This window comes from Alistipes dispar (assembly GCF_006542685.1).
Lineage (GTDB): Bacteria > Bacteroidota > Bacteroidia > Bacteroidales > Rikenellaceae > Alistipes > Alistipes dispar.
Window position 1 is genome coordinate 530,001 of sequence record NZ_AP019736.1, and the last position, 57,671, is coordinate 587,671.

Consider the following 57,671-nt stretch of genomic DNA (forward strand, 5'->3'; position numbering starts at 1 on the left):
GCCCAGCTTGACCTGATGGCAACTAACGGTAGGGGTTGCGCTCGTTATGGGACTTAACCCGACACCTCACGGCACGAGCTGACGACAACCATGCAGCACCTAGTTTCGCGCCCCGAAGGGAAATCCTGTTTCCAGAATCGTCGCTAACTTTCAAGCCCGGGTAAGGTTCCTCGCGTATCATCGAATTAAACCACATGTTCCTCCGCTTGTGCGGGCCCCCGTCAATTCCTTTGAGTTTCATTCTTGCGAACGTACTCCCCAGGTGGATAACTTATCGCTTTCGCTTAGCCACCGACTGTGTATCGCCGACAGCGAGTTATCATCGTTTACTGCGTGGACTACCAGGGTATCTAATCCTGTTTGCTCCCCACGCTTTCGTGCCTCAACGTCAGATATAGTTTGGTAAGCTGCCTTCGCAATCGGTGTTCTGTATGATCTCTAAGCATTTCACCGCTACACCATACATTCCGCCTACCGCAACTACTCTCTAGCCCAACAGTATCAGAGGCAATTCCGGAGTTAAGCCCCGGGATTTCACCTCTAACTTATCAGACCGCCTACGCACCCTTTAAACCCAATAAATCCGGATAACGCTTGAATCCTCCGTATTACCGCGGCTGCTGGCACGGAGTTAGCCGATCCTTATTCGTACGATACTTTCAGTCAGATACACGTATCTGAGTTTACCCTCGTACAAAAGCAGTTTACAACTCATAGAGCCGTCTTCCTGCACGCGGCATGGCTGGTTCAGACTTGCGTCCATTGACCAATATTCCTCACTGCTGCCTCCCGTAGGAGTTTGGTCCGTGTCTCAGTACCAATGTGGGGGGTTAACCTCTCAGTCCCCCTATGTATCGTCGCCTTGGTGAGCCGTTACCTCACCAACCAGCTAATACAACGCATGCCCATCCATAACCACCGGAGTTTTCAACCCGAAAAGATGCCTCTTCGAATGTTATGGGGAATTAGTACCAATTTCTCAGTGTTATGCCCCTGTTATGGGTAGGTTGCATACGCGTTACGCACCCGTGCGCCGGTCGCCATCTCAGGTATTGCTACCCGAATGCTGCCCCTCGACTTGCATGTGTTAAGCCTGCCGCTAGCGTTCATCCTGAGCCAGGATCAAACTCTCCATTGTAAAAAATGTTTCGTTTTAAATCTTTCGCTCTAATCTCAAAGGTATTGTTTGAAATCAACTCTTTTGCAAGAGTAGAAAAAACTAATAGCTGCTCAAATACTTCAAAGAACGCTGCTCGTTTATATTTCTATAAAGAACAATTTCTTTCTTATTCTTGGGGTTGGCCTTTCGGCTTTCCCCTCGGTTCCGCCACCGTTTTTCGAGGTGGGAAAGTGGTGCAAAGGTAAGTGTTATTTTTCGAACCACCAAATCTTTTCGAAAGATTTTTCAGAATTTTTTCAGAACCTTTTTTCGCATCGCTTCAGACGTCCTGTCTTATTCGAAGCGGGTGCAAAGGTAAGTCAAATTTCCGAATCTCCAAAAGATTTTGGAACTTTTTTCAAAATTTCTCAGAACCGTTTTCTTTCGCCCCGAAGCGGTGTTTTTCTCTCGAAGCGGGTGCAAAGATAAGGGCTTTTCGGGATAACTTCCAAATAATCCGGGAACTTTTTTCTGTTTTTTTTGCGCCCGGATATGCACTTATCTATTATACAGCGAATTAGTTCCGAATATTTCCGTATCTTTGTCCTCGTATCCGGACATCGGTATCATGCGTTTTATAATATACATAGGTATAATATTCTGCACGGCAGCCTGTACTTCTCCGACACCGGAACTGCATCCGGGCGATCTGCTGTTCCGGGCGGGACGGAATTCGGCGATGACGGGGGCCATCACCGCCGCAACGGGGCGGATCGAAGCGCCCGGTTTTTCGCACGTGGGGATTTTCGTCCGGTACGACGGCACGGACGCTGTTCTGGAAGCCGCGCCGGAAGGCGGCGTGCGGATCTCGCCGCTGCGGGAGTTTCTCGACGGATCGGCCCGCATCGGCGGTCGTCCGGCGGCGGTCGCCATGCGGTTGCGCGATACGGCAGGGCTGGCGGCCTCGCTCCGCCGGGCCTTCGGGTTTCTCGGCCTCCCCTACGACTGTTCCTTCCGGCCGGACAACGGAAAACTCTATTGCAGCGAGCTGGTCTGGGAGAGCTACCGCACTCCGGACGGACGACGGCGCTTCCCCGCCCGGCCGATGAATTTCCGGGCGGCGGACGGTTCGATGCCCGCCTTTTGGACCGAACTGTTCGAACGGCTCGGGGAAGCGATCCCTGAAGGCGAACCGGGGACCAACCCGAACGATATGGCGCACGATCCGCAATTGTACGAGGTCGGCCGCTGGTTCTGAAACGGAGAGGCGGTCAGACGATCCGCTCCACCGTGATGTCGGGATTCGCCCGCAGCAGGTCGATATACCCATCCTCGGCGGCCGTCCCCTTGGCGCGGATCACCAGCGTCGCCCGGTGCACGACCCCTTCGGGCGTACGCGCCGCCTCCACCTCGTAGGAGATCACCGAATAATCGCGGCTTTCGAGCCGGGCGAACATCGCATCGACCGCTCCCCGGTCGGCCGCCGAGAAGACGATCATCGTCCGCCGCCGCCCCAGTTCCCCGAACACGAGCGTCAGCACTTCCAGCCCGAAGAGGGTCAGCACCGTGGCTGCGGCCGCAACCGTATACATGTGCGCTCCGGCGGCGAGTCCGATACCCGCCGTGGCCCAGAGACTCGCCGCCGTGGTCAGTCCCCGCACCAGTTGCCGGTGAATGATGATCGTCCCGGCGCCGATGAACCCGATACCGCTCACGACCTGCGCCGCGATCCGGCTGGGATCGAGCCGCAGTCCGTCGTGCGAGGCCAGGAACCCCTCGAATCCGTACTGCGACACGACCATCATCAACGCGCTGCCGAGCGCCACCAGAAAATGCGTGCGGAACCCGGCGTCCTTCACCCGGTACTCCCGGTCGAGTCCGATCGCCGTCCCGCACAACCCCGCGACGCAGAGCCGCAGGATGAAATCCCATTCCGTTGCCATCATGCCGTTTCGCTGAAAAATCCGTGCCGCTCCGCGGCGTTTGTCGTCCGAAACGCCGGACCGGCGGCAGTCTATGGCAAATATAGCGAAAACTCCGCATTCCCGAAGTTTTTCGGGCGGAAAGGTTGTACGATGCGAAATTTTTCGTACTTTTGCAGGCTACGTTTAACTAATTAACTGTTTACGACAATGCCGAAAATGAAAACCAATGCCGCTGCGAAGAAGCGTTTTACCTTCACCGGCACAGGAAAGATCAAGCGCAAGCACGCTTATCACAGTCACATCCTGACCAAAAAGACGACGAAACAGAAGCGCAACCTCTGCTATTCGGGGATCGTTTCTGTGGCCGACGAGGCCAAAATCAAGAACCTGCTCGTGAAGTAAATCCGCGCAGGAGCCGCCCCTGCCCGCAAGGGCGAGGACGAAGGACGATCGAATGCGGCGCACGGCGCGCCAGCGCCGGCAAGGGCCCGGCTACCGTCGCAGGAGAGCGTCCCCGTAAAGAAACGAAACAGGCCGGACCCGAAACCGGAGCGAATCAGCCCCGAAGAACGCGGGAGAACCGCGTCGCTGACAGCTCTTCAAAAACTTTTACGTTATGCCACGTTCAGTCAATGCAGTCGCTTCGCGCGCACGCAGAAAGAAAGTTTTGAAACTTGCCAAGGGTAACTTTGGTTCAAGGGGAAACGTTTGGACCGTTGCGAAAAATACGGTCGAAAAGGGTTTGCAGTTCGCATATGCGCACCGCCAGCTCAAGAAGAGGACCTTCCGTTCGCTGTGGATCACGCGTATCAACGCCGCAGTCCGCGCGCAGGGAATGACCTATTCGCAATTCATCGGCAAGCTCAACGCCAAAGGCATCGCCCTGAACCGCAAGGTTCTGGCCGACCTGGCCATGAACGAGCCGAAGGCATTCGAGGCAATAGTTAAGGCAGTTAAATAAATCCTTTTTACGAAAGGATTCGGCAGGCGGACACTCCGGTGTCCGCCTTTTTTGTAAATTTGCGGAAGGTGTCCCCGGTCCCGGGACTTCCGGAGGAGGCGGGAAACGCTCCGCCCCGCCGCACGATATCCGACCGCCATGCGGCGCCGACGCACGAACCGAGCGACTATGGAAAACTGGAAAAAAACATTCGCCGTCATCTGGAGCGGCCAGATGGTCTCGATCCTCTCGAGCGCCGTGGTCGGCTATGCGGTGATCTTCTGGATGAGCCTCGAAACCGGCTCGGCCGAGGTGCTGGCCCTCGCGGCGATCGCGGGGATCCTGCCCCAATCGCTGCTCGGCCCCGTCGTCGGCGTCTATGTCGATCGCTGGGACCGCCGCCGCACGATGATCCTCGCCGATTCGTTCATCGCTCTCTGCACGCTGCTCCTCGCCCTGCTGTTCCGGTTAGGCATCGCGCAAATGTGGCATATCTACATCCTGCTGGCCTGCCGCTCGGTCGGATCGGCATTCCACACCCCCGCCATGCAGGCCTCCGTCCCGCTGCTGGCCCCCGCCTCCCAGCTCACGCGCATCGCCGGGGTCAATCAGGTGATCTCCTCGCTCTCGGACATCGCCGGACCGGCTCTCGGCGCCCTGCTGCTCACCGTCGCCCCGATCGGCGACATCCTCCTGCTCGACGTCGCGGGCGCTGCGGCGGCCTGCATCTCGCTGCTCTTCGTGCGGATTCCCCGCCCCGCCCGCGACCCGGAACGAAAACCCGCCCTGCTGCGCGAGTTCCGCGAAGGATTCGCCGCCATGCACGCCACGCCGGGCATGGGCTGGTTCTTCGCCCTTTCGGTCGCCGTATGGTTCTTCATCATGCCCGTCGGCGTGCTCTTCCCGCTCATGACGTTGCAGCACTTCGGCGGCGGAGCCTTCGAAATGAGCCTCATCGAGATCGTCTGGGGCGGCGGAGCGCTCGTCGGCGGGGCCCTCATGGGCGCCCGGACCTACGACGTGAGCCGCATCGTGCTGGTCAATCTCATGTACCTGGTCGTAGGGCTTTCGTTCCTGCTCTCGGGACTGCTGCCCGCCTCGGGATTCGTCTGGTTCGCCGTCTTCACGACCGCAGCCGGCGTCTCGAGCAGCGTCTTCAACGCCTCGTTCATCTCCGTCGTCCAAACCCGCATCGAACCCGGCGCGCTGGGGCGGGTACTCTCGCTCTACCGCAGCTTCGGTCTGCTGCCTTCGGCCCTCGGCCTGCTCGGCACGGGATTCCTGGCCGGTCAGGTCGGACTGACGACGACCTTTCTCCTCTCGGGCGCGATCATCTGCCTGCTGGGCATCGTTGCATTCTGCATCCCCTCCGTCATGCGGCTCGACGGCGGACGGCCGGAAACCCGGCACATACCGTAATACGAAAACGGCGGCCTCCACACAAGAAGCCGCCGTGTTGCTATTTCCCGACAGTAGTCCGTCAGATCGTATAGGAGAATCCGTTGTAGAACACCGTATAACTCAGCCTTCCGCCTTCGTACGTCCATTTGCACTCCACCTTCGGGGAGGGGAACAGCGTCGGATCGTAATCGCCGACCTGCATGAACTCGCAAATCTGCGATCCCTCCACGATCTGGGTATAGACCCCCACGCTGTTCGAAGCCACTCGCGAGAAGAAGTTGTAAACTCCGCCCTGCACCTTGTAGCTCAGCCCCATCGGAGCGGTCTCGGTGCTGTTGGCATAGATCGAAAGGCCCTGCGCCGCACCGTCGGCCTTGAGGTCGTCGTCCCAGATATCCGAGAAAGCCACGCTCTCGTCCTCCTCGGGTGTCAGCGTCAGCCGTCCGTTCCATGCCGAAACGTACTCTTTGCCGGAGGAGGTCGTCTCGAAGTTGGCCCGGATGTTCTCCAACGTGACGACATAAGCGGCCGTGCCGCTCGGATCGCGGAAAAGCGACGTCTTACCGTCCTTCATCTGAATCGTCGTCTGTTCGTTGTTGCCTACCGCATTCCTCGAAATCGCCTTGATTACGAAATCCGGCTGCATCTCCACCGACCACATGTTATCCGGATAGGAAGTACCGGCCAACTGCTCCGCATTGCCGGTATTCACCTTCAGCGACCCCTCCAGAATATAGCCGTCGGCCTGCTGGGTTCCCTCGGCATAGGAGATCAGCCATCCCTCCGGTCCCGACTTCGTAATTTTCGTTCCGGGGCCGAAGAGCAGGATTTGCAGCGTGTATTCGGATTTGTCGAGTTTGACCTTGATCTTGTCCAGCTCGATCTCCGCCAGCGGCTTGCCGGGATTCTGCTTTTCTGCCTCCGCCAGCAGCGACGCCAGCCGCAGACCCGCACCGGCCATCTGCATCGAGATGTTCTGCTGCATCATCGTCGAATTATAAATGCTCATGCCCGGCATCACCTGCTGCTGCTCCTTCCACTTCCCGTTGTCATCATCCATACAGCCCGTAAAAGCCAGCGCCGAGAGCGCCGCGATAGCTAAAAATTTATTCATTTTTCTCAATAAGGTTAAATTCACTTTTATAAACGCCGTCCGCCGCATTTTACTGCACGCCGCCGGAAAAAATATTTCCCCGTCCGCCGCACCGCGCCTCCGTCACCGTACCGGACCTCCGCGGCACACCGCCGTTTTCACGGCATTTCGCTTCAAAGATAAGCATAATTCGTATTTTTTCCCTATCTTAGTCCGAAGATTCCGCGTTTTTCACCGAACGCACAAAACCGAAAACGCCATGTCGATACTTTCACTCTTCGGCGGCGGCCGCGCGAAGGCCCCCGAATACCCGTCCGACACGCTCACGGCACGTGACGGAACGCAATTCACCATCCGTTTTTTCAGCCACGCCTCGCTGGCGGTCTCCGTCGGGGAAAAATACCTCTACGTCGATCCGGTGAGCGGCCATGCCGCCTACGCGTCGCTCCCGAAAGCCGACGTGCTGCTCATCACGCACTCGCACTACGATCACCTGGACCGCGCCGCAGCCGAGGAGCTGCTGACGCCCGATACCGAAATCCTCTGCGACCGGACCTCGGCCGAAATGTTCGAAATGAACTGCCACACGATGCGTCCGGGCAGCGTCGCCACCCCGTGCGACTGGCTGAAGGTCGAGGCCGTGGCGGCCTATAACACCACCCCCGACCGCCGTCAGTTCCATCCCCGCGACCGGGAGGACTGCGGCTACGTGCTGACGATCGGCGGCACGCGCATCTACATCGCCGGCGACACGGAGCCGACTCCCGAACTCAGGGCGCTGCGCGACATCGACATCGCCTTCCTGCCGGTCAATCAACCCTATACGATGACCGTGGAGCAGGCCGTCGAGGCGGTCAAGGCTCTGCAACCCGCGATCTTCTACCCCTACCACTACGGCCAGGTCGAGGAGCGGACCGACATCGACCGCCTCGTGCGCGAACTGGACGGCATCACCGAAGTCCGCATACGGCCGATGGAATAGGCAGCCGCCTACAAACGGACCGGACGCACGCTTTCAATGTGCATCCGGTCCGGATTTACGATTCCCGTCATTTCACCCCAATAGATTTCAGATATTCCAAATATTTCCCGGCAACGGCGTCCCATGTGTAATTCTCCAGAACGATCCGGTAGTTTTCCCGGGAACACCGGTCTATGAGCTCCCGGTGATGATCCATACAGCATTGCAATCCTCTTAACAATTCTCCGGTATCTTCGGGTTTGACCCATAGTAGAAAATCCACGCTCCGTGCGCCAAATATGATTAATCCTTTCAACCATTTTACCATTGTCCCCTGAGATTCCTGAAAGTAGCGAAGGCAAAAGGCGCAATCGGAACGGAACTCAAAAAATCGGACGATACCCGCACCTCATCTTGGTCTATCTTTTCCCCGTACCGCCTGATGCCAAAGAACGCCCTATCCTACTGGACATCATTGAAGACAGACATGGCAAAAACCCATCATCATCACTTCGCAGGTCCCAGTCTTCAACTGGTATGACGCCATTGAAGATCCTACTGCAGCCGATGCGATACTCAACCGCATAGTAAACCGGGTGGTGAACGTGTCCGGAAAATCAAGGCCGGGAAGAACAAACGATCCCAATAAGCCAAAATTCAAATACCTCTTCGGCCAGGACTAACACGGGGAATAGATTATTTTTCCAAAAGGGCCAACCACATTGAACGTACGGAGTCACGCCATTGTGGAGTTTCCAGTTCAGCGCCGATACCCCACATTGTTACAGCAGCGAATGCAGCGGACACCGGCCATCAAAAAGTTTTTCGACAACCCAAAGGTCACAGAGTCTGCACCTGCTTTCCGGACAACACATCAAACTCGCACAACTCATCGTCAGAAGGATCGAGAAAAAGGGTATTTTCATGTCCGAGTGTTACTGCAACAATTCAAAAAAGAGCTTCGTCATTTTATACCCAAAGAGTATAGATAATTCAAATATTTTGTAGCTATTTTGTCCCACGTATGATTCTCGGCGATATAGGCGGCCATGTGAGAGGCGCACGCCGCAGTCACAACGCTACGGTTACGCTCGACATACTCCATCTGTGCAGCCAAAGACTCCGTATCGCCTACACTGCACCAGCAGCCCCACTCCTCACGCAAAACCTCGTGAATAGCGGGAATATCCGTGACGATAGAGGGTTTTCCGCAGGCCATGCCCTCCAGCAGCGATATAGGCATTCCCTCGGACGAGGAGACCAAACAATTAGCGAAACAGTTTCTCAACAGGCAATCCTTGTCTTCGCCCATAACACTGCCAATAAAGAGGATATCTTCACTGCCGCCCGCCAACTCAAGCAGAGAGCTACCATAGCTATTGGCATAATCTCCGGCGATAACCAGTTTATATTCCCGCTTCCCGCACCGGCGGAAAGCCTCAATCAGTACGTCTATATTCTTCACGGGATCGATGCGACCGATAGTCAGGTAGTAGCCACCCGCAGCGAGGTTGAATCGCCTCAATATATCGCTGTTTGCAGACAAAACGGGAATATCGACACCACAGGGGATTACCGAACAGTTCCTGCCATACCGAGACTTCACCTCGCGAGCCTTCGAGCAACTGACTGTGAGGATATTTCTCCCACAGCACCATATCGACACGAAGGCTGCCAACCGCATGATCGCTCTCACCGGCCACCCGTGTTTGGGGTTGTCCTCGGCAAGGCTGTGGATTGTGTAGCATACGTGGCAACCGCACAGCGCCGCAATCCATCCGGGCAGAAACGCGAAAAATATAGATTGGAAATTTACCACATCAATAACACAGCGATTCTTGAAGATATAGCGCAGCGACTTCATGAAAAGCAGCGGCAATGCCGTCATATTCGACTTCGGGCATTTTATATGCACTATCTCTACACCCTCGACCGTCGTCTCGAAGCTCGTGCGATCGCTGCACACGATTACCGCCTCGTGTCCCGACGCATTCAGAGCCTTGGCGATATTAAAAATATAGGACTCCACGCCGCCGATCCCCGGGACACTTTGTCCGCCAACAAAAACAACCTTCATCTGTTTAATTTCAGGACACTTTTCCAAAGGGAAGCCACTCACACACAGCAACAAAAAAACGTTTGACAACGAGTGTCAAACGAGCTTCCCTTCATCAATAAGATTTATATATTTCGATTCGAATATCTCTGTCGAGTAATTGTCCCGCAAATGGCGGTGACCCGCAGTTCCATATCTGTTGCGCAACTCAACGCTCTCCAGCAGCAGAGCCACAGAGCGCGCCATGCCCTCGGCATCGCCGACAGAGTGCAATATACCGTTGCATCCGTTTATCACCAAACGGCCATTGTCGCCTACATCGGTAGCCACGACCGGCAAACTCCAGTTCAGCGCCTCCATGATGCTGTTGCTCGTACCCTCGAACAAACTCGCTGACAAATATATGTCGGCATCGCGCACCAAGGTCTGCACGTTGTCGGGACATATATGGATATTCACGCATTCGTCCACTCCATACTTTCCTATCCATTCACGGATATTGCGCTCCTCAGTGCCATAGCCTATGATATCCATTACGAAATCGCCGCGCAGCCGTTTCAGGCAGGCTATAGTCCGCACTATCGTGCGGTAGTCCTTCTGCGGCACGAAGCGTCCGACCGTCACGATATGCTTCACCGCCCGCTCTGCGCGCACTATAGGTTCGGAGATATCCATGAAGCAGTTGGGGATGACTATGTTCTTGTCGGCTCTGTACCCTTTCGATGCAAAATACTCAGCGCCGGAATAGCAGTTATATATTGATCCCGAGGCCAGCAGATTGTGGGCTGCCCGATCCGCCACCATCTTCAGCCATCCGATGCGCGCATTACGTATGCCTCCATATATGCGTTCAACCCCCGCCATGCGACCGGCGACGGCACCTATGACATCGCAACTGGTAAGATAGTTCAACAGCACTTCGGTACGGCTGCGCCTCAACGCTGCACGCAACTGGAATATCTTCGAAACGATACTCCCGCGCAGTGAGGTTACGTGCACAGTCGATCTCGACAGTAGTTCCATATTTTGCGGCGACGCCTGATCGAGACCATACAGCAAATAGATATCTACATGATAATGTCTGCCCAGCAGATCCGCCAGTATCGCAGCCTGCTTTTCGGCACCGCCGGTTTTCAATGAGGGAATCAGAATCGCTATTCTTTTCATTTTATTTTAACGGGCACGCTCCTTTATAAAGCGCGCCGGATTGCCTGCCCAGCACTGATAGGGCGGAATATCCTTCGTCACCACGCTACCAGCTCCCACGATAGCTCCGCAGCCTATGGTTACGGCACTGCAAATGGTCACATTGCAACCAATAAAGGCATCCTCCTCTATGTGTACCTCGCCCAAACGGTAATACCGCCCCTTGTGTCCGGGATCAAGGTAGTGAGTCAGTATTGTCGTGTTCTGTGTTATCGTGACATTCTTCTCGATAGTGATAAGATGGGGTGCTACGCTGTCAAAATAGACGTTTCGATAGATCCAGCATGGGCCTTTAACGGCTACCCCCCCCCACCTTACAAATAGGTATCTCTGGTGTCCCCGCAGAGGCAGGACATTGGCCAGCCACATGAAGAACATGTATCTCAATCTATTGAAAGATATGGCTTTGAATCGGTTCACGGAGTTCATATTCGGGTTATTCGCAATATCAGGCGATTCATAATTCGATTTTCAACGCCCTCTCGATCAACGGGGCCATATCGTAATAGCGATACTCGGCCAACCGGCCTCCAAAGATGACATTATGCTCGCGACATGCCACCTCGCGATAGCTGTTGGCGAGGGCATTATTCCTATTGTCGTTTATCGGATAGTATGGCTCCATACCCTCGGCATACTCCACGGAATATTCGCGGCTAATAACGGTTTTGGGCACTTTGTCAATATCGTCTCCGAACATCTCGAAATGTTTATGCTCGATAATCCGCGTATAAGGTACATTGCCGTCGGTGTAGTTAACGACCGCATTGCCCTGATAATTAGACATATCAAGCATCTCTGTCTCGAAACGCACCGTTCGGTATTCGAGTCGCCCAAAGCAGTAGTCAAAGAAGCGATCTATCGCCCCCGTATAGACCAACTTATCGGCGTATTCGCGCCACGCAGCATACCTCGACTCAAAAAAATCGCAATTGGTCTCGATATCACATCCCCGCAGCAACCCCTCGATAAGTTTGTTGTATCCGCCACAAGGTATTCCCTGATAAGTATCATTGAAATAGTTGTTGTCGTAGGCGAACCTCAGCGGAAGACGACGGATGATAAAAGCCGGCAACTGCGAACATTCCCGCCCCCATTGCTTTTCGGTATATTCTTTTATCAGGGCGGTATATATATCCCGCCCCACAAGGATCAGAGCCTGCTCCTCAAGATTCGCCGGCTCTCGACCTCCGAGTGCAGCGACGGCCTCAGCACGCTGCTCCGCCAGCTTGGTACGAGCTTCGGCAGGACTTTTTGTCCCCCACATCTGATAGAATGTGTTCATATTAAAGGGCAGATTATATAGGCGCCCTTTGTAGTTGGCCACCGGCGAGTTGGTATAACGGTTGAACTCCACAATAGAGTTGACGAAATTCCACACTTCGCGATTCGAGGTATGAAATATGTGCGCCCCATATTTGTGAACATTGATGCCCTCGACGGATTCACAGTAGATGTTTCCGCCCGTATGCGGCCGCCTCTCTATAACCAAGCACCTTTTTCCCTGCGCGACAGCGCGATATGCTATTGTCGCACCAAAAAGTCCCGAGCCGACAATCAAATAGTCATATTTAGCCATAGTCATCTATCTGTTTAACTCGCCGACGACATGTTCGGCAAAGGCCTTTCGCCCCTCGGCCGTGAAACATTTCATATATTGTTTTTGGGCATTCGCAGCAATCTCGCGATATCGCTCCGACGCCGCAGCGCCGACAACGTCCTTGAAATCCGAAAAGTCCCACTTCAGAGGCACGTATGTCTCCCACGGCCTGTATATGTCGGGATAGGTAACGCAATGCTCCATCGAGTGTTTGATCATTGCCGCGCCGTAGACGACAGCCTCGAAATCGCGACCGCAAATCTCACCCCAGCCGAATGGTGACAATATGGATTTCGAGTTGCAGCCTTCGCGGATATATTCGCTTTTGGGAATCTTACGCGCAACGTCAGGGTGAGATATATCGGTCATCTGCGCAAGCAACTCGCTGCTCCGGCGGCGGGGATAGCCGGCAATGGGAGAATATCCGCTGCCACGATACTGCACATCAAGAGTTCTGGGGGTATCGGGGCTGACGATTTTCGGTTTGGTGACACCGAATGGCCGCAGCAGCAACCTGTACGGATCGGCATACAGATCACCGATGCCCACATTCCACGCCACACGCAACTTATGTAATTCGCCGCTGTCGGCGGCAGGATAGCGACGGGTTGTTATCATTTCGTCATCAATGTTCAACAGCTCATGATAGTACTCACAGAAGATGCGTGCGCCGTAGACCTCTCTCGTGTAGTCGAGGGTGTTTTTCAGCAACTGTTTCTTAAAATAAAGATCGACATAGGGAAGAACATCGAACAGGCACGTGCCCGTACTATCGGCCGTATCCAGCCACACGAGTCGATTGCAATGCCTGCGAATCTCACGAACGATAGCCGTGCGCTCGGCTGTATCGGCCTGTCCCAAGAAGGAGGTCGAGTGATGGAATGCCATGAAAACTATATCGTAAGAACCTTTACAGGCTCGCCGCAACGCCCGACGCTCCATACGCTCACGCACGCGTCCGCCAAAGATCGGCAGATAGTCGGTCATAGCGGAGTAGCCAATCCTGTAGCCCAGCTTAGCGAACTCCTTTTTTGAGACGAACAGAGGTTTCAGCCATCGGTATATATAATGGCTCTGATCATAAAACACCGTGATTGATCTCATAGATATTTATCCTGTTTTTCTGTTTTCGGAAACAACAGTCTGCTACTACAACCCATGCGTGCAGATATCAACTTCGCGCATATATCTCGGCCAAATGCTGCACGTGGCGCTCTATCGAAAAGCGGCGCCGTGCATACTCCGCCGCCCCGATGGCCTTATCGCATAAAGACGCATAATTGCAGCAGGCATGCACTACCTCATCCCTTATGGCATCGGCATCCGAATGGCGGAAATGCGTACCATGCACACCATTGTCCGTCACCTCAAGATAGCCCGAGGCATCGCTCAGCAGCAGAGGCACGCCAGCAGCCATGCCTTCGATAGCCGTAATGCCAAGCCCTTCGTGATGCGATGCGCAGAGAAGCAGATCGTAGTCGCAGAGGTGGTCTCGCACATAAGCGTTCGTGACATTACCCGCAACGGTCACACAGTCGCCGACACCCAACTCCTGCACCAGTACGTGCAGTCGTTGCAGATCCACCCCGTCACCCCAAATATCCAGATGAATATCACGGCGTATCTGCGGCGGCAGCTTGCCGAATGCCTCCACGATCAGATCCTGCGCCTTGACCTCGAACAATATGCGCCCCACAGCTACTATCCGGTGGGGATTGGGTTTATAGATGGTTTTGCGCTTGAAGGCGTCGATGTCCACACCGTTATAGCAGACGACACAATTATCGTGGCCCGTCTTCTGCTTGAAAGCTTCGAACACGCACTGCGAGATGGCTATATATCTGTCCACTGTCGATGAAAACGAGCCGATATTTACCTCGTTATGGAGCGTCAGTATACGCCGCTCACCTCGGTTTTTGGGCACGAATAGCCGCTCGCTTCCCGGACCGTGGAGGTGCAGGATATCAGCGTGGAACGATTTGTAATATCGGATAATCCTAACCCAATACCACGGATTTCGCGAGCCTACAGGCTTGTCGACGTAAAACACCGTCACACGGCCATCGAGCGCATCTATCATCTGCTGCGACCACTTTTCGGTGACGATCATGACAGCAACCTCGTGCCCATCGGTCACCTGTCTATTGACGACATTGGTCAGCAACGTCTCGATACCGCCATTGACAAAACTTCCTATGCAATGCAATATCCTCATCTTGAGGAACCATTTACTCTCTTTTGCGAAACCATGCGTGACACCTGCGGCTTCACATACCTGTTGAAAAAGAGATGCAGTCTCTCGATCGTGCGTTGCACACAGCGGCTGCCCATGCGCACATTCACAAACTCATCCCATGTGAGAATATCGTCATGATGCCTCTCAATCAGATCCGTGAAGCGGTCGAAACAATATCTCTTATCCCCGCGCGTCCATTCGTGGGGGTGGAACACCTCGGTTCGCCCCGCATTGAAGAATATACGCGACATGCGGGCCGAGCATACCGGCACACAGATGATGCCGTGCAGTCGGTAAGGCTTGGCGCTCAGTCCATCGCTCATATATTTGAAACCGCACGCAGCCAACACCCTCAACGTATTTTCGTCGTAGGAGTGTCCCGGAGCAAAGAATATATTAGTATATATACCATGCGATTCGAGAATCTCGCGTCCTCGACGTATCATCTCCAACTGCTCGTCATATGTGCGCCCCGCGAACTCGGAGTCGCAACGCTGCACCGCCATGCCGCGCACATGGCTATCAAACAGATGCCTGTATCCGTGCATGGCAATGGTATATCCCCTATTTTGAAGCTCCCTGACGAACTCCCAAAAGTCGCTACGGCCGCTGCTTATCCGCAAGTCGGGATCTTGGCAGTCGGGAATGACTCCCAGCAACGGTTTAATGTCGTATCGATCCATCTGTTCCACCGCCACACGGAATTGAGCGTAATCCATTGTCGGACATAAATCATCTATGCGGACAACTATTCGTTTCATGATATTATAATGTAGTATGGTGCGAATCATCCATGCTTGGTGAGCGAACGCTTCACCTTTGCGGCAATCATGCCATAAAGCTGGTGGAAAAACGGCAGCGGATCGCGCAGACAGAAACTCGCATGGCAGTCGGCGGCAAGGCACTCGGCGATCCAACGACATATCCCCACACGTCTTATGTTCCTGACATCGACAAGCTCGGGCATAAACATCACATAATGCCGGGGATCGATCTGAGGAACTGCAGACTCCGCGCCCACACAATGGTTATACCACAAATATGGAAGATTGACCCCGTAGGTTGTCACGCAATATGCGTTACCGTCATTTCGCATGTTTATCTCCAGAAAATAGCTGCGGCCATCCCTGCCTCGAAGAAACTCCATGCTGAAGAGTCCTGAGTAGCCTATCTCGCGGAGATAGCGTTCGGCAATCGTACAATCGAAATCGAGCTGTGAAATGTGGGAATATCTGAGATAGCCGGTATTGGTATTATACGGCTGCCGTACAAGCCTCGTAAAGCCCGGGATCACCACCCGCGCACCGCCATCCAGCGAACAGCCTATCAGTTGGAACTCGAAATCGCGATCGATATATCTCTGAATCAGGAAACGGCTGCAAGCCGAGGCAGCGAGGCTTTGCATCAGCTCGTCGCGGCTCGCGCATATATGAATATCCGCCTTGTTGCCGGCAAGGCTGTCGAGCGGCTTGACGATGCAAGGAAATATATCCCATTGCAGAGTATGGATATCCGCTGCGGAAAGCGTGAGACTTTCGGGAAGATCCATGCCCAGCCGCTCGGCATATTGCATCTGCACCTCCTTGTTCATCAGACGGGTGATCTCACCCTGACATCCGCGCGCATTCGCCATGACGAATCTCGGGCTCAGCAAATCATAATGCAGATCTATATAGCTCGACACGCTGTCGCCGCAGCATATCACCACAGCCTTCCCCTCTCCTCGGCACATATCATCCAGCGCAGCGACTATCCCCTCCTCGCTGTGCAGCGTACGGCAATTCGCACGTCTCACATATCTCGACACCGAGACGAAATCCGGCGTTTCACTCACAACTATAAGTTTGATGCTGTCACCAAGCCCCCGCTGCCCTAAGGCTCGGACTACACCCAGCGTATTATGGTGGTTGCCTCCCACAACGACAATATCACGCGGTTTCATAATCTATAAATTTCCATCGTCTGGCAATGCCGCCGGCTTAGATTGGCTGTTCGCCACGATGTGACACACCCCGCCGAAGAGCAGAAGCATATATCCGAACACGAATATGCCGGGACGCTGGTATATGTTTATCATGAAAAGAACGGCGAATATCACGGCCACCCTGTTGCGTTCGGAGTATTTTACGGCGTTGTAGAACAGCCCGCCCCAAAAGATCAGACACGCCACCAATCCATACTCCACCAAATAAGTTTTATACGATAGATTGCCTATCTCTTGATGAGATTCCAAGTATCCGCGGCCATATCCCAAAAACAATCGCGGCGTTCTGATAAAACGATCGAAAAAGTAGTCGAAACTCGAACCCGTTCGGTTGATGGCTGCCAATTTGCCGTCGATGAAGGTAAAACGCTCCATCAGATGCGCGACATTCTCATTTTCCGCGCCGAGTATCGCGACCATAACAAGCAGCAGGATACCACCGATGATGATCTTGAAGTTGCCCGTCACCACCAGTCTCAACACGAAAAAGAGTAGCAACGTAACAAAAAAAGCCACCGAAAATGTGAATACTCCGGCCGTCATCAAAATTTTGTTGCCCAAGCGTTTCATGTTGAAATTCTCGGCAGCGAGGATCAGCGCCAAGAAAGTACCGAAATATCCCGGCTCGTTGAACAAACCGCACAAACGCGCAAATGGTCCCATGACCACGATATAGGAGAAATAGTAGTCGTAATAGAGATAGCTATCGCTGAGCCGATCGCCATAATAAGGGCATACCACCCGCGGCAGATCTATCACCGGCAGATACAGCGACAGGAAGGCAAGAATACCCACTGCCGACATCAGAACCATATACTTGTAGTATAAACGGTAGGAGAAGATCCATATGCGCCGGTTGAAACAGCAGAATATCAGCAAGGCCGATATGGTAGACAGATTCAGACTTATATCGGGCGAACGATAGACGTAGAATGCTGTCACAAAATACCAAAATAGGAATATCGCGAAGAGCCATTTGGCATATATCACCGAATATTTTATTACGATCTTGAACAACAGAAACAGCAGCGACATAGCCATCAGCGAGTGAGCCATCCACACATACTCCCGCTCGGGGATCGTACTATCGGCATGGTTTATCGCCAGCGTGGAGGTTATCGCTATCAATGTAAATGCCAAAGCGATACCCTTCTCTTCACTGGTAGGCCGCGCCACCGAGTAGTCATTCATACTCATAAAATATCTTTCAATGCGTCGTTCACCCGACCGATACACTCCGACTGCATGCGATCGAAGGTGGAAAAATCGATATCATCCTCGATGATGTCGAAACTATCCCGATAGATCCGCTCCGACAATCCGCTTTTGTCCAGCAACTCGGTGATACGCACATTCATGCGCGAGTGTATTCCGACCAGAGGCAGCGTCAGAAATTTACGGTGGTATATCAGCGAGAACATTGTTCCGTGGAACGAATTTGTAACCACATATTCAGCATTCGCAATGCCGTCAAGCCACTCCTCGACTGTCGCAGGGCAGCTCTCCATATCAGCGAAAGCCCCGTTTTGGCCTGTCACGAGCACCACATTCAGACCTTTCCTGCGGGCGAATACGTACACCTCCTGCACATCGAAATCCATCCGATTGCCCAACAGATAGGCAAAAATATAGGGTTTGCCGCCGCATTTCGGCGCAACAGGCGCTTGTGAAACGACGGCGTCGTAGAAATCGGCTCTATGCATCATCGTAGGATCGGGAAAGAGACAGGCATCGTCACGCCCCAATGCCCGACACAACTCTACGCCGCTATTCTCACGACACGACACGAAATCAAATGATTCGATATATTTCCTGATTTTGCAGCGCACATAGAAGTTGGGATTCAGTCCGCCAAAAGAGGGTGCGAAAGCGATCTTTTTGCAGCATGCGGGGACGAACGACAAGTACATGACCGTATCCAGTCCTCCCCATATCTGATCGCTGCCACAGACAAAGGCCTCGGCTGCCGGCGGATCGTGCTTCAACTCGGAGTGCGAATACTCTTTGGAGAATCGCAGCCAACGGTCGCGGAACTCCGAGAAACGGCGCGTCTGCTGTGCATGACTAGGGTCGGACCGCCTATTGAGCAACGGGTCGGGCTGCCGGCAGGAGCGGCGGATGCGCGCCACCAGCTTCGCGGGATTACCCATCAATCCGATGAGAGTGAACAGCCGCGACACGAAACTGGAGTTGCGCTCCTCGGAATATTTGACTATAAAACACCGATGGCCTCGGCTTTCCAAATATTTGTACAAGGCTACGGCTTGCAGTACTTCCCCGTAGTTATCCTCGCTGCTCCAGAATGTTACGATACCTATATTCATCTTCCAGTTCTATTGACAATTGCCGCCAGTTTCATTTTGCAGCGAATCCACAGCGGTGCTTTTATTTTCGAGCATACACGGCCTATAGCCTCGATGTTCCGCAGCCTGTACTCCTGCCAAAAAAGCCGGCGATATTTGGGTTCGCAGACACTGGCAATGATAGCACGGTTGGCCGACAAGGCATTTTTATACTCCGACCGTTCACTCTGCATCTGCGGACGAATCATTTCGCAGCAGCGAACGCCCATTTCACTATTCAGCAGTATCAGGCCCACCCCTCGATCGTCGGTGATGGCAGGATGGAAATGCCCCACACCCCAATAGTCGGCAATAGAAATATCTGCGCCGCTCCTGCCCTCTTTCGCCGCGCAATGGTAGCACGACGGACGCAGATAAAGATCTTTCAGGAACCCACGCATAAAGACATCCTCGTTGAAGGGCGTAATTTCGTAATTAGGTGTATCAGCAGATTTTGAAACCGTATTTTCGGCCGCCTTAGAGGCGGCATAGCAGATTTTGAAACCGTATTTTTTCCAGCCATTTGATTTATCTCTAAACGAGATACCCGTTATCACGGGCAACTCGTTTAGAGATGATGAAACCGAATTTTTTCCAGCGGCGCGCTTCGCGCGCTTATATTCAAGATAATCCCGCCACACCATCGGGCTGGGAACACCATGACAGACGACCTCGACAGTCAGCAGAGCGTCATAATCCCTGCGCAAAAACTTCTTCAGCCCTGCAATCTGACACGGCGTACCCGAAAACAGCACCTTACGACCGACATGCAGAAACGCTTCCGCTTTTTTGAAGTTGTTGCCTATATCACTCTGAACATATTTGCTGCCGCGAAAGGCTTCAAGTCCTTCAACGCTTTCCGTGTAGTCGTGTACGACATTCCATTCGCTGTCGAACCGCGCACCGAAAACAACGCCGCCTGCCTGAATGACGCTCTCGGCCAAAAGCGTAAAGATGCCGCCCGACGAGCTTTTCATGCGAACGTTCTCATCCTTATTTTTTGCGGCGTACACCGCCTGCGGTTTCTGCGGCGACGCCTGATTTATCACCGGGCACACCTTTTCGCAGAGCCCGCAATCTATACATCGCGCCGCATCGACATGCGGATATTTGAACCCCTCGTCGTCCGATGACATTGTTATACACTGCCGGGGGCATATTTGTGCACAGGAACTGCATCCGCAGCAATCCTTTTTTTCTTGTATCGTTATCATCGCTGATTATCGTGTCGCAACAATATTCTTCTCATTGGGATCATCAACAACTCTCGCTCATACTTATTCATGCTGAAAACCCAAAACAGCGGGATATATATCACGCAAAACAGCACAATACCGACAGCAAGTTCGCGCCAACTATCTATTTCAGTCATTCGATCGGCGAAGAGAAATGTCGTTGTGACCGCAATAGGAATCACCGACATCCTAAAGATTTCCTTCCAAAATCTGCCTATGTCGATACCCTGTCTCTTCGAGTAGTAGATATTCATTATCAACCCCTGCCCCAGAAGCAGAGCTCCCGAAACCGCTATCGCGCAACCGACACCCCCGTATCTCCGCGCCAACACGATTTGAAGAGCCAATGCCGTCATGGCGATGAAGATATACAGCAGACTGCGGAACTTCATCTGATTGCGCGCCTGCAATATCGTGATGCCAAGATTCTGAATCATTGGAATCAACAGCGAGAAAAAGAACAACAAACAGATGATATATGCGTCCTCATAGCCTACGCCTGCCCACAGAACAATGAATTGTCGCCCGAAAACGATAAACCCCGACAATACAAGTGCCATTACAATATACTGTATTCTGCCCGTACGGATAAACAGATCGGAGATCGACCGGTTATCGTCGTTCGTCGCCACCATACCCGTAATTTTGGGCAGAAAAAGTTGCGAGATAGCGGTAGAGAACTGCATATACATGACTTGCAGTTGTATGGCCACGGCAAAGACCGCTACGGCTGCCGTTCCGACCACGGCCCCCAACACGAATTGACCCGTACTCCAATAAACCTTATCCATGATGACATTGAGGAAGATCCAAAACGAGTAGATTGCAACCTCCTGCAGAAAGCCCCATCGGAAACGGCGGAAGAAAATCCTTATCTTAAGATATCTTTTGCAGTATATATAGTTGAGCAAAAGCGTCGCGACATTGAACACCGTCTGAACAACGACCATTGCAACGGCCCGGTACCCCATATACAGCAGACAGATCATAACGCCAGTATTGAGAAGTATGCGTATGATGCTTACGGCGCGGGGAAAAACGAAATGTTCATAGGCCGTGATGATCGACCCGAAGATGCTCATCGGAAAGGTAAAGGCAAGATTAAAGACCAGCAGCAGAATCATGATACGTGCCTTATAAAGCTCCTCGACGGTCATCGTCGCACCGAACATCGCATCGACATTGAAATAGAGCGCCGACCCCAGAAGCAAAGCTACCGCACCGATAATCACATACAGGACGAAAAACATACCGAACATCTCGTATTGTTCTCTCTGTTTGCCTTCGGCTCGGAATTTTGCCGTATATCTCACGACTGCATTACCCAACCCCAAGTCCAAGATGGTCAGATACGATATGACCGAGGCCACGAGTGAATACAGCCCGTATTCGCTCTTGCCCATCATGCGAAGCATGTAGGGGGTATAGAGCAGCCCCACTATCGTATTGAGCAGGATAATCGCATAATTCAATGCCGCCCCCGCCTTCAGTTGGTTCATCCGTTACTTTTTCGTTATATACAAACTCCAACGCTGTCCCGACAAGCTATCGACGGCAGTACATGCGCACATACCACTCCGCAAAGGCTCTGAGACCGTTACGCAGCGGCGTGGCGGGGCGGAAGCCGAAATCGCGTTCCAACGGAGTCGTGTCAGCGTAGGTCACCGGAACATCTCCCGGCTGCATCGCCACAAGGCGTTTATGCGCCTCGAAGTCGTAATCCTCGGGCAATACGCCGACACGCACCAACTCCTCCTGCAGGATCGTCACGAAGTCCAACAAGTTCTCCGGCGCGTTGTTGCCGATGTTATACACCGCATACGGCGGAACGGGTAATCCGTCCTCACCCTTGCGACGCTCGGGAGCGTGCTGCATAACCCGTACAACTCCTTCGACTATATCGTCGATATAAGTGAAGTCACGCTGGCAATTGCCATAGTTGAATATTTCGATCGTCTCTCCCTTTACGAGTTTGTCCGTAAACCTGAAGTAAGCCATATCGGGACGTCCGCAAGGCCCGTAGACCGTGAAAAAGCGAAGTCCCGTCGACGGAATATCGTATAGTTTGCTGTAAGCGTGCGCCATCAGCTCGTTGCTCTTCTTGGTCGCGGCATAGAGGCTTACAGGGTTGTCTACCTTGTCGTCGGTGCTGTACGGCACTTTCTTATTGCTGCCATAGACGCTCGACGACGAAGCGTAGACCAAGTGTTCAACCCCGTAGCGGCGGCAGCACTCCAAAATATTATAAAAACCTATCACATTGCTCTCGATATAGGCATCGGGATTGGTTATGGAGTAACGCACACCCGCTTGTGCCGCAAGATTCACCACCACTTGAGGCGCATAGCGCGAGAATATATCCTCGACCGCCGCCTTGTTGGCAATACTATCCTTTACGAATACAAAACGGTCTCCGTATGCCGTAAGCTTCTCCACCCGCTCATATTTGAGCTGCACGTCGTAGTAGTCCGTAATGTTGTCGATACCCACAACTCGGAGTTCGGGATAGTCGCGTAACAGACGTTTGGCCAGATTCGCGCCGATAAAGCCGGCAGCACCCGACACAATGACGACCTTATTCGCAAAGTCTATATTATAGTTCAGCATGGTTTAGTCTCTTTGAAAAATATCGCGTGTATATACTTTCTCGACAACATCGTCGAGTGAGGGATCATAGCGGTTGGCGATAATCGCCCGCGAGAGGCACTTAAACTCCGCAAGGTCATTTACCACACGTGAACCGAAGAATGTAGTGCCATCCTCCAAAGTGGGTTCGTAGATTATGACTGTCGCGCCCTTTGCCTTTATGCGTTTCATGATACCTTGAATCGCACTTTGGCGGAAATTATCCGAGTTCGACTTCATCGTTAGGCGATAGACACCCACCACGACCTCACGCTCTACATGGCTGTCCCAGCCACTCGATGCCGTGTAATAGCCCGCCTTAGCCAACACCTGATCGGCGATAAAATCCTTGCGGGTGCGGTTTGACTCAACTATTGCCTCAATAAGGTTTTCCGGCACATCGGCATAGTTAGCAAGCAACTGTTTCGTGTCTTTAGGCAAACAGTAGCCTCCATATCCGAATGATGGATTGTTGTAGTGTGTGCCTATACGCGGGTCGAGGCATACGCCCGCGATAATCTCGCGGGTATCGAGACCTTTCATCTCAGCATAGGTGTCAAGTTCGTTGAAATAGCTTACGCGCAGAGCCAAATATGTATTGGCAAAGAGTTTTACCGCCTCTGCCTCCTTCAGTCCCATTACCAGCACAGGAATATTGCTCTTGAGTGCGCACGTCTGCAGCATGACAGCAAATGTTCGTGCCGCAGCTTCGAGCTTGTCGAGGTCGGCGAGCTGAGCGATGGCCGCATTCTCCTCGGAGCGCTGCTCTCCGTTCAGCAACTTTGGTATGCCGGCGATAATACGTGACGGGTAGAGATTATCGTACAATGCTTTGCTCTCGCGCAGAAACTCGGGGAAGAAGAGCAGATTCAGACGCTTGACACCCCGCTGTGCATATCTCACGTATAGCGAGCAGCAGTAACCCACGGGAATTGTTGACTTGATAATCATCACGGCATCGGGGTTGACCGACAGCACCAAATCAATAACCTCCTCGACATGCGAGGTATCGAAGTAGTTCTTCTGTGGATCGTAGTTGGTAGGGGCGGCAATCACCACGAAATCGGCATCAACGTAGGCCGCAGCACCATCCAACGTCGCCATAAGATTCAACTTCAAGGGCTTGCCGTCGGCATCGTGACCACCGAGGTATTTTTCAATGTATTCATCCTGAACGGGTGAGAGTCGGCGGTTGATTTTTTCGATCTTTTCGGGGACGACATCTACGGCCATGACATTGTGGTGCTGCGCCAGCAACGTCGCGATACTCAGACCAACGTATCCCGTCCCTGCTACTGCAATCTTCATTGGGATAATATCCTGTTAATGTTACATTATACGTTATTATTCAGTCCAATAAGCCACACCAACGCTCAAACAAAGCGCATCATACGTTTCTGTAACAACCCGTATCGCATCTACTCTGTTCCAGTTCAGAGCGGCTAACCGTGTCGGGCTATTCCCCATCTCCGGACTCTTGCGGACGACGAAAAAATGAATTGTATTTCAAAACCCAACCGATAACACGATGATCACTTACCCCATCAGAGTCAAACAGGAAATGAAATAACGGATCAAAGATTCAGGGTTCTCGGTATTTAAGGGCACATGGCACTGAAGAAGCCTTTGGATATGCGCTCAAAGATATTGAAACTACATTGACATGTGCATTCTTGTCTGCCGGCAGGGTATCGCAGGCCTCATGGATAATTCCAATGATCAGAAGCACAACGATACCTCCCCAAAAAGGGCTGCTGTTGAGAAAAACATTGTCATCCAACCTTTGTCTTACGCTCAACAATAGCATGATTCAAGATGATGTATATACGGTTGAATAAATCCGGCTGAGACGTTACGTCAGTAGTATCAAGCGCAGCATCATCCATAATATAAATATTGAATTGTATGATCTTTTTTCTCTATTGCAGCATTTGCACATGACAGATACAAGAGAATCTTATATCTCGGAGATGTTTTACCCATTTGTAGCTGTACTGTATCCTGTACTCCTTCTGGTCGGCCGAGAGGACGATTTGTTTGTAATTGACGAAATAGCTCAGCAGGGCACTTACGAGCAGCGCGCCGAACGAGGCATAGGCGTACCACAACGGCAGCGGCATCTTCTCGAAAATCCACGGGAAGAAGCACATAAGCACCGCAGCGCCGGCTATCACCACCCAGGCGATGCGGCGGTACATCCAACCTTGCAGCGATACGATCTCGTTGATCGCAGCCGTATCCCGGTCGAACAGCGGCTTGTAGAGCGTGCAGGCGATGGCGGCGCCGATTCCCAGCTCCGCGAGGTTCAGGAACTGCAGAAGGTTCGTCGCCATGGTGTTCAGGCCCAGCACCTCCGCGCCAAGATGGTCGAGGAAGATCTTCCGGGAGAAGAACTGCAGGATCAGGTTCACGAAGTAGAACCCGAGCGCCACAACTCCGTTCTTCAGACTCTTTACCGGCTTCAATTATTATTGTACGTCTTTCGTCGCGCTTCGTAATCTTTCAGCTATTTCCTCTCCGAAAAGCGTCCATGCCGCGGCAGCGGCCCCTGCGAGGAACACGCATCCGACGAGAATCATGATCTTCGAAGGTTTCGAGGGTTTGAGCGGGACAGTCGCGGGCTGCACGACGGCATAGACCGGGGTCGATTCCTGGACCTTCGCACGCGCCAGTTGCAACTGCTGGGCCGTCTGGTTGTAGAGGCTGTACGCCAGCGACATCTCGTTTTGCAGCCGCTCCTGCTCCGTTCGGAAGCTCTTCCGCGAGAGCGCCTGATTCTGGTCCACGTACTGCGCGTAACGCTGCTGCGCCGCATAATACTTTCCCTGCGCCTCGTCGAAGAGCCGCTGCGTGAACTCCAGGTCGTGCCGCGCCTTGTCCGTGCGGTACTGCGTGATGTGGTTCTGCAGGTTGCGCATCACCGTGTCGGTCAGCGTCGCCGCGACGAGCGGGTCCTGCATCGTCACCGCCAGCGAGACGACCATCGTCTTCTTGTCCACGCTGGCCGCGATACGCTCCTGGAGGCTTCCGACCGTCTCGTTCTCCTCACGTGTCAGGCGGAAGGGGTCCGTCACGCCCGTTCCGCGGCGTTCGTCGTCCTCCGCGCGGAACAGCCCCGTGAACCATCCCAGCGCCTTGAACGGCGCTGCGGCGACGGCGCTCCACCAGGGTGAGCGCAGCTCTTCGGAGACATACTCCGAGACGGGCATCCGGCGCTCGTCCCGCGCCAGGCGGACCTCCACGCCGAACAGCTCGGTCATAAACGGCACCGACTGCACGATATCGGGGTACAGCTCCGGAGACATCGCATCCGCCGAGTTCATGCTCCCCATGTTGATCCCGGCCATCGAGGCCAGGGAGCCCAGTCCTCCCAGCGACGGCTTCCCGCCCTGCACCTCCGGGGCCAGCTTCACCGTAACCGTGTACTCCTTGGGGATGCTGAAGCCGATGACGAGTCCCGCCAACGCCCCCGCGACGCACCATCTGACGATCCTCCGGCGTCCGGCCCACAGCTTGCGCGCCAGCTCCGCCAGGTCGATCTCACCATCCCCCGCAGGGGCGGTCGCTCTGTTCATCTCTTCCATCGTCCTTTCCGCTTATTTCGACAGGTTCGCGATCGACGCCGCCATCGTTCCGATCGACGCCGCCGACGTGGCCAGGCTCATGATCGCCGGGAGGCTCATGCCCTTGCGCTCGCGCTTCGAGGGGATGACGATCTCGCACCCCGGCTCTATGCGCGCCTTGCGAAGGCTCTTCACGCGGGACACCGTGCCGTTCATGTAGATCACGTACGCCTTGCTGCGCTTCGCACGGAGCCCGTAGCCGCCCGCCTGGCCGATATAGTATTTCAGATGCTTGCCCGCCATGTAGAGCACCGTATTGGGATACATCACCTCTCCCGAGATGCTCACCGTGGAGACGTATTCCGGGATCACCAGACGGTCTCCCTCGCGCAGCACCATGTCGTAGTCCGAGCCGGGATTCGACAGCGCCTTGTCCAGCTCGATGCCCACCGTGTAGTAGTCGTCCAGTTGCAGCTTGTCCAGCGCCAGGGAATCTCCGCCCCGGCTGTTCTGGCGGGCCATGCGCAGCGTCGTCTCGCGCACTGCGCGCTCCTCGTCGTTCAGACGGCGGATCAGACGCGCCCCGTGCGCGTAAGCGTCCGGCGTGAGGCCCCCGGCGCGGCGCACAAGGTCCGACAGGCGCTCGTTCTTCTTCACCAGCGTATAGCCTCCCGAGAACACCACCTCGCCATCCAGCGTAACGCGACGCTGCTCCCGGTAGCCCGGGCTGCGGCGGACCTCCACGATGTCGTAGGGCGCCAGCTCGAAGTCCGCGCCGCCGTCCGTCACCAGTCCGTCCTTGAGCGAGAACGTGTAGATACGGCCCAGCTCGCTCGTCGGCTCCAGGCTCTTCGGGTCCTTCATGCGCCGCGAGACGTCCACCTTCACCGTAGAGGCCCCGTCCAGAAGACCTCCGGCCTGAACCACGAGGTCCTCGATCGTCGTATGCGCGGCATAGGGGTACACCCCCGGGCGAGCCACCTCGCCGCCGATGGTGAAGGACCCGCGCTCCTCCAGTTCGTGGATGCTCGGAACGATAAGCACGTCGTTGCGCCGCAGCTCCACGTCCGCGGAACGCCCCGACATGATGCCCCCGAGGTCCAGCGACAGAAGCTCCAGCGACAGGTCCTCGCGCTCACGAAGAAGCTGCGCGCGGCCCGTGAAGGCGTCGCCCTCCAGGCCCTCGGCGCGCTCGATCAGGGCCCGCACCGTGTGCATCGCGTCGCTCAGCTCGTACATCCCCTCCCGGTACACCGAGCCGCGGACCTCCACGCGGTTGGCGAAGCGGTCCAGAACGGACCCCACAGTCACCGCGTCTCCGTCCTCCAGCGTCCATCCGCCGAAATCGCCCTCCCGGACGTTGTAGAGCCGGTATTCGCGCCCCGTCTCGCGGATCACCCGGAGCTCCTTCGAGTAGGCGTCCCCCGTGAAGCCGCCCGCGTAGTCCAGCAGACGACCCAGCGTCTCGCCTCGTTTCATCTCGTAGTGCATCGGACGCTTCACCTTCCCCGAGACGTTGACCAGCAGCTCGTAGGGGCGCACGATCACCACGTCGCCCTCTTCCAGACGCACGTCGTCGTCCTGACGACCCTCCAGCAGGTAGGCGTACACGTCCACGCGCGCCACCTCACGGCCCCCGCGCATCACGCCGATATCGCGAAGCCCGCCGATCGGAGTAACTCCTCCCGCGCGGTACAGCGCATGGAAGACCGTCGAAAACGACGACAGACGGTAAGTCCCGGGCGTCTCGACCTCTCCCATCACGTTCACCTGGATCGTGCGTAAACGCCCCAGCGTAACCCGCACTTCCGATGCGGGACTGTCGCCCGAGACCCCCGCGTAGATCTGTCCGAAGACCTCTCGAAGCTTCGCGTTCGCCTCGCCGATGGTCAGCCCGTTCAGATACACAGGACCCACCTGTTCGACCATGATATTGCCCTCGGGGGAGATCTCCTCTCGGAGGCTCCGCTCGTTCTCCCCCCAGATGTCGATGATGACCTCGTCGCCCGGACCCAGACGGTAGTTCGACGGCGTCGCCTGGTTCTCGTTCGGCTCGAAGGTCAGCGTGCGGCTCCGGAACACGTCGCGCCCGAAGACCTCGCGCGGGTCCGAGCGATCCGCCGCGGGGTCCGTGGCTGCCGAACTCACCACATCGAGACTCCCCGCGGTGAGCCGTTCCGAGGAGGACTGGACCCGTTCCCGTTGCTGACCCGAGATACCGCGGTCCGCAACGCGTACTTCGCTGCCCTGGCTCTCTTCGTACTTCCGCTTCAGACGTTCAGCCTGCTCCGCCGTAACCCCTCGAGCCAAAAGCTCCCTGCCGATCTGATGCTCGCTCTTGCCGTTCCGGCGACCTTCCAAAGCATACTCGAGCACCGCTTCGTCGCTCAACTGGGCATAAACGGCTGTCTGACACACGCTCAGAAGCACCAGCAACGGAACGAACCGCAGACGCCGGCGGAACGCCGGAGCTCCGATAATCGCTCTTTCCATCCTATTTCCTGTCTCCATAATCATATTGTCAAGATATTCTATCGTCGTTTATCGTAAACACACGTCCGCGCCGTATTCGAACACGCCCTCCGCATCCGACAGCCGGGGACGGCGGCGGTCCTTCTCGCTCAGGATGATCTTCTCCTCCGGGATACGCCAGTCGATGCCCAACGACGGATCGTCCCAGGCGATGCCGTCTTCCGCTTCCGGAGCGTAGTAGTCGTCGCACTTGTACTGGAAGACCGCCTCCTCGCTCAGCACGGCGAACCCGTGCGCGAAGCCCCGCGGGATGAACAACTGAAGGTGGTTATCCTCCGTAAGCTCCACGGCGACATGACGCCCGTAGGTCGGACTCCCCCGGCGGATGTCCACCGCGACGTCCAACACCGCTCCGCGCACGCACCGAACCAGCTTCGACTGAGCATGGGGAGGACGCTGGAAATGAAGCCCCCGCAGCACCCCGCAGGTCGAGCGTGACTCGTTGTCCTGGACGAAATTCACCGCACGAACCTTTTCGCCGAACTCCCGCTGCGAGAAACTCTCGAAAAAGTACCCCCGCGCGTCCCGGAAAAGGCGCGGCTCGACGATGACCACGCCTTCGATGGATGTCCGTATGATATTCATGGTGTATTCTGCGAATTAAAGGTTCGCATCGCCCGTGCGTTCGACTTCCCCGATGACTTTCAGCAGGTATTGCCCATACTGATTCTTGAGCATCGGCGCAGCCACCTCGCGCAGCTTCTCCGCCGTGATCCAGCCCTGACGGTAAGCAATGCCCTCCAGGCAGGCGATCTTCAGACCCTGGCGCTTCTCGATAACCTCGATGAACGTCGAGGCTTCGCTCAGCGAGTCGTGCGTACCCGTGTCCAGCCACGCGAAACCCCGTCCCAAGGTCTGCACCTTTAACTTGCCGTCCGAAAGAAAACGCTGGTTAACCGTCGTAATCTCAAGCTCTCCGCGGGACGAAGGCCTGATGCTTTTGGCCACTTCCACGACCTCGTTCGGATAGAAATAGAGGCCCACCACCGCGTAGTTCGATTTCGGATGCTGCGGCTTCTCTTCGATCGAAAGGCAATTCCCCGATTTATCGAATTCTGCAACTCCATAACGCTCCGGGTCGTCCACCCAGTAACCGAACACCGTGGCGTTGCCATCCTCCTCGGCCGTGCGGACCGCCTCCCGAAGCATGCCAGAGAAGCCCGCGCCGTGGAAGATGTTGTCGCCAAGGACGAGGCACACCGAGTCTTCGCCGATGAATTCCTCGCCGATAAGGAACGCCTGGGCCAGACCGTCCGGGGACGGCTGTTCCGCGTACTCCAGGCGGATTCCATAATCCGAGCCGTCGCCAAGCAGGCGACGGAAGCCCGGAAGGTCCTGCGGTGTCGAGATCAAAAGAATATCCCGGATCCCCGCCAACATCAGAACCGACAGCGGATAATAGACCATCGGCTTGTCGTAAACGGGCAGAAGCTGTTTGCTTACTCCCTTCGTGATCGGGTACAGACGCGTGCCAGTACCCCCCGCCAATACGATGCCTTTCATAACCCGCTATTCTCTTTCCTGCACCCGGTCCATCCGGCGTTGCAGCCACAGAACCAGACCCGTACGTTCGACATGCGTCCAATGTCCCAGACGGTGCAGCCGGCGGCGCAGTCGGCTCGCAGGAGACAGTCCCGAGACCGTGTAGTACAGACCCGTCGTGATCAGAACGCAAAGACCCAGAACGACGTACAACTGAAGGTCGATGGACGCACCGCCCCGATAAAGCAACCACCAGCACAGCACGACGAGGAAATTCAGGGTCAGGATCACCACCGTGGTCCCCGCATGGGAGAAACCCAGACCGATGAACAGGTGGTGAAGGTGCGTCTTGTCCGGCTGGAACGGAGACACACCGCGGACGATACGAGCGCTCATCACGCGCAGCGTGTCGAATACCGGGACGGCAAGAACCGACAGCGTGAAGGGAACGAGCCCGAGATTCGGAAGCCCGAGCTCCCCGCAGAGCGTATCGTGCCGGAGTGTCCGGATGACGAACACCGAGATGACGACGCCCAGCACGAGCGTGCCGCCGTCCCCGATGAACATCTTGGACCGTTGCCCGTACACGTTATGAAGAAAGAACGGAACAAGAGAACCCGCGCAGACCGAAGCGAGAATGGTCATGCTACTGTCGCCCGAAAGGTAGAACAATGCCCCGAACAGCACGCACGCAAGAATGCAGTAACCCGACGAAAGCCCGTCCACGCCGTCGATCAGGTTGATCGCGTTGATGATGCCAACCGACGCGAAAACAGTAAGCGGCACAGAAATCCAGACCGGAATGACTCCCAAACCCCACAGACCGTGGAAATCGTCGATACGGTAATGCCCTATAACGATCAGAAGAACCACGGTAGCGATCTCGATCATGAAACGAACCCTTGGCGTGAGACCCAGAATGTCGTCCATCGTTCCCGTGTAAAGCATCACGGTCATAGCCATCACAACCACGAAAAGCTCCGAACCGTCTCCGAAAACACTCGTACTGCCGAGACCTACAACCGCACCCAGAAATACGCAAACTCCGCCCAGAATTGGAACAGGACGCCGCTGAAGTTTCCGGCTCGACGGCTCGTCCACGATGTCCTTCAGCTCCGCGATACGAACCATCCACGGATGGACGTACCATACGCACAACAACCCCAACGAAAACGGCAACAAAATCTCCCCGATTACCAAATATAATGTATCCATGGCCAATGCCCGATTAATTTTTCCGTATGGATTAAGACACGAAAAACGACCGCACCGGAGACATCCGGCGACACGAAAGGCGGATCGCAAAAAAAAATCGGAATGCGGCTTTTTTACGGAAAGCCCCGAAACCGTATTGCGGAAGGGATCAGAGCGCTTCCAGCAACTGCACCGGAAGCGTTACGAGCGCCACGGCGGCCACCCCTTCGAGCATGACCACCACGCGTTTGTCCCGCGTGCCCTTGACCCGCACGAACACCCCTTCGACGCCCTCGAAGACACCTCCGCGAACGCGGACGCGGTCCCCGGCCCCGAAGCGGACCTCTTCGGGCTGAAGATAGATCAGGTGCTCGTCGTCGGAACTCGCCACGGCAATGAAATGACGCATCTGCTCGTCGGGAACGACGATCGGCTCGGTATGTCCGTCCACCCGGTGCGTAAGGTATTGCAAAAACAGATAGCGGGATTTCAGCTCCCTGATGCAGGACGGCGTCGTACGGACGAAGATCAGATTCCTAATCGCCGGGACCGACTTGCGGACCCTGCGGCGACCGCAGACCTCGACGACGCTGCGCATCGGAACGAAGTTTTCGACTCGGACGGCGTCCAGTATGTCTTTGGCTTTCAGCGAACGGTTGAATACCGCGCTCATGGCCCACCACTTCTCCTGTTCGGGTTGTCCCATGCCGTCGAACTTGGCGCGCTTTTCTATACGGATATAACCTTGGCTCCTCGACTGACAGACAAATACATATCAATCAGCCAATTACACCCTCTCCCATACAAAAGCACCATTCTCTGTCCCCTATGTAAGAATCCTGAAGGATTCGGGTGTAAAGGTAAACATATTTCTCGAAAGAAACCAATTTTCGCCGCTTTTTTACCCCGAAAATCCCCCCCCCCTAATTTTTAACACATTAATAATCACACGATTACACATACAACTGTTTATATGCGATTGACGAAACGATGTCCGAAAAAACCCGAAAAGTCCCGTTTCCCGTCCCGGAAAGGAGACGGACCGGGCCGTAAATTCCACTCTCCGACCGGAAACGCCCCCCGACGACAGGAAGCAGAGGAGCGACCGGCGCGGAAACCGGACGCTCCGATCCGAAGGGCGGAACCGCCCCGGGAGATCCGGACAAAACGGATGCGGCGCCCTCCTGCGAGAGCCCCGCCCTACCGCCCGCCCGGAGACACCCCGCACGGTACGCCGCCCGCCCGGAAACCGGACAGCCGACGACCGGAAACGACCGGATCGCCGGACGAACGCCTCAAACCGACCGACAGGACAACCGGCCGGATGACCTGCCGAAATGCGGCTGCGCCGAAACGACGGGCGGGACGTCCCCTTCCAGAGAGACGTCCCGCCCGTCGTTATCCGGATGCCGCCGGAACTACTTCTCCGTTCCGGCCTTTTTCGGTTCGGCCTTCACCTTAAGCGAGGCGAAGCCCTCGACGATATTCGCATCGTCGTTCTTCGACGCATCATAGACCACCGTCACCTCCTTTTTCGGGAGGTCCACCCGCACGTCCTTGATGCCTTTGCCCAGCGACGGCACGTTGTCCATGATCTTCTTCACGCAGTGGTCGCACTCGATGTCGGTCACGAACACCGTCGTCACGGTCTTTTTCTCCTTCTTCGCGGATGCCGGGGCCGCGAACGCCCCCGCGCACAATACGAGCGCAAGGCAGATCGAAACTAACTTTTTCATATCGCACTTTTTTATTTGGGTTTTTCGGATCGTTGCTTCTCCGTATCCCCGGCTCCGTCGGGAAGACACTCCCGCGACGGAGCCGGGGACGGATCAATAGAGGTTGAACCGCAGGCCGGCGTAGAACTTGCGCCCCATGAGCGGTCCCCAGACATTCATCGAGTTGAACTTGTAGTCGTAGGGATTCGCCGCATTGAGGATCGGGTCCTCCTGCCGGTAGTCGGCGATATTCTCGCAGCCCACGTAAATGTCGAACTTGCCCACCTTGCGGCTCACCTGCGCATAGAACATGGGATAGCGCGGCGAATAGCGGCTGTCGGCCAGGTCGCCCGTCTGCGTCGGGATGCGCGCCGGACCGTTGAGCTGCGCCGTGGCGTCGAACACCCAGCGGCGGAACTTCGTGGCGTACTGGATATTGAGCAGCGTCTTGTACTCGCTCACCAGCGGCCGCTCGACACGGGCCGTCGTGCCGTCCGGACGGTCGATCGTCATGCGGCTGTCCGTGTAGCGGAACGTGGCGAAAATGTCGAGCCGCTCGACGGGCGTCCACGAGAAGTCGATCTGGTAGGTGTCGGTGAACGACCGTCCGTCGCTGTCGTAAACCCGGATCGTCTGCGCATCGTACTCCTGATCGACCACCACCGAGTTGCAGAACTGCGTGCGGAAGTAGTCGAAGCTCAGCGTCGCGTCGCCCGGATTCACCAGTCCGAAGGTCTGCGTGAGGCTGCCACCCAGCGTGAGGGCCTTCTCCAGCCGGTCCAGATCGCCCAACGCGGGAATCACCAGTTCGCGGCCCGTGGCCAGCATGCCGATATTGTCCGTAATGACGTTCGTCGAACGGTAGCCCAGTCCGGCCGAGGCGCGGAGCGTCGTCGAAGGGGTGACGTTCCACTTCACATGGCCGCGCGGCGTGAGGAAAAAGCGGTCGTAGAAGGCGTTGTAGTCGCCGCGGAGGCCCGCCACCACCGAGAACTTGTCCCGGACGGCATACGTGTATTCGGCATAGGCCCCGACCTCCTCCTCGTCGCGGCCGAAATCGTACGCACGGTCGCTGCCGAGCCACGGCGTATCGTTGCCGAGCGTCTCGCGGTAGTAGTCCAGATGGGCCTGCACGCCGACGTTGAGCGACGAACGGTAGGTGAAGTAGTGATTATACATCAGATTGAGCGCCAGCGAATTCTGATTTCCGCTGTAATCGTTCAGCCCGAAATAGGCCTCCTCGTCGAAATGGTCGAAGTCGGCCACGAAGGCCAGGTTCGAGCGCATCTCGTCCTGCTCCGCCTCGTCATAGACCGACGGCCCCACGGGCATTCCGACCTTGAAATAGCCGTTGGCGTTGCGGTTGCGGATATGCGACCCGTAGAGGGGCATCCGCGTGCCCTCCGCCTGCCAGTCCCAGTCGCGGAACATCGCCTCGCGCATGGCGTCGGTGTTCCGGTAGTCGAGCATGCCTCCGAGGCGGCTCTCCTGCACGAATTTCCAGCCCCAGCGGACCTGCGTGCCGTTGTCGGCCGCATAGAGCCACTTGTTGGCCACGTTGAACTGCGCCGACCTGGGCAGGTCGCGGAATCCGTCGTGGTTGTGGTCCATCTTCCGCACGTCCGTATCGCCCGAGCCGTGCAGCAGGACGACGCTCGAGAGCTTCTTGTCCCGCGACACCGGAAAGGCCGTCGATACGTTGGCCTCGGGGCGCAGCTCGTCGTCGAGATAGAGGTTCACGAAGAGCCGCTCCGAGTCGGTGGGCTTGCGGTGTTCGAGGTTGATCTGCCCGGTGATGGCCTCGTGTCCCGCCGTCACCGACGCCACGCCCTTCGACACCTGGATCGAATTGAGCCACATGCCGGGCGTATAGCTCAGCCCGTAGGGGGCGCTCAGGCCCCGCATGATCGGACGGTTCTCGTCGAGAATCTGCGTGTAGGTCCCCGCCAGTCCGAGCATCTTGATTTGCCGGGCGCCGGAGATGGCGTCGCTGTAACCCACGGTCACCGAGGCCGAGTTCTCGAACGACTCCGCCAGATTGCAGCAGGCCATCTTGCAAAGGCCCGCGAAGGAGATCATCTCCCCCTTGACGATGCCGTCGCGCTTGACGAAGTTGCCGCTCAGGTTGCCCTCGACGACGACGCCCTCCAGCTCGACGCCCTCGGCCCGGAGCGCGAAGTCGGCCCGCTGCACCGCCTCGTCGATCCGGAGCGTGTCGTTCACGTAACCCAGATACGAGGCCACCAGACGGTCGTAGCCCTTCACGCGGTGGAGCAGGAAGGTCCCTTCGGCATCGGTCGAGGCGCCGACGGTCGTGCCGGCCCAATAGACCGACGCCCCGGCCAGCGGCCGGTCGTCCGCATCGCGGACCGCGCCCCGTATGTCCTGCGCCCGGAGCGTGCCGCCCGCGGCGATGAAAAATGCGCTTAACGCGAAATATACGAATCGTTTCATGTCTTTTTGGTTTCGTTCCGCAGGCAAAGGTAGGGAAAAGCCCCTGCAACCGGGTTGCAATCTTCCGCACCCCGTCCCGGGAGCCCTCAGCCCCGGACCTTCGCCCTGCATTCGGGGCACAGCCCCTTGATGAGGTAGTTGATTTCCCGCGCCTCGAATCCGGCCGGATAGCGCACGGCGGGGACGTGTTCGCCGGGCAGGCAGAACGTCTTCCCGCACGCCTCGCAATGGAAGTGGCAGTGCAGCTCGCCGAGGCGGCAGGCGTGGTCGTTGCGACACACGCAGTACTTCGCCGAACCGCTGCCGTCCTCGATGACATGCAGCAGGTGGCGCTCCGTGAAGAGCACGAGCGTGCGGAATATCGACGACTTGTCGATCCCGTCGGTCGCCTCCTCCAGATCGGCCAGGCTGAACGTCCCTTCGAAACGCTCCGTCGCCTCCAGCACGAGCATCCGCACCGCCGTGGGACGGATGCCGTGGCGCAGCAGCACCTCTTCGCAATGTTTCGTATCCATCGGATCCGCATTACGGTCCCGACGCCCGGAAACGGTCCGGTGCGCCGGGTCAAATTTCACAATCGGGGAATTTCGGGAAACGGAGAGCCCGTTTCGCGCGAACGGCCGGAAGCGTGTCCGGCCCGACCGTCCCGGAGACGGTCATCCGCGGGCCGGAGGGGCCCGGAATCCGACGGCCGGCAGAGCCGGGTCCGTCACGAAGGGCGTCCGACGCTCGGCCGCAACGGGCCGCAGCGCCTGCATATCCGCCGGCTCCGGACACGCTGCCAGGGCGGGCGGCAGGTCCGTCACGACGCAGCGCACGCACTTCCCGCCGTCGTCCGACGCGGAGAGATAAAGTTCGATATCGGTCGAATGGAGGTCGTCGCAGCACACGCCGCCGAACATGCCGTCGGCGACCGGTTCCGCCCCGGAGACGGGGCAGCCGTGGTTGCAGAGGTGCGCGGCGCGGACCGGCGACGCCAGGCACTCGCACGAAAGCGATGCCGCGGCCGTCCCCGCCGTCATCAGCAGATAGACGGCGAGCAATGCCAGCGCTATGAGACTCCTCCTTGCCTTCATTCGGTCCTCCCCGTCCGGAGAAACGGGCGGGTCGGAGGCAAAAGTATAAAAATTTCCCGAAACCGCCCAATTTTTCTACCTTTGTACTATGGAAACGCACGAAGAGAGGATTCACGAGGTGCTGCGCCGCTGGTGGGGCTTCGACTCGTTCCGCCCCGTGCAGGAGCAGATCGTCCGCGCGGCGATGGAGGGGCGCGACACGCTGGCGCTGATGCCCACCGGAGGCGGCAAGTCGCTCACCTACCAGGTTCCGACGATGGCCCGCGAGGGGCTGTGCATCGTCGTCACGCCGCTCATCGCCCTGATGAAGGACCAGGTGGACCGGCTCCGCGCGCGACGCATTCCCGCCGTGGCGATCCACTCGGGCCTCTCGCCGCGGCAGATCGACATCGCGCTGGACAACTGCGTCTATGGCGACGTGAAGTTCCTCTACGTGGCCCCCGAACGACTCGCCACGGAGGCGTTCCGGCTGCGCGTCGTGCGGATGAACGTCTCGCTGCTGGCCGTGGACGAAGCCCACTGCATCTCGCAGTGGGGCTACGACTTCCGCCCCTCCTACCTGCGCATCGCCGAGCTGCGCGAACGGCTGCCGGGGGTTCCGGTGCTGGCGCTCACGGCCTCGGCGACGAAGCCCGTCGCCGAGGACATCATGCGCCACCTGCGCTTCGCCGAGCCGCACATCCTGCGCAGCAGTTTCGCGCGTCCCAACCTCTCGTACAGCGTCCGCCGCACGGACGACAAGCAGGGGCAACTGCTGCGGCTCGTGCAGAACGTCCCGGGATCGGGCATCGTCTATATGCGCACGCGCGAAGGGACCGAGCAGGTCGCCGACATGCTGCGCCGGCAGGGTGTCGCGGCCGCGGCCTACCACGGCGGGCTGGGCCACGCCGAACGGGCGCTGCGCCAGGAGGAGTGGCTCGCGGACAAGGTCCGCGTGATGGTGGCCACCAACGCTTTCGGCATGGGCATCGACAAGCCCGACGTGCGCTTCGTGGTCCACTACGCGCTCTGCGACTCGCTCGAGAGCTACTATCAGGAGGCGGGCCGCGCGGGCCGCGACGGACGCCGCGCCTACGCGCTGCTGCTCGTCGCGGCGGACGACAGCGACCGCATCGCACGCCGCTTCGAGCAGGAGTTTCCGCCGCTGGAACGCGTCAAGGAGATCTACGAGCGGGTCTGCTCCTACCTGCGCGTGGGCATCGGCGAAGGCGGCGGCTCGTCGTACCTGTTCAACCTCCACGACTTCTGCGCCCGCGAACACCTCTGGTCGGGGACCGTCGCCGGAGCCCTGAAGCTCCTCCAGCAGAACGGCTACCTCACGCTGACCGACGCACAGGACAACCCGGCGCGCATCCTCTTCTGCATCAGCCGGGACGAGCTTTACAAGCTCCGCGTCCGGCGCGACGACCTGGACCACTTCATCCGCACGATCCTGCGCCTCTACAACGGCGTCTTCACCGAGTTCCGCCCCATCGACGAAGGGGAGCTGGCCACGTGGAGCGGCTACACCGTCGAGCGGGTCCGGGAGCTGCTCAAAACGCTCTGGCAACTGCGCGTGATCCGCTACATCCCCTCGAACCGCTCGCCGATCCTCTTCCTGAACGAGGAACGGCTGCCCCGCGAGGACCTCTACATCGCTCCCGAGACCTACCTCCGAAGGCAGCAGCTCATGCGCGAACGCTTCGAGCGCATGGTCGCCTACGCCGCCAACGGCGAGCGCTGCCGCAGCGCGGTGCTCGAATCCTACTTCGGGGCCGACGACCCCGCGCCGTGCGGCGTCTGCGACATCTGCCTCGCGCGCAAACGGGCCGCGAAGGCCGCCCGGGACGCGGATGCCGGCGCCTCCCCCGCCGCCGCACCCGACGACGAGGCCCTCGCGGAGGAGCTTCTGCGCCGCCTGGCCGCATCCCCGGCCGACCCGCATACGCTGGCCACCGAAACGGCCTGCGACCCCGGACGGCTGACGCGCCTCCTGCGCGAATTGCTCGAAAGGGGCAAAATCGCAGCCGACAAAACGGGAATATTGAAAATTAATGAGTAATTTTGCGGGAACATCCGTCGAATGACTACCAGAAACGACTTCATAGACAAGATCAGCAACGAACAGACCGCCCTGCTGCCGGCCATCGAGTTCCGCGGCGAAATCCGCGTCGTCGAGCAGGAGCGCGACATCGCCGCCGCCTGCAAATACCTCGCCGCCCAGCCCGTGCTGGGCTTCGACACCGAGACGCGCCCGTCGTTCCGCCAGGGGGTGACCTTCCGCGTCTCGCTGCTGCAACTCTCCTCCCCGGAGGTCTGCTACCTGTTCCGGCTCAACCGGATTCCGTTCGACCGGGCGATCCTCCGCCTGCTCGAGAGCCGCGAGGTGCTCAAGATCGGCGCCGACGTGGCGGGCGACCTGCGCTCGCTGCGCCAGATACGCCACTTCCGCGACGGCGGGTTCATCGACCTGCAAACGATCGCGCCCCAGTGGGGCATCGAGGAGAAGAGCCTGCGCAAACTCTCGGCCATCGTGCTCGGGCAGCGCGTCTCGAAGGCGCAGCGGCTGAGCAACTGGGAGGCCGCGACGCTCACCGACAAGCAGCGTCTCTACGCCGCCACCGACGCATGGGTCTGCACGCGCATCTACGAGCGGCTGCTGCGCACACCGAAAAAAACGATTCGCAAATGATACCGCAAATCTACCTGCGGCGGGGCAAGGAGGAGTCGCTCCTGCGCCGTCATCCGTGGATCTTCTCCGGAGCCATCGACTACATCAAGGCCGAGGAGGAGTCCGAAATCGCCGAAGGGGCGCTGGTCGAGGTCTTCGACCACAAGGGCGCCTTCATCGCCCGGGGACACTACCAGATCGGTTCGATCGCCGTGCGCGTCCTCTCGTTCGAGCGCGAGGAGATCGACCAGGCGTGGTGGAACCGCCGCCTCCGCGTGGCCCTCGACGTGCGGCGCACGCTCGCGCTCACCGACGATCCCTCGACGACCTGCTACCGCCTCGTCCACGGCGAGGGGGATTCGCTTCCGGGGCTGGTGGTGGACATCTACGGCTCCACGGCCGTCGTCCAGTGCCATTCGGTGGGCATGTACCGCTCGCGGCAGCAGATCGCCGGGGCGATCCGCGCCGCCTACGGCGACCGCATCACGGCCATCTACGACAAATCGTCGCAGACGCTCCCCTTCAAGGCCGACCTCGGAGCCGTGGACGGATACCTCTGGGGCACGTCGGACCATGCCTCGCAGGTGGTGCTCGAAAACGGCGAGAAGTTCTGGGTGAACTGGGAGAAGGGGCAGAAAACGGGCTTCTTCCTCGACCAGCGCGAAAACCGCGAGCTGGTGAAGCGTTACGCCCGGGGGCGCACCGTACTCAACACCTTCTGCTATACGGGCGGTTTCTCGGTCTACGCCCTCTCGGGCGGGGCGCGCGAAGTCTGCTCGGTGGACTCCTCGGAGCGGGCCGTGGCGCTGGCCACGGAGAACATGCGGCTGAATTTCGGTCCGGATGCCCCCCACAGCGAAGTCGCGGCCGACGCCGTGGAGTACCTGCGCGACATCGGCGACCGCTACGATCTGATCATCCTCGACCCGCCGGCCTTCGCCAAACACCACAAGGTGCTGGGCAACGCCATGCAGGGTTACAAGCGGCTCAACGCCCGGGCGCTGTCGCAGATCCGCCCCGGCGGGATCCTCTTCACCTTCTCCTGCTCGCAGGCCGTGTCGAAGGAGCTGTTCCGCACGACGGTCTTCTCGGCCGCCGCGATCGCCGGCCGCCGCGTGCGCATCCTGCACCAGCTCACGCAGCCGGCCGACCATCCGATCAACATCTACCACCCCGAAGGGGAGTACCTCAAGGGGCTGGTGCTCTATGTCGAATAACCCCTTTCCAAACCGTCTCCGACCATGAAACGACTGCTCACCCTCCTCGCAGCCTGCATCGCAGCCTGCGCCGCCACGGCCCAGAGCCGCATCGAAACCTTCACCTTCCGCAGCGCCCTGCTCGGCGCCGAAAAGACCTGCTCGGTCTATCTGCCCGCCGGCTACGACGACTCGGGGCGGAGCTATCCGGTGCTCTACCTGCTGCACGGCGCCAGCGGCTACCACGGCGACTGGGCCGAAAAGGGCAACATGCGCCAGATCGCCGACGAGGCCATCGCCGCCGGCACGGCGCTCCCGATGATCGTCGTCATGCCCGACGCCTCGGGTACGGGCGAGAACTACACGGGCGACCGCATGGGATACTTCGACGTCCCGGGCTGGCCCTACGAACGCTTCTTCTTCGAGGAGTTCGTCCCGGCCGTCGAACGGCGCTACCGCATCTGCGGCGACAAGGCCCGCCGCGCCATCTCGGGTCTCTCGATGGGAGGCGGCGGCACGGCGGTCTATGCCCTGCGCCACCCCGAACTCTTCGGCTCGGCCTGCCCGATGAGCGGTCTTCTGGAAGCCTACGGCGACCCGGGCGAGAACGCCTTCCGCCGTTCGGTGGCCGAGAACAACCCCGTGCAGATGGTCCGCGACCTCTCCGACGCGGAGGCCGCCGCGCAGCGCACCGTCCGCTGGTGGGTGGACTGCGGCGACGACGACTTCCTGGCCCTGGCCAACATCCACTTCTACGAGGCCATGCGCCTGCGCGACATCCCGCTGCAATACCGGATGCGCGACGGCGGCCACACGTGGCGCTATTGGCAGACCGCACTGCACGACATCCTCGCCTTCGTTTCGGTCGGCTTCGCCGAATAGATCCCGTCGGAAAGCCCCCTCGCAAACCCGGGCAATCGCCCCGGAACGGGTCCGGATGAGGGTCCGGGTCACACATGCCGCCCCTCCCGCGGGCGGCATTTCTTCTACGAACGCGAATTCTCCGGGCGACCGGGTCCCTGCGCAGTCCGGCTTCATGTCGTTTCTCACGGGCTCCGTCCCGTAGAAAACCGAAGCGCAGCGAAAGCCGTATCGGCTAATTCGCTACGCTTCGCTCAATTCTACCATCCCGCCGTGCGTTCATTTGTTTCAACGCATCGGCAAGAGCTCTTTCATTCGAAATCGGTCATCGGCCCGGCACGCACCGGAAACAGCCGGGACCATTGCCGATTTGACCCGTCATTCGCTTTTCAGCCGCAGGCCATTCAACTTGATGTAAGTCCGGTCGCCTCCCGAAATCGCGCGGAGCAGGATATCCTCCCCGCAGGTCAGCTCCCGCTTGTCGTCCGACACCCCGAAACGCAGGTCGATGCGCTCCGTTCCGCGTCCGTCTGCCGTGCCGACGAGCACCTGAGAGATCAGCAGGGTCCGGGTCGCCGGGTCGTAGGTATATACGCACGCTTCGTCCGTCACGTCCGTATCCCTGAACCAGACGGTATCGTAAACCGTAGCCTTGAATTTCGCATATCCCTGCTTTTCGTTCCCGCTGAAATCCGAGTCGAGCCGGATCGTAACGGAACCTTTGGTCGGCTCATTGCCGAAGATCGCGATTGCCGAATCCTTGTCGAACGAGGCGGAAAATACGCTGGGACCGTCCCATACGCCGGATGAAACCGCCGAATAGGTCATCTTTTGCATGTCGATCGCAAACTCGCTCCGTTCCGCCCCGGAGACGAAGGCGACGACCGATCCCTGAAGCGTGTAAGCGCCTTCCGCATCGCCATAGACGGCGTGTCCGAATCCGTCGAGCGTGAGTTCCGGTCCGCTGCCGCTTCCGGGCCTGTAAGTCCCCGCCTCTTTGCCGCGCAGGGTGAAGACGGGGATTCCGGTCTCCGGATCGTACGAATAGCGGAACAATGCGGCGGTCTCGTCGGAAACCGTCGCCTCCGAATTTTCACCGATGCTCGCCCCCTTCTCGAATTCCAGATCGACCGGCCGGGCGCTCCGGGTCCCACGCTCGACATAGTACCAGCTTTTCGCACCGGCCCTGTTCAGTTCGATCAGGTAACGGGAGCCGTACGAATCGCTCGCCGCACTGACGAATTCGAAGTCGGCGGTACTCGTGAAATAGTATTTGACATTGTCGGGCTTGTCGTCTATCAGGTCGTTGATATACACGAACGCGTCGCCGCCTTCGAACCAGCTGCCGCCGGCTCCGAAATCCATTTCTCCGTAGCCGTCGTCGCTGAACTCTGCGAGATATTCGAAGCGGTTTTTCGCTTCGTCGAATTCATAGCAGCCGTCGAAATCGAAGCGGTTGGCATCCGTCGATTTTACGAAATACGAGGTATTCGTCTTCAGTTCCATCGAGAATTCCGACGAGTTGCCCCGGATAACCTGTGTCTTGGAAGCCGTAAGCTGGAAACCTTTGTATGTTCCGACGAACGGCTTGCCGACGTAGTCGGTTTTCTCGACGGCGGACGTTTCGATCAGAATCGGCTCGTCCGGCATGACGCAGGACCAACATTCGCCCATATCCGGATCGTCGGTCTGATACGTGTACTCGATATTGTTTCCCGTGGTCTGTCCCGTGATCTTCACCTGACCGTCATAACCCAGGTCCGCGCTCCACATGAATTTGACTATGCCGTACATACATTCGTCGAATACCGGGGGAACCGCCTCCCAATCGTCGCAACAGTTGAGCATCCGGAGACTGGTGTGTTCACCCTGTTTGAGCGAGATGAGGTGTCTTTCCAGATCGGTCGCCACCGTGAGCGTCACCTCCTCGGCCGGCATCGTGAAACGGTATTTCCAGGTGACGGTCCCACTGGAGACCAGTTCGCAGGGAGTGTCGTTGAACAGACAGGCCGAAACGGCGAACATGCCGTTCGTCACGACGATTTCGACGTCCACGACTTCGCCCGCTACGGCCGTTTTGGCGACGGCGACGGTATATTCTTGCGAAACAGGGGCGTTGATCGGGTACTCTTCGGGCTTGAACTCCTGGATAATGACTCCTAACGTGACGTCCCGTTCGGGCATGACGAATTCGAACGTACCGCCCCGGGTGTCGCCGGCAACCTGCTCGCAGGCCACGCCGTTCGCGGAGACGAACTTCAGGTAATGGTTTTCGCTGGTGACTTCGACCTCGACGGATACCGTCTCTCCGGCTCCGGCGGCTGTCGGAGCGGTGATCCTGTAATACGCCGCCATTTCGTTCTGGGATACGGAAATGGCGTACGGCTTTTCATTCACTTCGGAGTCGCTGTCGTCACACCCTCCCCCGACGAGCAGGGCGCACAAGGCGAAAAGGCCGGACAAGGCTTTGAAATACGAGTTTTTCATGGGCGTAAGTTTTTAAGATGGCAATCGGGTTGGAAAAAATCCGTTCCGCGGCCGAATCATTCGCATCGCTTCATGCAGGGCATCATGCCGTTCCGGTTATCCGACCGGTCACGGCACAAGGCGATCCGAAAAACTGTTCCGGTCGCAGAACGGATTTCGCGGAGAGGACGGATGCGGCGAGTTACAGCATCCGCTTCATTTCCGGCGAAGAGCCGGCACGGGACGTCCGGGCATCGCGCACGTCGTCCGGAATCGTCGTCCGGGAATATACGCTGGTTTCGGCCGGCTCGGTCCGGGCGGTCATCGTCAGGGTGTTCCCGTCATTCGTCAGTTCGAAATCGTAACCGCTGCCCCAGCTCTCGCCGTCGTCGTACACTCCGGTCAGCCGGGTTCCGTCGATCGAATAACGCCCGGTGTATCTGGTGTAGTCCGACGTTTCGACCTTCTGGTAAAGTCCGAATGTCGCTGCCGAAGTGAATTCGACATATACCTCGAATCCTTCGGGAGCACTCTCCGACCAGGAAGTGAGGCGCCATTCGCCTACGATTTCCGACTGAATGTTGGGGGCGTCGTCGTCATCCGAGCAGCTTGCGGCGAAGATGCCGAGCAGGGAGAAAACGAGCAGATGATAAAGATGTTTTTTCATTGCAAGCACTGTTTTTATAACCAACCTCCGTTTGCTGCGCCGGCCGAACGGGCGATGACGGCGAATTCCTTGGTGACGACCATGCCGCCCATCACCACGCCCGTTCCGGGTTTCGTGCCGCCGGCTATCGCCGAAACCTTGATTTTGGCCGATCCGGGTTTCGTGCATTTGATCATCAGTTTTCCATTATACATTTTGGGAGCCGCCTTGATGCCGAGCTTTTCCATATCCTTGGCCGACATCCGGATATCGGTGTAGGTGAGGTCTTCGGCCCCCTGTCCGAAATGCTGCGTCAGCGGAATGAGCTGCACCTCGCCCACTGCGACCCGCAGACAGGGCGTTCCCTCGATCTGCATGAGCAACTGATAGGCGTCGGTAATGCCGGTGCCCATTTTGCCGCGGTAAATCGACACGTCGGCGATCGTGGCCTTCGAGCCTTCGCCCAGCCGGGAGTCGATTTCATTGACCGAGGTGAGCAGCATGGTCTTGAACTCGTCGAGAGAGAATTTCTTCCCCTTCTCCAGGGCATAGGAGAGGCCGAGTGCGGCGACGCCCGAGACGTGCGGGCAGGCCATCGAGGTTCCCTGCATGTAGCCGTAATCCGCTCCGTTGCTCGTTTCGGAGCAGAGCGTCGAGAGTACGCCGGCCTTCTCGCCGCCGCTCAGACCGCTCGTTTCGCCGCCGGGGGCCGCGATATTGCAGCCGGGACCGTAGTTGGTGTAGTTGGCCGGCAGGTAGTCGGGCGAAAACGAGGTGACGGAGATATAATCACGATAACCCGCCGGATAGCCGGACATGGCCGTCGATTCGTTGCCGGCGGAAAAAACGATCAGTCCGCCGTCGAGGGCCTCGCAGTTCTTCTGGGCGGCGAAGTACTGGAGCGCCTCGTAGTCCATCGGCGATCCCTTGATGAACATGTTGTCCGACGTGTATATTCCCGCCTTGACGCCCCACGAGCACTGGAGGATGGAGGCGCCGTGATCCGCGGCGTATTTTATGGCGCGGCTCGACACGAGGGCGTCGCCCGTCTGGTCGCCCGAGAAGATCTGGCACGACATCAGACGCACGCCGTCTCCGTTGCCCGTACCTCCGGCCACGCCGCAGACGCCGATGCCGTTGTTATTGACGGCGGCCACCGTGCCCGCAACGTGCGTTCCGTGGCCCGAATCGCCCTTCTGACCCCATGAAATGGGGCCGTCGGCAGCGAAGTTCCATCCGTGAATGTCCTGGCTGTTGTATTCGGGCGAAGGGTTCGGATTGGTCCACATGTTGGCCGCCAGATCCGGATGAGTGTATTTCACCCCTTCGTCCACGATGGCGACGATGACTTCGGGATTGCCTGCCGTGAGCTTCCATGCGTCGGCCACATGGATGTCGGCTCCGGCCACCGATGTCGTGGCGACGGCCTGGTCGGCATTGTTGATGTAATGCCACTGCCAGAAAAGATTCGGGTCGTTGAAATCCGCCGTGACCAGGGCGCGGGTCCGGTCGCCCGCCGTCGCGTGGAACGGATAGGTTTTGCAGTCGGAAGCCCGGTAGAGACGGGTGCGGAACTGCACTTTCGAGATTTCGGCGACACCCGCGAGTCTTTCGGCCGCCTTGTCGAGGTCCTCCTCCGCTGCGAACCGGAGCACATACCATCTGTGAAGCCCCGCCGCACGGGTGCGGGCCTCGTGTTCGCCGGCTTCGGGGAAGACGCGCTCCAGCGAGGTGACGTGCAGGTCGGTCAGGATCTCATCGACGGATGCGATGCCCGAACGGGTCAGCGCCGAACGGGTCCCGGCCGCATTCAGTGCGTACTGTTCGAGACCGGAAACGGCTTCTTCGCCGAATTTTACGATGAGCGAACCGGCCACGGCATCGTCCGACGTATTGCAGATTTTGCCCGAAGTCTCGATTTCGGGAGCGGAATCCCCGCGGTTCGGTATCTCCTGCATGGGGTCCGTCGAGCAGGCGGCCAGCAGCAGGGAGGCGAAAATCAGGAGTTTCGTTTTGTTATGCATATATCATGCTGATTTTTGAGTCCGGCAGGTTGTTTCTGGCTTGGAAAAAAGGGAGAGGCCGGCACTTGCCGGACGACCGGCCTCTCCCGATCCGATATTACTTGAGCGTGACTTCGGCAGCGGCCGTTTTCCGGAACCGGAGTTCCGACCCCGAACCGTCCGCGCGCCGCACGGCATCGCTGAATCCGACCGCAGCCCTTACGGCTTTCGCTTCGGGAGCCGATGCGGGCAGGAATCCTTTCGCACAGTCGGTCGGCACGGTTTTGACGGAGCCGCGTCCTGCGGAAACGGAGAATTCGGGCCGTTCGACGCAATTCCGCGGCTGCCGGAGCTCTGCGGCCATTCGGCGCAGTTCTGCGATCCGCTCTGCGGCCAGTTCGGGAATGCCGCCCATATCCTTGGCGGGATCGACGAGCAGCATGTCCGTAAGGATCGAATAGGGGGTCGTCGTACTCAACGTATATAGATAACGGAACGTGGCCCCCTGCTCGACATAGTTCGGGGTGGGCACGAAATAGATGTAACCGTCGGCCACGGCGCCTCCGATGAACGGATAATTGACCGCATAGAGGGCTTCGGGGTTCTCCTCCGAGACGCAGCCGGAGATGATGTCCTCGCCGTTGATGACACCGATCGGGTCCTGCGAAAGCATCGGAGAGATGGCGCCGGTTATGCCTGCGAGCGGAGCCGAGGCCGGAACGTAAACCGCCGGAATCTGGCCGCCTTCGTCGAACGTGAGACCGGTAAGCCCCGTAATGGTCAGCAGATCGACCGAACTGTCTTCCGTCGGATCGTCTTCGATGGTCACCGTGCCGATCTTCCGGCGCATCTGCTTCTCGTCCATGACGTTGATGGCATAATAGTTCCATTCGGTCGAAATCAGGTACTCCTTCGAGGGCTGCTCGTCCTGCGGCAGGAAGTCCGAGTAGAGGAACTCGCTCTCCAGGCCCGGGTTGTATTTGCCGGTGGTCCGGATGGACGCCGTGAAGAGTTCGCTGACATACCCGTTGCTGGCCAGTCCGGCGAACGTGTACTCCGTGTCGCCGTTCAGCCCCGTGAGCATGATGCTGTAATGTCCGCCGTTGATGGCATCGAGCTGCTCTTTGGTGAAATCCTTGCCCATCTGCTGGAGGAAAGCCGTCATGTCCAGTCCCTGGATGGCGTCCGTCTTGAAGACTCCGTACTTGACGGATTCGATCTCCTCGCCGTAGGCCCAGAATTTCGCCGCATTGTCCGTCGTAATGCCCTGTCCCGCGAATTCGTTCGTGGCTTCGAGCCCGATGTTGAAGATGACGGAAACCTCGTCGCCCTTGGCGACATATCCGAACGGAATGGAGGCATAGCCCTGCATTTTCAGGTTCTGCGACGCCGTTTCGCCGCCCTCCGAATTCGCCTCCTCGTCCGAACCGTAGATACAGCCTACGAGCGTGTACTTGCCCGTGCCGCCTTCCAGATCCTGCACGGAAATCGTTCCCGAAGCGGTGATTGTCCTGATGAGTTCCGCGGCGATCTTGCCGTCGGCCATCTCCTGTGCCTTGAGGCTCGCCTCGCCGTCGCTCAGACTGCCCGTGAAGATCGCATAGCGGAACTCCCGGGTGTCCTCGGAGAGGGTGGCGCCGATTTCGACGACTCCGTCCGCGGGTTCGCCTTTGGTGAGGGTCACCGAGTAGTCGTAAACCCTGGCTCCGGGAAGCATGATCCGCTGCAAGCCGTTGGCGTTGGCGTAGAAGAATTTACCGGCATATTCGCCTTCGCTCGGTTCGAGCACGATACCCTGCGCCGGGAAGGTAATCACGCCGTTCTTGAGCGTGCCATATTGTCCGGCCGACTCGTCCATGGCGAAATTCTCCGGCGTCTGCGATGCGATGTACCACTCGCCCATCTCGGCAAAGAGGGTCAGGCCGGTTGACTGGTAGGGAAAATAGACCTTGTTCGGATCCGAAGCATCGACATAGGTCCAGACTCCGCGGTTCTCGTGACTTACCTGTCCTCCGGCGAAGATGTTCATCAGCTCCGGCGTGTAGGCCTTCATGCGGTAATAGCCCTTCTTGTCCGAACGCTCGTAGATTTCGAGTTCGATTTCGGGATTCGGATTGGCATTGGGATTGTCTATCGAAGCGAAGTTGCCCAAAATGTCGTCGCGGTAGCGGCCTTTGGTCGCGCCGGTCTTTTCGTCGGTGACCAGCTCCCATTTGGCCAGCACGAGCGATATCGAGAGGGTCACCTTGTCGGGACCGTAAACCGAGGCGTAGCGCGGATCCTCGATGTCGATGTCGCAGGTGTAAGTCGTGCCCATTTGGGCATTGGGGAAGCTGACCGTAAAGGTCGTCTCCTCCTCGCCGGCATCGAACACGATCGGCTCGACGACGAAAATATCCTCGACGTTGGCCTTCACGACGACCGGAACGACGATCGGATCCACGGTATTGCGCCGTTTGACCGTATAGGTCGCCTCGGTCTGGGCGCCCGGTTCGAACTCCAGATCGGTCCGCGCAGACTGCTTCTTCGGGAAATAGACACCGTAGCAGTCGGGATCCTCCGCGGTTCCCCGGGTATAGTTCACATCGTCCTTGCAACCGGCCAGAACGAAGAGAGCCAGCAGGAACGGTAATATATGCTTGAATGTCTTCACGGTAATTTGCTTTTAAATTTGACAGCTCGGTCGCAGATGGTCATCAGCCGTTCCACGGCTTGACCGTCTGCGAAGGATCGGGATTGTTCTGCGTGGCAATGACGGGATTGTTCTGCGTCTCGCCGCGCGTGATCACGAAGTTCCAGTAGGGCGCGCGCCCTTCCGTGTTCAGCCGGTACGAATTGGGAGAGTTGGTTCCCACATAGCCCCGTCGGGTGGACATGTCGAGCCGCTTCATGTCGAACATGACGATGCCTTCGCCCCAGAACTCGATGCGCTTCTGGAGCATCAGCTCGTTGGTGAAACTTTCGACCGACGACGACATGTTCGTACAGTCGTAACCTCCGCCCACGATACGGTGGCCGTTCATGAACTCGTTGAGCAGACGGATGCCTTCGCCAAGATTTTCATGCGCCCTGGCCTCGGCCTCGATGAAGTACATCTCCTCGACGCGCATGTAGGGATGGTCTGCGGCTCCGCCGACCTTGAAATCCTCATAGGCGCCCTGCGCCGGACGGAACTTGATGTTCGCGTAATCGGGCAGTTCATTGAAGTATTCCTTGCCCTCTTTGCGGCAGCTTTTGTAGTCGTAGGACTCCTTCTCCGGGTCTTTGCGGTCGGGATCGAGCCACGAATGACGGCGGAAGTCGCGCAGGTCGATACTGTTGTAGAGGTTGCTGTTGATGCAGCGGCAGGCGTCGTTTCCGTAGGCGCTCCACGCGTTCTCGGTGCTCATGTGCGCCGTGAAGCAGAAGAGGTTGGCGACGCTCTCGCTCGGCAGGGCGAGGCCCCAGATCCAGGCATTGTTCGACGTAGCGCTGTTGAAGCCGTTCGTGGGGTCCTCCCACTGCTCCTGCGTCAGGGGCGTGCAGCCGCTGGCGGTGATGGCCTGCCGGGCGTACTCGGCCGCCTGCGCATAAGCGGCATTGTCCTCCTTCGCCGTGCCCCGCTCGAGCCAGGCCCGGGCCTTCAGTCCGTAAACCAGCGCCAGGCTGATCGTGTACTTGTCGGGGGCCGTAAAGCCGCTCAACAGCTCTTCGGCCTTGTCCAGGTCGGGGAAGATCACCTTGTCGTAGATGTCATCGACCTTGGCGCGGGGGTTGTTCTTGGCCTCGGCCTCGGTGGTCTCGGGCAGTACGACGGGCACGCCCAGCCCGAGAACCTCGGGCGCTTCGGTGTAGTTGTTCTCCTTGAACTCGTACAGACGCACCAGATCGAGGTAGAACATGGCCCGATAGGCGTAGGCGAAGCCCAGATAGGACTTCTGCGTGGCGTCGAGCGAGGAGAAGTCCGAGGCGTCGATCTGCTTGATGACGTTGTTGGCCGCCATGATCCACGCATAGTAGTTGTTCCACGTGAGCGCGCCCACGGCATAGTCGGCCCCGAGCGCTTCGTTGGTTCCCCACTGTGCGAACCAGTCGTAGCCGATATTGCCGCCGATGGCGATGTCGCCCGTCATGGATTCCGTGGCGATATGGATGGCCGGCAGGGCGAAGTCCCAGGCTTGGCCATCCTGTGCGTAACCCGCGGAACCGGCCTGTACGAGCGAGGCCGGAATACCCTCGATCAGCGTTTCGAGGGTCACCTGATCCTCGGTGGCTATTTCATAGGGGTCGGCTTCTTTGATGCAGCTGCTTGCCAGCAAAGCCGCCGCCAGCGTCGCGAGCGTTATGTTTGTCGCTTTTTTCATAGTATATCGTTTGTCGTAAAGTGATTGAGGCCGATTAGAATTGGATGTTGATGCCGCCCGAAATCGTCCTTACGGGCGAATAGGTGGCCTGGCTCGTCGATCCCGAATAGGAGTAGCGGGGATCGAATCCCTGACGCTTGGACCAGTACCAGACATTCTCGCAGGCGAGATAGACGCGCACCTTCTCGATTCCGACCTTCTTGGTGAATTTCGCCGGCAGCGTGTAGCCGAAGTTGATGTTCTGCAGGTTCAGATAAGAGGCATCCATGAGGAAACGATCCGACATGTTGTTCTGATCCTTGTCTTCATACTGCAAACGCGGGATGTCCGACGACGCATTGTCCGCCGACCATGCCTTGAGGATGTCCTTGTGCCAGTTCATGCCCGTCGTCTTGTTGGCCGGCGAGTACATGGCCGCCGCATAGCCCGAGTCGTAGGCCAGACCGCCGATCTGGTAGGTGAAGGCCACGCTCAGGTCGAAGCCCCGGAAATTGACGCTCGTGCCGAAACCGCCGTAGAGGTCGGGAATAGGGTCGCCGCAGAGATAGTCCGACGCCTTGGCATATTCGGTCGTCGTGACGCGCTTGCCCGTGGGGTTGCCCTTGTCGTCGGTCTCGTCCATATACCACATCGAAAGGCCCTCGTCCGAAACACCGGCATATTTCCTCATGTAGAAAGTGTACATCGGCAGCCCTTCTCCGAAGAAAGTGGAGCCGCTCACATAACCGGAGTAGCCATCGACCTGCTTGGTCCGCCGTTCGGGCGGCAGCATGGTGATCTTGTTGCGCAGGTGCGTCATGTTGAGGTTGATGTCCCACTGGACATGCTCCCGCCGGATCGGCGTAAAGTTCAGCTCGATCTCGATACCGCTGTTGCGCATGTCGCCCACGTTGGCGTAGTAGGACGAATAGCCCAGCGACGGAGCGACCGGGAACGACAGCAGCATGTCGGTCGTCTTGCGGAGGAAATACTCGACGCCTCCGGAAACCGTACCGCGCAGGAAGCTGAATTCCACGCCGGCGTTGAAGTTGGAGTTGGTCTCCCAGGTGATGTTCTCGGAGCCCTTGGCGTTGAAGACGGTCGATACCTTTCCGTTGGCGTTTTCGATCGTGTAGGTGTTCGTGTAGCGGAAATTACCGATGTTGTCGTTGCCCTGCGAGCCGATCGAGGCCTTCAGCTTGAGGTTGTCGAGCCATTCGTAGGTGCTCTCCATGAAATTTTCCTTCGAAATGATCCACGCGCCGCCCAGCGACCAGAAGTTGCCCCAGCGGTGGTCGGGATGGAAACGCGACGAGGCGTCGCGGCGGTAGGAGGCCGAGAAGAAGTACTTGTTCTCGTAGTCGTACATGACGCGGGCGAAATAGCCCTCGTTGTTGTACTCGGTGCGGTAGGAATTGGCCGCCTGCTTGTCGATGATCGCCCCGGCCAGCTCGTCGTTGTCCTGCGTCAGCATGTTGCTCTTGGAAGCCGACAACAAGTAAATGCGGTTCTGGTAGGACTCGTGGCCCAGCATCACGTTGATGTTGTGCGGGCCGATTTGCTTGGTGTAGTTGAGAATCTGCTGCAAGTTGAGGTCGAAATTCCGCTGATGGCCTTTCGAAACCGATCCCTTTTCGCTGGCGAACTGTCCGAACCAGGGATTCAGAACGCTCGTGGAGCGGGTTTCGTCGAGCGAAACGCCGGCGTTGAACGTGAACTTGAAGTCCTTGAGGAACGTAACGTCGAAGTAGGCCGTGCCGTTGAAGGCGTTGCCTTCGGCCTCCTGCTTGTTGAGACGCGAATCCGAGAGGGCGTTGCTGTTGGGGAAGAGCGAACGCTCCATGCCGGCGTTGTCGCCGTTGCCGTAGTCGTAGAGCTTGATGCCGTCTTCGTTGTACCTGATGCGGCCCTCGCCGTCGCGGATGTAGAGCGGATAGATCGGACCGACGGCCGTCGTGTAGGCGAAGACGTTGCCCGACGAGTTGCCGGCGCCGCTGTCGTCGATCTGGTTGTAGCGGAAATGCGTGTAGTTGGCGTTGGCGCCGAACTTGAGCCACTTCTTGGCCTGGTAGTCCACGCGCAGACGGGTCGTATAACGGTCCATGTCCGAATTGTAGGCGATACCTTCGTTGTTCAGGTAGCCGAACGATCCGTAGATCGAGGCGTTCCCGGTCTGGCCGGAGATCGAAGCGTTGTACTCCTGACGCAGGGACGAGCGGAAAGCCGCATCGGTCCAGTCGTCGGGACGGACGTAGTACTCCTTGCCCTCATAGACGAGACGGCGGCCGAGAGTCGCAGCGGGATTGACCTTGCCGTTGATGCCGATGAACTCCTGCCCGGAGGGAACCGTATAGACCATATAGCCCAGCCCTCCGCCGCTCGCGGACGACGTAAGGGTCTCATTGGCGCGCAGATGCGCCTCGCCGGCACCCATGTCCGAATCCATGTAGTAGTTTTTCAGCGCGCTGTAATGCAGTTCGTAGAATTGCGCCGGGTTGGTGATGTACGCATAGTCCTGGACGGCGCGCGAATTGACGCCCCACTTGGCGTCGATCGTCACGTGGGCCTCCTGCGACTTGGCTTTTTTGGTGGTGATCATCACCACGCCGTTGGCGCCGCGGGCGCCGTACAGGGCGTTCGAGGCGGCGTCCTTCAGCACGGTCATCGACTCGATGTCGCTCGGGTTGAGGTTGTTCAGGTCGCCCGAATAGGGCATGCCGTCCACGATCCACAGCGGGTCGTTGCCGGCGTTGAGCGAACTGAAGCCGCGGATGCGGATCGTCGGGCTCTCTCCCGGCTGTCCCGAGGTGTTGGCGATCTGCACGCCGGCGACCTTTCCGGCCAATGTCTGCGCCACGTTGGACTGCTGCGACTTGGTGATGTCGTCCGACTTGATGACGGCGGCCGAACCGGTGAAGGCCTCCTTCTTCGCGGTACCGAACGCCACGACGATCACGTCGTCGATGGCCTGCGTGTCCTCTTTCAGGACGATGTCGATCCGGGTTTGCGACCCCACCCTGATCGTGTGGGACTGATAACCCATGAACGACACGACCAGCACATTGTCCGGTGCGGCCTCGATCGAAAAAACGCCGTCCGCACCGGAGGTCGTACCCCTCGTAGTGCCTTCGACCACAATGGTGGCGCCGACGATGCCGGCCCCCGCATGATCTTTGACCGAACCCGTAATCTCCCGTTCCTGCGCATGGGCGGACAGGAGCAGGCCGAGAACAGCCATCCATGATAGAAAGATTTTTTTGGTCATAAATGCGCCATTTTAACGCTGGTAAAAAAATTGATTGTAGAAAATTCGTTGTCTTCGTGTCCCGGCGCGGAGCCGAAACATATCCCCCTCCCCTTCCGGGAGTCCGGAGGGGGGGGGAAATGTCATCCGCCAGTCCGGTCACCGAACCGGCCGGACCGCAGACTATTCGTAGAAATCGTCTGCAAGGTCGTTCGTCTTCGAGCCCGAATACTTGGCAGCCTTGCCCCGGAATTCGATGGTCAGGGTGTTTTCGGTTCCGGACTTATCGTCGCTCCAGGAATCGAACGCGCCGTAATCCAATATGACGAGCGAAACCTGCCAGGTCTTGTCCGCGTTGCGTATGGCGGTAACCTTGGCCATATCGGGACACAATTTCGTAGTCATGCCCCATTGCGTATAGGTGTCCCCGTAACCGATGGAGCCGCGGGCCAGGTAGTCCATGGAGGTATCGTAATAGAAATTCCAGTGGGATTTCGTATTGTCGAAATCGGTCAGGTCGCACTCCTTGCCGGCATCGACTATCGCAGCAGGCAGGATCAGTTGCGGATTGGCCCACTTGTCCTCGACGGACGAACCTTCCGCCCCCGTACAGAAGTAGAAGTAATAGGCATCGAACGTCGCGCCGCCGTATTCTTCGCCTCCGTTCCAGCGATAGCCTTTTTCCAGCCGAACCTCCATCCGGTCCAGGGTCTTGTCGGTCCATCCTTCGGGTTCTTTGTTATCCTTGGTACGGATCTGAATGCTCGGCTCGAACGGTTTGACGGGCTTCAGCTTGTCTTCATCCATCGCGTCGGCCGTCGCAGCCGTCGGCACGCCGTAGTATTCGGCTTCGACCCCGATGCCGTTTTTCAGCGTCAGGCTTACCCGCAGATAGATCTCCTTGCCGCCGGCGGGATTGGGACGGGTCTCGATCGTACCGGTCAGTCCGGCATCCTCGCCGTAGTAGGTCTGATAGGTCTTGTGGTCGTAGAGCCGGAACCAGTAATCGGAGGTCTGCGCCGCGACGTCGATCACGCCGTCGAACTTGGCAGCCAGCACCCGCACATACGCAGCCCAATGACCTTTGGCGAGATCGGCCGGGGCTGCGGCCGTTTCGGCATCGCCCAAAGCGAATACGTAGCTGCCGACCTGCGGCTCCTGCGAGAAGAGCGCGGCGATCGGGGCCTCGGCTGCGGCCGCAGCCTCGCCGCCGGATGCCGGCTCCGTCACCTTGATCGTATTGGTGGCCGCATAGCCTCCGGCGAACGTGCCTTCGTAGGCGGCACGCAGGCGTTTCCCGTCTTTCGAAGCGTCGAGCGCGACGACGAGCCCTTCGATCGTGCCGAATTTGTCCGTCAGGTACTTCGCCGTCAGCGTTCCGGTCGTCCCGGCGCCCGTCGTGAATTCGCCGCAGCGAATCCGCACCTTCGCGGGATCGGCCGTCGCGAGGTCGATTTCCGCCGTTCCGAACAGCTCCTCGGCGAGCAGAATCTCCACGCCCGCAGCCCCCTCATCGGGAGCGGTCAGGCCCTTTTGCTCGTAGAGGCAGAAGCGGCGGTTGCCTTCGCGGACATTGCGCCACTCGACGACGCTTCCGACGGCGGCGATCCGATTGTCGATCTCGTATTGGTTCGTCAGTTCGACGTCACGCTCCTCCGTACAGGTATTCTGGTAGCGGGCGAGCAGCGTCTTGCCGCTCTTCAATTCGACGCAGGTGTAAAGATTGAGCCGGGTCTCCGTCACCAGATCGACGGAAAGCTCCACGCTCGCGACGTCGTTCATCGTCGTCTTTTTCACCGAAATATCCTTGTATTCAATTTCGAACGGATCGGCGGCCGTGTTCACGCTGCCCTCGGGATTGTCCACCTTCACGCGCAGATAATCGTCGGCCTGTTCCATCTGTTCGGCATTGATAAGCCCCTCGGTCGGCGAGAGGTAAAAGGTGTGGCTGCCGTCTTCTTCAACGACATAGATCGCCGACTTGATGCCGACGAGGTCGCCTCCGTCGTACTGGAGTTGGTCGGTCAGTTTTACGGGCGGCTTCTTTCCGGGATCGTCGTCGGGATCGTCGTCATCGCATGCGCCCAGCATGGTTGCCGATGCGAGCATCGCGCACGCCAGCGCGCGCAGTCTGTAATGGGTCGAGTTTTTCATAGCGATTGTTTTTAATAGCGCGGGGTTCGGGAAAACCCCGCGCTATCCGGTTTCACTTTGTCATTCGGTCATTCCGGCCTTTCGGAACATGACGTCCGGCAGTTTTTCGGCCAGACGGCTCATCGAGACCTTCGGAGCCGGCAGGCGGCGGAGCAGCCTGGGCGGTTCGAGATGATCCTTCCCGGCCGCAGCACCGCCCGCCGTTTGGCTTACGACAGGGCCTTCCCACGTTCCGCGCACATGATGCTTGCGCACGCAGATGCCGTCAACCTCGAACCGATACCAGTTCTCCTTGCCTTCGCCCTCGACCTTGGTGATCGTAACCTGTCCGCCGTAGAGCAGGGCGTGTGCGTCCATGTATTCGAAGATCTTGTCGTCGTCTCCCCACATCGAGTAGGACTGATGCATCCACCGGCTGCCGCTCAGGGCGCCGTTCAGCATGATGCCGCGCATCATGACTCCGGGCTTGATGAATTCCGGCCAGCGCTGTTCGGTCACCTCGTAGGTTCCCGGAGTGATCTCGTTCTCCTTGCCCGGCTCGGTGGCGAGTTCCAGACGGACGATGTCGCCGCCCGGCTCACGATCCACGAAGTCCTCAAGACGATCGCCTACCGATTCGATACCGATATTGATGAATTGCAGGCCGCAGTTGTAGGTGCTGACCGGCTTGTAGCCGATGCCCTGGATATAGATTTGGTCGGAGGTATAGTAATGCGCCTTTTTGATCTTCGACAGATCCATGTCGTAGTCGCGCTCGAGCGTCGAGGTGCCGTCGTCGTCGGGCTTGTCGTCGGATGCGTCGGTGATCGGAATGACTCCGGTGTACGAGCCCTTGAGCGTAAAGCCGTCCTTCGAGGTGAGGTTGAATTCGATCTTGTACACCGGCTGGCTTTCGCCTTCGCCGTTTTCGCCTTTGCTCTCGCCGACGGCCTCGATCTTTATGGTCCCCTCCTTTCCGTAGGAGAATTGTCCGAAAGAGGTTCCGTCGTCCAGTTGGACATAAGTGCCGAGCGGGAATACCATCGCTTCCATCGGAATCTCCACGGCGGGCATCCACGACCCCCATTGGAACGAGGTGTTGGCCAGATATTCGTGGGGCTTGATCACGGCTTCCTTCGGATTGCCGAACAGGTCGTTGAATACGACGAGCGCAGCGGCGAGACCGCCCTGCCCCTTCTCCGTGTCGTAGGTTTCGTCGTAAATGTTGATCTGCATCATGCCGGTACCTGCTTCGAGCATGTTGCCGTAATAGGTCGCGGTGGCGCTGAATCCGACCACTTCCACGTCGCGTCCGATCTGCGGCAGGTAGAAGCCGCCGTCCTCCGGCTGATCGACGATCTGGAGCTGTCCCTCATAGACGATGCTCTTTTCGGAACCGTCCGTATCGACGAAACGGAGCGAAACGCTCCA

At 57.8% G+C, this 57,671-nt stretch carries 43 protein-coding genes, 1 rRNA gene and 2 pseudogenes (2 of these 46 cut by a window edge); 10 read left to right on the forward strand and 36 right to left on the reverse strand.

What is annotated here, in order from left to right; all coding sequences use genetic code 11:
* Positions 1–1,138: ribosomal RNA gene (locus tag FME97_RS02500) — 16S ribosomal RNA — on the reverse strand; it reaches 388 nt to the left of the window's first position.
* A 589-nt stretch (positions 1,139–1,727) separates the two neighbouring features.
* Between FME97_RS02500 and FME97_RS02505 the strand changes: the two genes are divergently transcribed.
* Complete coding sequence (locus FME97_RS02505) at positions 1,728–2,357, forward strand: YiiX/YebB-like N1pC/P60 family cysteine hydrolase (protein WP_262710144.1); 630 nt, start codon at positions 1,728–1,730, stop codon at positions 2,355–2,357.
* Between the two features lie 13 nt (positions 2,358–2,370).
* On the opposite strand, the gene FME97_RS02510 is transcribed toward FME97_RS02505, so the two are convergent.
* Positions 2,371–3,042, reverse strand: a complete 672-nt coding sequence (locus tag FME97_RS02510; RefSeq protein ID WP_141429921.1) for an MgtC/SapB family protein — start codon at positions 3,040–3,042, stop codon at positions 2,371–2,373.
* Between the two features lie 189 nt (positions 3,043–3,231).
* Between FME97_RS02510 and rpmI the strand changes: the two genes are divergently transcribed.
* From rpmI to FME97_RS02525, 3 genes are all read left to right on the forward strand, one after another.
* Positions 3,232–3,426 (forward strand): 50S ribosomal protein L35, encoded by a 195-nt coding sequence (gene rpmI, locus FME97_RS02515; protein WP_141427715.1) that lies wholly within the window; start codon positions 3,232–3,234, stop codon positions 3,424–3,426.
* Between the two features lie 214 nt (positions 3,427–3,640).
* Complete coding sequence (rplT, locus tag FME97_RS02520; protein WP_141427716.1) at positions 3,641–3,985, forward strand: 50S ribosomal protein L20; 345 nt, start codon at positions 3,641–3,643, stop codon at positions 3,983–3,985.
* 168 nt (positions 3,986–4,153) lie between these two features.
* On the forward strand, positions 4,154–5,383 hold the full coding sequence (locus tag FME97_RS02525) for an MFS transporter (protein ID WP_141427717.1): 1,230 nt from the start codon (positions 4,154–4,156) through the stop codon (positions 5,381–5,383).
* A gap of 61 nt (positions 5,384–5,444) precedes the next feature.
* Here the strand turns inward: FME97_RS02525 and FME97_RS02530 are convergent, their stop codons facing one another.
* Positions 5,445–6,479, reverse strand: coding sequence for a hypothetical protein (locus FME97_RS02530; protein WP_141427718.1), 1,035 nt, complete (start codon positions 6,477–6,479; stop codon positions 5,445–5,447).
* A gap of 238 nt (positions 6,480–6,717) precedes the next feature.
* Between FME97_RS02530 and FME97_RS02535 the strand changes: the two genes are divergently transcribed.
* Entirely contained in the window at positions 6,718–7,440 is a 723-nt protein-coding gene (locus FME97_RS02535; RefSeq protein WP_141427719.1) for an MBL fold metallo-hydrolase, read from the forward strand.
* A 313-nt stretch (positions 7,441–7,753) separates the two neighbouring features.
* Positions 7,754–8,102: pseudogene (locus FME97_RS12680) on the forward strand (ATP-binding protein); the annotation flags it as partial.
* 281 nt (positions 8,103–8,383) lie between these two features.
* Here the strand turns inward: FME97_RS12680 and FME97_RS02545 are convergent.
* From FME97_RS02545 to FME97_RS02660, 25 genes and pseudogenes are all read right to left on the reverse strand, one after another.
* The gene (locus FME97_RS02545) at positions 8,384–9,496 is read right to left on the reverse strand and encodes a glycosyltransferase family 4 protein (RefSeq protein WP_141427720.1); all 1,113 of its coding nucleotides are present in this window, start codon (positions 9,494–9,496) and stop codon (positions 8,384–8,386) included.
* 75 nt (positions 9,497–9,571) lie between these two features.
* Positions 9,572–10,642, reverse strand: a complete 1,071-nt coding sequence (locus FME97_RS02550) for a glycosyltransferase (protein WP_141427721.1) — start codon at positions 10,640–10,642, stop codon at positions 9,572–9,574.
* Positions 10,643–10,648: 6 nt separating this feature from the next.
* The gene (locus tag FME97_RS02555; RefSeq protein WP_141427722.1) at positions 10,649–11,110 is read right to left on the reverse strand and encodes an acyltransferase; all 462 of its coding nucleotides are present in this window, start codon (positions 11,108–11,110) and stop codon (positions 10,649–10,651) included.
* A 28-nt stretch (positions 11,111–11,138) separates the two neighbouring features.
* Positions 11,139–12,260, reverse strand: a complete 1,122-nt coding sequence (gene glf, locus FME97_RS02560; RefSeq protein ID WP_141427723.1) for a UDP-galactopyranose mutase — start codon at positions 12,258–12,260, stop codon at positions 11,139–11,141.
* A gap of 6 nt (positions 12,261–12,266) precedes the next feature.
* On the reverse strand, positions 12,267–13,385 hold the full coding sequence (locus FME97_RS02565; RefSeq protein WP_141427724.1) for a hypothetical protein: 1,119 nt from the start codon (positions 13,383–13,385) through the stop codon (positions 12,267–12,269).
* A 67-nt stretch (positions 13,386–13,452) separates the two neighbouring features.
* A complete protein-coding gene (locus tag FME97_RS02570; RefSeq protein WP_141427725.1) occupies positions 13,453–14,496 on the reverse strand; it encodes a glycosyltransferase family 4 protein in 1,044 nt (347 codons plus the stop codon).
* Positions 14,493–15,278 carry a DUF2334 domain-containing protein gene (locus FME97_RS02575; protein ID WP_162502045.1) on the reverse strand — a complete coding sequence of 262 codons (786 nt, stop codon included), beginning with the start codon at positions 15,276–15,278 and terminating at the stop codon, positions 14,493–14,495. The genes FME97_RS02570 and FME97_RS02575 overlap by 4 nt, the downstream gene beginning before the upstream one ends.
* 26 nt (positions 15,279–15,304) lie before the next feature.
* The gene (locus FME97_RS12385) at positions 15,305–16,459 is read right to left on the reverse strand and encodes an ATP-grasp domain-containing protein (RefSeq protein WP_162502046.1); all 1,155 of its coding nucleotides are present in this window, start codon (positions 16,457–16,459) and stop codon (positions 15,305–15,307) included.
* A 3-nt stretch (positions 16,460–16,462) separates the two neighbouring features.
* Positions 16,463–17,692: a hypothetical protein gene (locus FME97_RS02580; protein ID WP_141427727.1), complete on the reverse strand. Its 1,230-nt coding sequence runs from the start codon at positions 17,690–17,692 to the stop codon at positions 16,463–16,465.
* A gap of 2 nt (positions 17,693–17,694) precedes the next feature.
* The gene (locus FME97_RS02585) at positions 17,695–18,825 is read right to left on the reverse strand and encodes a polysaccharide pyruvyl transferase family protein (protein ID WP_141427728.1); all 1,131 of its coding nucleotides are present in this window, start codon (positions 18,823–18,825) and stop codon (positions 17,695–17,697) included.
* Positions 18,822–20,057 (reverse strand): Coenzyme F420 hydrogenase/dehydrogenase, beta subunit C-terminal domain, encoded by a 1,236-nt coding sequence (locus FME97_RS02590; protein ID WP_141427729.1) that lies wholly within the window; start codon positions 20,055–20,057, stop codon positions 18,822–18,824. The genes FME97_RS02585 and FME97_RS02590 overlap by 4 nt, the downstream gene beginning before the upstream one ends.
* Positions 20,054–21,577: an oligosaccharide flippase family protein gene (locus FME97_RS02595; RefSeq protein ID WP_141427730.1), complete on the reverse strand. Its 1,524-nt coding sequence runs from the start codon at positions 21,575–21,577 to the stop codon at positions 20,054–20,056. The genes FME97_RS02590 and FME97_RS02595 overlap by 4 nt, the downstream gene beginning before the upstream one ends.
* A gap of 46 nt (positions 21,578–21,623) precedes the next feature.
* Positions 21,624–22,685, reverse strand: a complete 1,062-nt coding sequence (locus FME97_RS02600; protein WP_141427731.1) for an NAD-dependent epimerase/dehydratase family protein — start codon at positions 22,683–22,685, stop codon at positions 21,624–21,626.
* Between the two features lie 3 nt (positions 22,686–22,688).
* A complete protein-coding gene (locus FME97_RS02605; protein ID WP_141427732.1) occupies positions 22,689–24,011 on the reverse strand; it encodes a nucleotide sugar dehydrogenase in 1,323 nt (440 codons plus the stop codon).
* Positions 24,012–24,685: 674 nt separating this feature from the next.
* Positions 24,686–25,168: pseudogene (locus FME97_RS02610) on the reverse strand (polysaccharide biosynthesis protein); the annotation flags it as partial.
* A 3-nt stretch (positions 25,169–25,171) separates the two neighbouring features.
* A complete protein-coding gene (locus FME97_RS02615; protein ID WP_141427733.1) occupies positions 25,172–26,287 on the reverse strand; it encodes a Wzz/FepE/Etk N-terminal domain-containing protein in 1,116 nt (371 codons plus the stop codon).
* Positions 26,288–26,299: 12 nt separating this feature from the next.
* Complete coding sequence (locus tag FME97_RS02620) at positions 26,300–28,759, reverse strand: SLBB domain-containing protein (protein ID WP_141427734.1); 2,460 nt, start codon at positions 28,757–28,759, stop codon at positions 26,300–26,302.
* A 48-nt stretch (positions 28,760–28,807) separates the two neighbouring features.
* Complete coding sequence (rfbC, locus tag FME97_RS02625; protein WP_141427735.1) at positions 28,808–29,383, reverse strand: dTDP-4-dehydrorhamnose 3,5-epimerase; 576 nt, start codon at positions 29,381–29,383, stop codon at positions 28,808–28,810.
* A 15-nt stretch (positions 29,384–29,398) separates the two neighbouring features.
* Positions 29,399–30,301, reverse strand: a complete 903-nt coding sequence (gene rfbA, locus FME97_RS02630; protein WP_141427736.1) for a glucose-1-phosphate thymidylyltransferase RfbA — start codon at positions 30,299–30,301, stop codon at positions 29,399–29,401.
* 6 nt (positions 30,302–30,307) lie between these two features.
* Positions 30,308–31,495, reverse strand: coding sequence for a glycosyltransferase family 4 protein (locus FME97_RS02635; protein WP_232522847.1), 1,188 nt, complete (start codon positions 31,493–31,495; stop codon positions 30,308–30,310).
* A 148-nt stretch (positions 31,496–31,643) separates the two neighbouring features.
* Positions 31,644–32,180 carry a UpxY family transcription antiterminator gene (locus FME97_RS02640; RefSeq protein WP_141427737.1) on the reverse strand — a complete coding sequence of 179 codons (537 nt, stop codon included), beginning with the start codon at positions 32,178–32,180 and terminating at the stop codon, positions 31,644–31,646.
* A gap of 712 nt (positions 32,181–32,892) precedes the next feature.
* On the reverse strand, positions 32,893–33,210 hold the full coding sequence (locus FME97_RS02645; RefSeq protein ID WP_141427738.1) for a heavy-metal-associated domain-containing protein: 318 nt from the start codon (positions 33,208–33,210) through the stop codon (positions 32,893–32,895).
* 93 nt (positions 33,211–33,303) lie between these two features.
* Positions 33,304–35,643: a TonB-dependent receptor gene (locus FME97_RS02650; RefSeq protein WP_141427739.1), complete on the reverse strand. Its 2,340-nt coding sequence runs from the start codon at positions 35,641–35,643 to the stop codon at positions 33,304–33,306.
* An 86-nt stretch (positions 35,644–35,729) separates the two neighbouring features.
* The gene (locus tag FME97_RS02655; RefSeq protein WP_141427740.1) at positions 35,730–36,158 is read right to left on the reverse strand and encodes a Fur family transcriptional regulator; all 429 of its coding nucleotides are present in this window, start codon (positions 36,156–36,158) and stop codon (positions 35,730–35,732) included.
* A gap of 141 nt (positions 36,159–36,299) precedes the next feature.
* Positions 36,300–36,719: a hypothetical protein gene (locus FME97_RS02660; RefSeq protein ID WP_141427741.1), complete on the reverse strand. Its 420-nt coding sequence runs from the start codon at positions 36,717–36,719 to the stop codon at positions 36,300–36,302.
* Positions 36,720–36,807: 88 nt separating this feature from the next.
* On the opposite strand from FME97_RS02660, the gene FME97_RS02665 reads away from it, so the two are divergent.
* The 4 genes from FME97_RS02665 to FME97_RS02680 are packed head-to-tail and all read left to right on the forward strand — an operon-like array spanning position 36,808 to position 41,447.
* Positions 36,808–38,760 carry a RecQ family ATP-dependent DNA helicase gene (locus FME97_RS02665; protein WP_141427742.1) on the forward strand — a complete coding sequence of 651 codons (1,953 nt, stop codon included), beginning with the start codon at positions 36,808–36,810 and terminating at the stop codon, positions 38,758–38,760.
* A gap of 21 nt (positions 38,761–38,781) precedes the next feature.
* Positions 38,782–39,390, forward strand: a complete 609-nt coding sequence (locus FME97_RS02670; protein WP_141427743.1) for a 3'-5' exonuclease — start codon at positions 38,782–38,784, stop codon at positions 39,388–39,390.
* Positions 39,387–40,586 carry a class I SAM-dependent rRNA methyltransferase gene (locus tag FME97_RS02675; protein ID WP_141427744.1) on the forward strand — a complete coding sequence of 400 codons (1,200 nt, stop codon included), beginning with the start codon at positions 39,387–39,389 and terminating at the stop codon, positions 40,584–40,586. The genes FME97_RS02670 and FME97_RS02675 overlap by 4 nt, the downstream gene beginning before the upstream one ends.
* Before the next feature lie 24 nt (positions 40,587–40,610).
* The gene (locus FME97_RS02680; protein ID WP_141427745.1) at positions 40,611–41,447 is read left to right on the forward strand and encodes an alpha/beta hydrolase; all 837 of its coding nucleotides are present in this window, start codon (positions 40,611–40,613) and stop codon (positions 41,445–41,447) included.
* 357 nt (positions 41,448–41,804) lie between these two features.
* Here FME97_RS02680 and FME97_RS02685 read toward each other — a convergent pair whose 3' ends face one another.
* The 8 genes from FME97_RS02685 to FME97_RS02720 all read right to left on the reverse strand — a co-directional run.
* Positions 41,805–43,913: a hypothetical protein gene (locus tag FME97_RS02685; protein WP_141427746.1), complete on the reverse strand. Its 2,109-nt coding sequence runs from the start codon at positions 43,911–43,913 to the stop codon at positions 41,805–41,807.
* A gap of 181 nt (positions 43,914–44,094) precedes the next feature.
* A complete protein-coding gene (locus tag FME97_RS02690; protein ID WP_141427747.1) occupies positions 44,095–44,559 on the reverse strand; it encodes a lipocalin-like domain-containing protein in 465 nt (154 codons plus the stop codon).
* 14 nt (positions 44,560–44,573) lie between these two features.
* Positions 44,574–46,562 carry a S8 family peptidase gene (locus FME97_RS02695; RefSeq protein WP_141427748.1) on the reverse strand — a complete coding sequence of 663 codons (1,989 nt, stop codon included), beginning with the start codon at positions 46,560–46,562 and terminating at the stop codon, positions 44,574–44,576.
* Positions 46,563–46,659: 97 nt separating this feature from the next.
* The gene (locus tag FME97_RS02700) at positions 46,660–49,194 is read right to left on the reverse strand and encodes a hypothetical protein (protein ID WP_141427749.1); all 2,535 of its coding nucleotides are present in this window, start codon (positions 49,192–49,194) and stop codon (positions 46,660–46,662) included.
* Between the two features lie 43 nt (positions 49,195–49,237).
* Positions 49,238–50,884, reverse strand: coding sequence for a RagB/SusD family nutrient uptake outer membrane protein (locus FME97_RS02705; RefSeq protein ID WP_141427750.1), 1,647 nt, complete (start codon positions 50,882–50,884; stop codon positions 49,238–49,240).
* Between the two features lie 34 nt (positions 50,885–50,918).
* Positions 50,919–54,101 (reverse strand): SusC/RagA family TonB-linked outer membrane protein, encoded by a 3,183-nt coding sequence (locus FME97_RS02710; RefSeq protein ID WP_141427751.1) that lies wholly within the window; start codon positions 54,099–54,101, stop codon positions 50,919–50,921.
* Positions 54,102–54,290: 189 nt separating this feature from the next.
* Positions 54,291–56,261 carry a hypothetical protein gene (locus FME97_RS02715; RefSeq protein ID WP_141427752.1) on the reverse strand — a complete coding sequence of 657 codons (1,971 nt, stop codon included), beginning with the start codon at positions 56,259–56,261 and terminating at the stop codon, positions 54,291–54,293.
* A gap of 60 nt (positions 56,262–56,321) precedes the next feature.
* Positions 56,322–57,671, reverse strand: partial view of a hypothetical protein gene (locus tag FME97_RS02720; RefSeq protein WP_141427753.1) — the 3' portion only. The gene runs 897 nt beyond the window's last position; only the last 1,350 of its 2,247 coding nucleotides appear in the window; its start codon lies off the right edge, out of view; its stop codon occupies positions 56,322–56,324.

Excerpts from the sequence above, each read along its gene's own strand:
- FME97_RS02505 (WP_262710144.1), top strand. The coding sequence starts at position 1,728 with ATGCGTTTTATAATATACATAGGTATAATATTCTGCACGGCAGCCTGT.
- FME97_RS02510 (WP_141429921.1), bottom strand. The coding sequence starts at position 3,042 with ATGGCAACGGAATGGGATTTCATCCTGCGGCTCTGCGTCGCGGGGTTG.
- rpmI (WP_141427715.1), top strand. The coding sequence starts at position 3,232 with ATGCCGAAAATGAAAACCAATGCCGCTGCGAAGAAGCGTTTTACCTTC.
- rplT (WP_141427716.1), top strand. The coding sequence starts at position 3,641 with ATGCCACGTTCAGTCAATGCAGTCGCTTCGCGCGCACGCAGAAAGAAA.
- FME97_RS02525 (WP_141427717.1), top strand. The coding sequence starts at position 4,154 with ATGGAAAACTGGAAAAAAACATTCGCCGTCATCTGGAGCGGCCAGATG.
- FME97_RS02530 (WP_141427718.1), bottom strand. The coding sequence starts at position 6,479 with ATGAATAAATTTTTAGCTATCGCGGCGCTCTCGGCGCTGGCTTTTACG.
- FME97_RS02535 (WP_141427719.1), top strand. The coding sequence starts at position 6,718 with ATGTCGATACTTTCACTCTTCGGCGGCGGCCGCGCGAAGGCCCCCGAA.
- FME97_RS02545 (WP_141427720.1), bottom strand. The coding sequence starts at position 9,496 with ATGAAGGTTGTTTTTGTTGGCGGACAAAGTGTCCCGGGGATCGGCGGC.
- FME97_RS02550 (WP_141427721.1), bottom strand. The coding sequence starts at position 10,642 with ATGAAAAGAATAGCGATTCTGATTCCCTCATTGAAAACCGGCGGTGCC.
- FME97_RS02555 (WP_141427722.1), bottom strand. The coding sequence starts at position 11,110 with ATGAACTCCGTGAACCGATTCAAAGCCATATCTTTCAATAGATTGAGA.
- glf (WP_141427723.1), bottom strand. The coding sequence starts at position 12,260 with ATGGCTAAATATGACTATTTGATTGTCGGCTCGGGACTTTTTGGTGCG.
- FME97_RS02565 (WP_141427724.1), bottom strand. The coding sequence starts at position 13,385 with ATGAGATCAATCACGGTGTTTTATGATCAGAGCCATTATATATACCGA.
- FME97_RS02570 (WP_141427725.1), bottom strand. The coding sequence starts at position 14,496 with ATGAGGATATTGCATTGCATAGGAAGTTTTGTCAATGGCGGTATCGAG.
- FME97_RS02575 (WP_162502045.1), bottom strand. The coding sequence starts at position 15,278 with ATGAAACGAATAGTTGTCCGCATAGATGATTTATGTCCGACAATGGAT.
- FME97_RS12385 (WP_162502046.1), bottom strand. The coding sequence starts at position 16,459 with ATGAAACCGCGTGATATTGTCGTTGTGGGAGGCAACCACCATAATACG.
- FME97_RS02580 (WP_141427727.1), bottom strand. The coding sequence starts at position 17,692 with ATGAATGACTACTCGGTGGCGCGGCCTACCAGTGAAGAGAAGGGTATC.
- FME97_RS02585 (WP_141427728.1), bottom strand. The coding sequence starts at position 18,825 with ATGAATATAGGTATCGTAACATTCTGGAGCAGCGAGGATAACTACGGG.
- FME97_RS02590 (WP_141427729.1), bottom strand. The coding sequence starts at position 20,057 with ATGATAACGATACAAGAAAAAAAGGATTGCTGCGGATGCAGTTCCTGT.
- FME97_RS02595 (WP_141427730.1), bottom strand. The coding sequence starts at position 21,577 with ATGAACCAACTGAAGGCGGGGGCGGCATTGAATTATGCGATTATCCTG.
- FME97_RS02600 (WP_141427731.1), bottom strand. The coding sequence starts at position 22,685 with ATGCTGAACTATAATATAGACTTTGCGAATAAGGTCGTCATTGTGTCG.
- FME97_RS02605 (WP_141427732.1), bottom strand. The coding sequence starts at position 24,011 with ATGAAGATTGCAGTAGCAGGGACGGGATACGTTGGTCTGAGTATCGCG.
- FME97_RS02615 (WP_141427733.1), bottom strand. The coding sequence starts at position 26,287 with ATGGAAGAGATGAACAGAGCGACCGCCCCTGCGGGGGATGGTGAGATC.
- FME97_RS02620 (WP_141427734.1), bottom strand. The coding sequence starts at position 28,759 with ATGGAAAGAGCGATTATCGGAGCTCCGGCGTTCCGCCGGCGTCTGCGG.
- rfbC (WP_141427735.1), bottom strand. The coding sequence starts at position 29,383 with ATGAATATCATACGGACATCCATCGAAGGCGTGGTCATCGTCGAGCCG.
- rfbA (WP_141427736.1), bottom strand. The coding sequence starts at position 30,301 with ATGAAAGGCATCGTATTGGCGGGGGGTACTGGCACGCGTCTGTACCCG.
- FME97_RS02635 (WP_232522847.1), bottom strand. The coding sequence starts at position 31,495 with ATGGATACATTATATTTGGTAATCGGGGAGATTTTGTTGCCGTTTTCG.
- FME97_RS02640 (WP_141427737.1), bottom strand. The coding sequence starts at position 32,180 with ATGGGACAACCCGAACAGGAGAAGTGGTGGGCCATGAGCGCGGTATTC.
- FME97_RS02645 (WP_141427738.1), bottom strand. The coding sequence starts at position 33,210 with ATGAAAAAGTTAGTTTCGATCTGCCTTGCGCTCGTATTGTGCGCGGGG.
- FME97_RS02650 (WP_141427739.1), bottom strand. The coding sequence starts at position 35,643 with ATGAAACGATTCGTATATTTCGCGTTAAGCGCATTTTTCATCGCCGCG.
- FME97_RS02655 (WP_141427740.1), bottom strand. The coding sequence starts at position 36,158 with ATGGATACGAAACATTGCGAAGAGGTGCTGCTGCGCCACGGCATCCGT.
- FME97_RS02660 (WP_141427741.1), bottom strand. The coding sequence starts at position 36,719 with ATGAAGGCAAGGAGGAGTCTCATAGCGCTGGCATTGCTCGCCGTCTAT.
- FME97_RS02665 (WP_141427742.1), top strand. The coding sequence starts at position 36,808 with ATGGAAACGCACGAAGAGAGGATTCACGAGGTGCTGCGCCGCTGGTGG.
- FME97_RS02670 (WP_141427743.1), top strand. The coding sequence starts at position 38,782 with ATGACTACCAGAAACGACTTCATAGACAAGATCAGCAACGAACAGACC.
- FME97_RS02675 (WP_141427744.1), top strand. The coding sequence starts at position 39,387 with ATGATACCGCAAATCTACCTGCGGCGGGGCAAGGAGGAGTCGCTCCTG.
- FME97_RS02680 (WP_141427745.1), top strand. The coding sequence starts at position 40,611 with ATGAAACGACTGCTCACCCTCCTCGCAGCCTGCATCGCAGCCTGCGCC.
- FME97_RS02685 (WP_141427746.1), bottom strand. The coding sequence starts at position 43,913 with ATGAAAAACTCGTATTTCAAAGCCTTGTCCGGCCTTTTCGCCTTGTGC.
- FME97_RS02690 (WP_141427747.1), bottom strand. The coding sequence starts at position 44,559 with ATGAAAAAACATCTTTATCATCTGCTCGTTTTCTCCCTGCTCGGCATC.
- FME97_RS02695 (WP_141427748.1), bottom strand. The coding sequence starts at position 46,562 with ATGCATAACAAAACGAAACTCCTGATTTTCGCCTCCCTGCTGCTGGCC.
- FME97_RS02705 (WP_141427750.1), bottom strand. The coding sequence starts at position 50,884 with ATGAAAAAAGCGACAAACATAACGCTCGCGACGCTGGCGGCGGCTTTG.
- FME97_RS02710 (WP_141427751.1), bottom strand. The coding sequence starts at position 54,101 with ATGGCTGTTCTCGGCCTGCTCCTGTCCGCCCATGCGCAGGAACGGGAG.
- FME97_RS02715 (WP_141427752.1), bottom strand. The coding sequence starts at position 56,261 with ATGAAAAACTCGACCCATTACAGACTGCGCGCGCTGGCGTGCGCGATG.